Annotated in this window: 58 protein-coding genes and 1 pseudogene (2 of these 59 running past the window's edge); 23 read left to right on the plus strand and 36 right to left on the minus strand. The window is 59.1% G+C overall.

Annotated elements, in window-relative coordinates; genetic code table 11:
• The 3 genes and pseudogenes from PMI21_RS0128205 to PMI21_RS30210 form a co-directional block, all read right to left on the minus strand.
• On the minus strand, positions 1-573 hold the 5' portion of the coding sequence (locus tag PMI21_RS0128205; RefSeq protein WP_007939485.1) for a hypothetical protein. It extends 81 nt beyond the left edge of the window; only the first 573 of its 654 coding nucleotides appear in the window; it begins with the start codon at positions 571-573; its stop codon lies beyond the left edge, outside the window.
• On the minus strand, positions 570-1,352 hold the full coding sequence (locus tag PMI21_RS29020; protein WP_157214317.1) for a TIGR04255 family protein: 783 nt from the start codon (positions 1,350-1,352) through the stop codon (positions 570-572). The genes PMI21_RS0128205 and PMI21_RS29020 overlap by 4 nt, the downstream gene beginning before the upstream one ends.
• Positions 1,353-1,585: 233 nt before the next feature.
• A pseudogene (locus PMI21_RS30210) lies at positions 1,586-1,737 on the minus strand (helix-turn-helix domain-containing protein); the annotation flags it as partial.
• A gap of 537 nt (positions 1,738-2,274) precedes the next feature.
• Between PMI21_RS30210 and PMI21_RS10895 the strand changes: the two are divergent.
• Positions 2,275-2,556 (plus strand): DUF3077 domain-containing protein, encoded by a 282-nt coding sequence (locus PMI21_RS10895; RefSeq protein ID WP_007939488.1) that lies wholly within the window; start codon positions 2,275-2,277, stop codon positions 2,554-2,556.
• Positions 2,557-2,632: 76 nt separating this feature from the next.
• On the opposite strand, the gene PMI21_RS10890 is transcribed toward PMI21_RS10895, so the two are convergent.
• Both PMI21_RS10890 and PMI21_RS10885 read right to left on the minus strand, forming a co-directional pair.
• Positions 2,633-3,310 carry an RES family NAD+ phosphorylase gene (locus PMI21_RS10890; RefSeq protein WP_007939489.1) on the minus strand — a complete coding sequence of 226 codons (678 nt, stop codon included), beginning with the start codon at positions 3,308-3,310 and terminating at the stop codon, positions 2,633-2,635.
• Positions 3,310-3,720: an MbcA/ParS/Xre antitoxin family protein gene (locus PMI21_RS10885; RefSeq protein ID WP_007939490.1), complete on the minus strand. Its 411-nt coding sequence runs from the start codon at positions 3,718-3,720 to the stop codon at positions 3,310-3,312. Before PMI21_RS10885 ends, PMI21_RS10890 begins: the two co-directional genes overlap by 1 nt.
• A gap of 631 nt (positions 3,721-4,351) precedes the next feature.
• On the opposite strand from PMI21_RS10885, the gene PMI21_RS10880 reads away from it, so the two are divergent.
• The gene (locus PMI21_RS10880; protein ID WP_007939491.1) at positions 4,352-5,278 is read left to right on the plus strand and encodes a LysR family transcriptional regulator; all 927 of its coding nucleotides are present in this window, start codon (positions 4,352-4,354) and stop codon (positions 5,276-5,278) included.
• Here PMI21_RS10880 and PMI21_RS29030 read toward each other — a convergent pair.
• The 11 genes from PMI21_RS29030 to PMI21_RS10830 all read right to left on the minus strand — a co-directional run bounded on the left by PMI21_RS29030 (position 5,195) and on the right by PMI21_RS10830 (position 16,043).
• A complete protein-coding gene (locus PMI21_RS29030) occupies positions 5,195-5,512 on the minus strand; it encodes an AzlD domain-containing protein (RefSeq protein WP_007939492.1) in 318 nt (105 codons plus the stop codon). The two genes, PMI21_RS10880 and PMI21_RS29030, sit on opposite strands and share 84 nt — an antisense overlap.
• Positions 5,491-6,207: an AzlC family ABC transporter permease gene (locus PMI21_RS10875; protein WP_007939493.1), complete on the minus strand. Its 717-nt coding sequence runs from the start codon at positions 6,205-6,207 to the stop codon at positions 5,491-5,493. Before PMI21_RS10875 ends, PMI21_RS29030 begins: the two co-directional genes overlap by 22 nt.
• Entirely contained in the window at positions 6,204-6,617 is a 414-nt protein-coding gene (locus tag PMI21_RS10870; protein WP_177318291.1) for a GNAT family N-acetyltransferase, read from the minus strand. Before PMI21_RS10870 ends, PMI21_RS10875 begins: the two co-directional genes overlap by 4 nt.
• 46 nt (positions 6,618-6,663) lie before the next feature.
• Positions 6,664-7,410: a 2OG-Fe dioxygenase family protein gene (locus PMI21_RS10865; RefSeq protein WP_007939497.1), complete on the minus strand. Its 747-nt coding sequence runs from the start codon at positions 7,408-7,410 to the stop codon at positions 6,664-6,666.
• A 232-nt stretch (positions 7,411-7,642) separates the two neighbouring features.
• A complete protein-coding gene (locus PMI21_RS10860; RefSeq protein WP_007939498.1) occupies positions 7,643-8,929 on the minus strand; it encodes an OprD family porin in 1,287 nt (428 codons plus the stop codon).
• A 237-nt stretch (positions 8,930-9,166) separates the two neighbouring features.
• Positions 9,167-9,562 (minus strand): nuclear transport factor 2 family protein, encoded by a 396-nt coding sequence (locus tag PMI21_RS10855; RefSeq protein WP_007939501.1) that lies wholly within the window; start codon positions 9,560-9,562, stop codon positions 9,167-9,169.
• A 17-nt stretch (positions 9,563-9,579) separates the two neighbouring features.
• Positions 9,580-10,251: a DsbA family protein gene (locus PMI21_RS10850; protein ID WP_007939502.1), complete on the minus strand. Its 672-nt coding sequence runs from the start codon at positions 10,249-10,251 to the stop codon at positions 9,580-9,582.
• Positions 10,252-10,470: 219 nt separating this feature from the next.
• Entirely contained in the window at positions 10,471-10,683 is a 213-nt protein-coding gene (locus PMI21_RS10845; RefSeq protein ID WP_007939503.1) for a hypothetical protein, read from the minus strand.
• 249 nt (positions 10,684-10,932) lie between these two features.
• Positions 10,933-12,039, minus strand: coding sequence for an agmatine deiminase (gene aguA / locus PMI21_RS10840; RefSeq protein ID WP_007939505.1), 1,107 nt, complete (start codon positions 12,037-12,039; stop codon positions 10,933-10,935).
• 4 nt (positions 12,040-12,043) lie between these two features.
• Positions 12,044-12,922 carry an N-carbamoylputrescine amidase gene (gene aguB, locus PMI21_RS10835; RefSeq protein WP_007939508.1) on the minus strand — a complete coding sequence of 293 codons (879 nt, stop codon included), beginning with the start codon at positions 12,920-12,922 and terminating at the stop codon, positions 12,044-12,046.
• Positions 12,923-13,130: 208 nt separating this feature from the next.
• Positions 13,131-16,043 carry an aminotransferase gene (locus PMI21_RS10830; RefSeq protein ID WP_007939509.1) on the minus strand — a complete coding sequence of 971 codons (2,913 nt, stop codon included), beginning with the start codon at positions 16,041-16,043 and terminating at the stop codon, positions 13,131-13,133.
• Between the two features lie 180 nt (positions 16,044-16,223).
• Between PMI21_RS10830 and rfbC the strand changes: the two genes are divergently transcribed.
• The 4 genes from rfbC (at position 16,224) to PMI21_RS10810 (ending at position 20,571) form a co-directional block, all read left to right on the plus strand.
• Entirely contained in the window at positions 16,224-16,769 is a 546-nt protein-coding gene (rfbC, locus tag PMI21_RS10825) for a dTDP-4-dehydrorhamnose 3,5-epimerase (RefSeq protein WP_007939510.1), read from the plus strand.
• Positions 16,770-16,875: 106 nt separating this feature from the next.
• Positions 16,876-18,684, plus strand: coding sequence for a sensor histidine kinase (locus tag PMI21_RS10820; protein ID WP_007939511.1), 1,809 nt, complete (start codon positions 16,876-16,878; stop codon positions 18,682-18,684).
• Positions 18,681-20,075, plus strand: a complete 1,395-nt coding sequence (locus PMI21_RS10815; RefSeq protein ID WP_007939512.1) for a sigma-54-dependent transcriptional regulator — start codon at positions 18,681-18,683, stop codon at positions 20,073-20,075. The genes PMI21_RS10820 and PMI21_RS10815 overlap by 4 nt, the downstream gene beginning before the upstream one ends.
• Positions 20,076-20,115: 40 nt before the next feature.
• Positions 20,116-20,571 (plus strand): thioesterase domain-containing protein, encoded by a 456-nt coding sequence (locus PMI21_RS10810; RefSeq protein WP_007939514.1) that lies wholly within the window; start codon positions 20,116-20,118, stop codon positions 20,569-20,571.
• A gap of 120 nt (positions 20,572-20,691) precedes the next feature.
• Here PMI21_RS10810 and cysQ read toward each other — a convergent pair whose 3' ends face one another.
• Positions 20,692-21,519 carry a 3'(2'),5'-bisphosphate nucleotidase CysQ gene (cysQ, locus tag PMI21_RS10805; protein ID WP_033064084.1) on the minus strand — a complete coding sequence of 276 codons (828 nt, stop codon included), beginning with the start codon at positions 21,517-21,519 and terminating at the stop codon, positions 20,692-20,694.
• A gap of 11 nt (positions 21,520-21,530) precedes the next feature.
• A complete protein-coding gene (gene nudE, locus PMI21_RS10800) occupies positions 21,531-22,097 on the minus strand; it encodes an ADP compounds hydrolase NudE (protein WP_007939516.1) in 567 nt (188 codons plus the stop codon).
• A 90-nt stretch (positions 22,098-22,187) separates the two neighbouring features.
• Here nudE and yrfG point away from each other — a divergent pair, with 90 nt between their 5' ends.
• The 5 genes from yrfG to PMI21_RS10775 all read left to right on the plus strand — a co-directional run bounded on the left by yrfG (position 22,188) and on the right by PMI21_RS10775 (position 27,848).
• Entirely contained in the window at positions 22,188-22,850 is a 663-nt protein-coding gene (yrfG, locus tag PMI21_RS10795; protein ID WP_007939517.1) for a GMP/IMP nucleotidase, read from the plus strand.
• A 101-nt stretch (positions 22,851-22,951) separates the two neighbouring features.
• Positions 22,952-23,839, plus strand: coding sequence for a LysR family transcriptional regulator (locus tag PMI21_RS10790; protein ID WP_007939518.1), 888 nt, complete (start codon positions 22,952-22,954; stop codon positions 23,837-23,839).
• Between the two features lie 94 nt (positions 23,840-23,933).
• Positions 23,934-24,773: a formate dehydrogenase accessory sulfurtransferase FdhD gene (fdhD, locus tag PMI21_RS10785; RefSeq protein WP_007939519.1), complete on the plus strand. Its 840-nt coding sequence runs from the start codon at positions 23,934-23,936 to the stop codon at positions 24,771-24,773.
• On the plus strand, positions 24,770-27,118 hold the full coding sequence (locus PMI21_RS10780) for an FdhF/YdeP family oxidoreductase (RefSeq protein WP_007939520.1): 2,349 nt from the start codon (positions 24,770-24,772) through the stop codon (positions 27,116-27,118). The genes fdhD and PMI21_RS10780 overlap by 4 nt, the downstream gene beginning before the upstream one ends.
• 241 nt (positions 27,119-27,359) lie before the next feature.
• On the plus strand, positions 27,360-27,848 hold the full coding sequence (locus PMI21_RS10775; protein WP_007939521.1) for a glycine zipper domain-containing protein: 489 nt from the start codon (positions 27,360-27,362) through the stop codon (positions 27,846-27,848).
• Between the two features lie 68 nt (positions 27,849-27,916).
• On the opposite strand, the gene PMI21_RS10770 is transcribed toward PMI21_RS10775, so the two are convergent.
• From PMI21_RS10770 to PMI21_RS10755, 4 genes are all read right to left on the minus strand, one after another.
• Positions 27,917-28,336 (minus strand): acyl-CoA thioesterase, encoded by a 420-nt coding sequence (locus PMI21_RS10770; RefSeq protein WP_007939523.1) that lies wholly within the window; start codon positions 28,334-28,336, stop codon positions 27,917-27,919.
• A gap of 143 nt (positions 28,337-28,479) precedes the next feature.
• A complete protein-coding gene (locus PMI21_RS10765; RefSeq protein WP_007939524.1) occupies positions 28,480-29,706 on the minus strand; it encodes a 3-hydroxyacyl-CoA dehydrogenase in 1,227 nt (408 codons plus the stop codon).
• Between the two features lie 123 nt (positions 29,707-29,829).
• Complete coding sequence (locus PMI21_RS10760; RefSeq protein WP_007939525.1) at positions 29,830-31,758, minus strand: RecQ family ATP-dependent DNA helicase; 1,929 nt, start codon at positions 31,756-31,758, stop codon at positions 29,830-29,832.
• Positions 31,759-32,181: 423 nt separating this feature from the next.
• Positions 32,182-32,685 (minus strand): hypothetical protein, encoded by a 504-nt coding sequence (locus PMI21_RS10755; RefSeq protein WP_007939526.1) that lies wholly within the window; start codon positions 32,683-32,685, stop codon positions 32,182-32,184.
• A 310-nt stretch (positions 32,686-32,995) separates the two neighbouring features.
• Between PMI21_RS10755 and PMI21_RS10750 the strand changes: the two genes are divergently transcribed.
• The gene (locus PMI21_RS10750; RefSeq protein ID WP_007939527.1) at positions 32,996-33,289 is read left to right on the plus strand and encodes a hypothetical protein; all 294 of its coding nucleotides are present in this window, start codon (positions 32,996-32,998) and stop codon (positions 33,287-33,289) included.
• Between the two features lie 399 nt (positions 33,290-33,688).
• Positions 33,689-33,988, plus strand: coding sequence for a hypothetical protein (locus PMI21_RS10745; protein WP_007939529.1), 300 nt, complete (start codon positions 33,689-33,691; stop codon positions 33,986-33,988).
• Between the two features lie 94 nt (positions 33,989-34,082).
• On the opposite strand, the gene PMI21_RS0128210 is transcribed toward PMI21_RS10745, so the two are convergent.
• The 5 genes from PMI21_RS0128210 to PMI21_RS10725 all read right to left on the minus strand — a co-directional run bounded on the left by PMI21_RS0128210 (position 34,083) and on the right by PMI21_RS10725 (position 36,456).
• Entirely contained in the window at positions 34,083-34,313 is a 231-nt protein-coding gene (locus PMI21_RS0128210) for a DUF7683 domain-containing protein (RefSeq protein ID WP_033064081.1), read from the minus strand.
• Positions 34,314-34,431: 118 nt separating this feature from the next.
• Positions 34,432-34,686, minus strand: a complete 255-nt coding sequence (locus PMI21_RS10740; RefSeq protein WP_007939531.1) for a colicin E3-like toxin immunity protein — start codon at positions 34,684-34,686, stop codon at positions 34,432-34,434.
• Positions 34,687-34,699: 13 nt separating this feature from the next.
• Positions 34,700-34,927: a hypothetical protein gene (locus PMI21_RS10735; protein ID WP_007939532.1), complete on the minus strand. Its 228-nt coding sequence runs from the start codon at positions 34,925-34,927 to the stop codon at positions 34,700-34,702.
• 59 nt (positions 34,928-34,986) lie between these two features.
• A complete protein-coding gene (locus tag PMI21_RS29910) occupies positions 34,987-35,226 on the minus strand; it encodes a pyocin S6 family toxin immunity protein (RefSeq protein WP_007939533.1) in 240 nt (79 codons plus the stop codon).
• Between the two features lie 15 nt (positions 35,227-35,241).
• A complete protein-coding gene (locus PMI21_RS10725; RefSeq protein WP_007939534.1) occupies positions 35,242-36,456 on the minus strand; it encodes a colicin E3/pyocin S6 family cytotoxin in 1,215 nt (404 codons plus the stop codon).
• Positions 36,457-36,664: 208 nt separating this feature from the next.
• Between PMI21_RS10725 and PMI21_RS10720 the strand changes: the two genes are divergently transcribed.
• A complete protein-coding gene (locus tag PMI21_RS10720; protein WP_007939536.1) occupies positions 36,665-37,018 on the plus strand; it encodes a DUF1493 family protein in 354 nt (117 codons plus the stop codon).
• 153 nt (positions 37,019-37,171) lie between these two features.
• On the opposite strand, the gene PMI21_RS10715 is transcribed toward PMI21_RS10720, so the two are convergent.
• From PMI21_RS10715 to PMI21_RS10705, 3 genes are all read right to left on the minus strand, one after another.
• Entirely contained in the window at positions 37,172-38,713 is a 1,542-nt protein-coding gene (locus PMI21_RS10715) for a phosphoenolpyruvate carboxykinase (RefSeq protein WP_007939537.1), read from the minus strand.
• Between the two features lie 179 nt (positions 38,714-38,892).
• Positions 38,893-39,795, minus strand: coding sequence for an Hsp33 family molecular chaperone HslO (hslO, locus tag PMI21_RS10710; RefSeq protein WP_007939538.1), 903 nt, complete (start codon positions 39,793-39,795; stop codon positions 38,893-38,895).
• Positions 39,796-40,039: 244 nt separating this feature from the next.
• On the minus strand, positions 40,040-40,447 hold the full coding sequence (locus tag PMI21_RS10705; RefSeq protein WP_007939539.1) for an RNA-binding S4 domain-containing protein: 408 nt from the start codon (positions 40,445-40,447) through the stop codon (positions 40,040-40,042).
• A 213-nt stretch (positions 40,448-40,660) separates the two neighbouring features.
• Between PMI21_RS10705 and rimB the strand changes: the two genes are divergently transcribed.
• Both rimB and rimK read left to right on the plus strand, forming a co-directional pair.
• On the plus strand, positions 40,661-41,140 hold the full coding sequence (rimB, locus tag PMI21_RS10700) for a retropepsin-like aspartic endopeptidase RimB (RefSeq protein WP_007939540.1): 480 nt from the start codon (positions 40,661-40,663) through the stop codon (positions 41,138-41,140).
• Positions 41,137-42,042: a 30S ribosomal protein S6--L-glutamate ligase gene (rimK, locus tag PMI21_RS10695; RefSeq protein WP_007903081.1), complete on the plus strand. Its 906-nt coding sequence runs from the start codon at positions 41,137-41,139 to the stop codon at positions 42,040-42,042. Before rimB ends, rimK begins: the two co-directional genes overlap by 4 nt.
• An 82-nt stretch (positions 42,043-42,124) precedes the next feature.
• On the opposite strand, the gene PMI21_RS10690 is transcribed toward rimK, so the two are convergent.
• On the minus strand, positions 42,125-43,438 hold the full coding sequence (locus PMI21_RS10690; protein ID WP_007939543.1) for an ATP-binding protein: 1,314 nt from the start codon (positions 43,436-43,438) through the stop codon (positions 42,125-42,127).
• Between the two features lie 115 nt (positions 43,439-43,553).
• Complete coding sequence (ompR, locus tag PMI21_RS10685; protein ID WP_007939544.1) at positions 43,554-44,294, minus strand: osmolarity response regulator transcription factor OmpR; 741 nt, start codon at positions 44,292-44,294, stop codon at positions 43,554-43,556.
• Positions 44,295-44,655: 361 nt separating this feature from the next.
• Here ompR and PMI21_RS10680 point away from each other — a divergent pair, with 361 nt between their 5' ends.
• The 7 genes from PMI21_RS10680 to tauD all read left to right on the plus strand — a co-directional run bounded on the left by PMI21_RS10680 (position 44,656) and on the right by tauD (position 52,868).
• The gene (locus PMI21_RS10680) at positions 44,656-46,980 is read left to right on the plus strand and encodes a Tex family protein (RefSeq protein ID WP_007939546.1); all 2,325 of its coding nucleotides are present in this window, start codon (positions 44,656-44,658) and stop codon (positions 46,978-46,980) included.
• Positions 46,980-47,363 (plus strand): PaaI family thioesterase, encoded by a 384-nt coding sequence (locus PMI21_RS10675; protein WP_007939547.1) that lies wholly within the window; start codon positions 46,980-46,982, stop codon positions 47,361-47,363. The genes PMI21_RS10680 and PMI21_RS10675 overlap by 1 nt, the downstream gene beginning before the upstream one ends.
• 214 nt (positions 47,364-47,577) lie before the next feature.
• A complete protein-coding gene (gene gshA, locus PMI21_RS10670; RefSeq protein ID WP_007939548.1) occupies positions 47,578-49,161 on the plus strand; it encodes a glutamate--cysteine ligase in 1,584 nt (527 codons plus the stop codon).
• A 206-nt stretch (positions 49,162-49,367) separates the two neighbouring features.
• Positions 49,368-50,345 (plus strand): taurine ABC transporter substrate-binding protein, encoded by a 978-nt coding sequence (tauA, locus tag PMI21_RS10665; protein WP_007939549.1) that lies wholly within the window; start codon positions 49,368-49,370, stop codon positions 50,343-50,345.
• Between the two features lie 16 nt (positions 50,346-50,361).
• Positions 50,362-51,156: a taurine ABC transporter ATP-binding subunit gene (tauB, locus tag PMI21_RS10660; RefSeq protein ID WP_007939550.1), complete on the plus strand. Its 795-nt coding sequence runs from the start codon at positions 50,362-50,364 to the stop codon at positions 51,154-51,156.
• Complete coding sequence (tauC, locus tag PMI21_RS10655; protein ID WP_007939551.1) at positions 51,153-51,986, plus strand: taurine ABC transporter permease TauC; 834 nt, start codon at positions 51,153-51,155, stop codon at positions 51,984-51,986. The genes tauB and tauC overlap by 4 nt, the downstream gene beginning before the upstream one ends.
• Positions 51,987-52,025: 39 nt before the next feature.
• Positions 52,026-52,868 carry a taurine dioxygenase gene (gene tauD / locus PMI21_RS10650; protein ID WP_007939552.1) on the plus strand — a complete coding sequence of 281 codons (843 nt, stop codon included), beginning with the start codon at positions 52,026-52,028 and terminating at the stop codon, positions 52,866-52,868.
• Between the two features lie 123 nt (positions 52,869-52,991).
• Here tauD and mgrA read toward each other — a convergent pair whose 3' ends face one another.
• From mgrA to PMI21_RS10630, 4 genes are all read right to left on the minus strand, one after another.
• Complete coding sequence (gene mgrA, locus PMI21_RS10645; RefSeq protein ID WP_007939553.1) at positions 52,992-54,029, minus strand: L-glyceraldehyde 3-phosphate reductase; 1,038 nt, start codon at positions 54,027-54,029, stop codon at positions 52,992-52,994.
• Between the two features lie 168 nt (positions 54,030-54,197).
• On the minus strand, positions 54,198-54,662 hold the full coding sequence (locus tag PMI21_RS10640) for a type II toxin-antitoxin system HicB family antitoxin (RefSeq protein ID WP_007939554.1): 465 nt from the start codon (positions 54,660-54,662) through the stop codon (positions 54,198-54,200).
• Positions 54,659-54,841, minus strand: a complete 183-nt coding sequence (locus PMI21_RS10635) for a type II toxin-antitoxin system HicA family toxin (protein ID WP_007939555.1) — start codon at positions 54,839-54,841, stop codon at positions 54,659-54,661. Before PMI21_RS10635 ends, PMI21_RS10640 begins: the two co-directional genes overlap by 4 nt.
• Positions 54,842-54,969: 128 nt before the next feature.
• Positions 54,970-55,397, minus strand: the 3' portion of a protein-coding gene (locus PMI21_RS10630) for a LysR family transcriptional regulator (protein WP_007939556.1). The gene runs 463 nt beyond the window's last position; the window shows 428 of its 891 coding nt (coding positions 464-891); its start codon lies beyond the right edge, outside the window — the gene reads right to left on this strand; it ends in the stop codon at positions 54,970-54,972.

Here is a 55,397-nt window from a genome sequence, read left to right on the forward strand (position 1 = left end):
ATCGACACGTTGCTCGTGCATCGAATTCCTCTTAAAAACAACCCATTTAATTTCACTTCCGCCCAAAAACTGAATGCTCAACCTTTGGCAATCATCATACTTCCACTGAACATAGAGCTCCCCTGTCGGGGTAGCTGTAATTGTGGGAAACCTAGAGTTTGAATTAAGATTCAAAAACTCAACAAATGTCGCAAGTGAGGATGATAATAACGATTTTCCATCATAGTCCTCCTTATACAACTCCAACAAATCGGCGGTGCGGTCAGCGATCCTATCCGCATTTCTTATATGCGCAAACGCTCTCAGATTATTTATATGTTCCTCAACATCAGTGCTATCGGCCCTACGACGATCAATCTCATAGAATGCAGTAACTGACTGATCATCATCGAACATTCCATAAAAAGGAGAAATATCAGACGCTGGGGATGTAGTCTTCCCATCACCAAAATTCACCTTTTCACTTCGCTCCAAATGCTTTTTATAAATGCATGGTTGAGAAGTTTCTCTTGATGCCAATGACGAGTACTCATCTGAATCACAGATGGAAAATGCTGTTAGTCCGTCCCTCATATCTCGCGCTCCCAAAGAACATGTGCATCCTCAGTTGTAAGATCAGTAAATCCCCTTACGATCCATTCGCGGGCTAAGTCGAACCATTCTTTCATACCTGTCTCACTCACAGGGCCGCGCGCTGCGAGTTCAAGAATCCGAACCTTTGTTTCCTCTCCTTGAATTCTTCCACTCCCAAACTTCGCTATCAAAACTCCAGAGTCATTAGGCATATCAAATGTCGCCGCCCATACTGGATTGGTTGGTTCCGAGAGAAATCGATTAACATCACGCACCCAGCGAATATCTTTGAATAGTTCTATTGTTGAGTTAGAAGCATCATCAAAAGGTATATGGTTGGTATATGTCAACTCCCAAACAGTCGGTTTCAGTATGCCCAAGCCATTTTCCGCAACAAAACTGTTTAACGTTTTAAAATACCGATCAAAACAGCTAAAAACCTCAGCATACCGCGGATATGTTAGCTCTCGCTCTTTCTTACGCCAATTATAATAAAATCTATCCGATTGAAATTGAATTAATCGGCTGTCAGTATTGTTTATGAACCAAGCTCTGGGCAGCGGCAAACTCGTTTCCGGGTCCTCCGGCGGAAAGCCTTCGGCATTTGTGATGGGAAGCGCATGTTCGACCTTAGGAAAATCTTTTTTTAGTCGACTCCACAGATCCCCAAAATGAGTAATTTTAAGATCTTTCAGCTGTTCAAACTGACAGCCACAGACAACTTCATTTATTGGAGGCTTTTTATAGCTAGGAATAGGCTGATTCACTGACTTAGTCATTTGCGCCCCACGCGAGACAGCAGCGAAAATTTGGTCTGGTGTGATGTACATTAGCATGCTGTCGGAAAAACACGACCAATCCTATAAGCCTTATCGTTGCAAGCATTAGGTATGCCAGAAGCTTGACTCATGGTGCGCTTTGAATCTATTAGTGATTCGATCAACGGAAAAGAAGCTAACCCATTGATTTTCTTTCACGAGGATCATCAGAGGTTCCTCCAAAACTCACTAGCTCAAATCGCATGCAAATCGCACAACACCTCAGGATGCTGGCACGCACACGCAGCAGCGTCTGCGCCGCTCCCGTCCGTTGTCGGCGCCCTTGCGTTCCCAAGTCCTGCAATGTCCGCAAACTCACTCCAATTAGCTTGGCGAACGCGACGCCGTATGATCGGGCAGTGCAAGTTTGCTTGATTGGACCTGACACTTGGGCGACACGCCGAAACCGTCTAATCATCGACAAGCACTGACTGCAGCTCCAACCTTTGTGTCCGATCGCAAAAAATAATTACCTGGGTCTAAAAATTTCCAAAACCTTACCCACGCCACCACCTAGCCACGATTGCGCATCCTCCCACCTCAAGCTACCTTCAAACCGTCGCTGCCAATTCAGCGACCGGGCCTGATAACCCGAGTAAGATACAGGCGCACAAGCGCCCCCAAATCACGATTGCAGGCGCTTTTTTGTGCCCGCATTTCCGTGCAATGGCGGCTGTGCGTGGGAGACCTTCGGGTCTGCCGGGTTCCTGTATCTCCGGTTTATCAGCCCGCGCATAGCTGCCACCCATTCGCCTGATAACGAACGTGGTAGCTCTCACTTTGATACGGGAGTCTCACCCATGCATACCATCAATCCGTCCACAATTTGCGCTTCTGCTCCACTGGTCATAACTCACCACCGCCCAACCACCGGAGGTGCCCAATGACCAACCCCCAAGACCTGAAAACAATCGGCCTCACACACTTCTCCCTCCACGCCAACGAACCGTTGTTCCGCATCAACGCCGGTGTCCCGGTCATCGAAGCCCTCTCCCACGCTTCCGACTTGCTCCACGTTGCCAAACTGCTCGCATCAGACGCCGCCATGCTTCGCGATACCGACCGACATGCCTGGGCATCGCATTATTTGCAGGATATGAGCAAGGCAATCATCGATGACGTGGTGAAGGTGCTCGACGCACCGGGTAACAATCACAGCCAGTAACATCGTCACGTAAGCCTGAAAATCGCGCATGAAAAATGCCCCGAATCCATCGGGGCTTTTTACGTTTCATCGGGCTTCACATCTCACTAACCTCAAACACAAACGAAATCTTCCTGCTGCTCGCACTCCACACATACCGAATATGCTTCCCCTGCTTCGGAATGGACACGGCCGGCGGCCGAAAGGCGGCAACACATTCATGCCCAGGCAATCGAACGCTGTTGTAGAGCAATCCCCAAGACAACGTTTCGCGCAGTTGCCGGGCAAAGGCCTGGGCCGGACCGTAGGTGTTGGGATCCGGGTCGTGCAGGTGTGGGTAGTCGGCGCGGATGTCGTGCAGAGGTTTGACCACCCGGTTGACGTAGGTACGCATGGTCAACTCAAGATCCGGTTCGTTGGTCGCGGCGAGGAAGCGTTCCTGGTGATAGCTCGTCTCGGCAATAGCGGCGGCCTGGCTGCTGGCGGCGTAGTAGACGCCGAAGGTGCCGTCGGTGAAGCGACTGGTTTTGCCGATGTGGGTAAACGCGGCCATCACCGGTGTGGAGCCGGGGCCGGAGACGCGGTCTTCGGGGCGCACGCGGGTGAGCACGCCGGCTTCTTCCATCAAGCGATCGTTGGTCAAGGCTTCCAACGCGTAGGCAGTGGGCAGGTCTTCAGGGTCGAGGACGTCTTCGAACAACGAGATCGGCGGAAAGCAACTGTTGACGATCCGATAGGCCCGCGGCCACTGCGGGTCGGCCAGTTCCGGCACCATCAACCGCGTACCCCGTCGAGGTAGCGGCGCACATCAGCGATGTCGACCACGCGACCGGCCAGCATGTAGCTCAATGCTGATTGGCCATTGAACGGTGCGGCGGTGTTGGGGCTGCTGACCCATGTATAGGCACGTTCGCGACTGTTGCTGAAGATGATGCTCAGCGCTTTGTGGATGCCCATCAAATACGAGATGCGCTCCAGGGTGTCGTGGGGCAGGCGCACGTTGGGTGGCAGGTGTTTGTATTTGTAGAAAGTCGTATTACCGACTTTGCCCAGAAGTGTGCGTTGTTGCTCGGCGGTACAACCCCAGCGCTCCATGAGGTTGAAGAAAAACTTCAGCGCGACTCGACCGGCTTCGGGGGAGTCAAGTTGTTGCTGTGGGCTGAGGACAGTGGATGAGGCAGGCATGGGAATAGCCTCCTTGGGTATGATGTCTTGATTTCAGACTAGTACAGATACGAACAAAAATGAATTTTTAATTCGCAAACGTATTGATCTATTCCCCCTTCGAAAAGAGCATTCACGCCAGCTTTTCCGCAGCCTGAAAAGACGCCGACACACGGTCCGACACACACGTTGACACCCGCACTACAGGGGCAGAGAATTAAATCGAGAGCGCGAAACCGACTGCCTCCAAGTGGCAATAGTCGGCGTAGGAACCTCGTTGATGACTTGGAAATCGGCGCCTGGTGAGACCTCTTCTCCCCTGCTTGAGGGAGCACAATATCAAGCACCTTTTCATGAAAGCAGCCTGATCAGGCTGCTTTTTTTTGCCTTGTGAAAAGGTTTCGTTGATAAAACAAGCAGTAAAAAACGCCCATACCTCCCCATACGGGCTACTTTCTTGACCCCGATCACCTCCCCTCCAACAAAAGTCCCGATCCTGAGCAAGCCTCCAGCCATCGGACGCGGAATCATTTCGCTACTAAACTCGGGACAAGCATGCTCTGGTGCAGGATCATAGCCAGCACGCGACCGACGCCCACCGGGCGGCAAGGTACACAACAATAGCCAGCCCACTTTAGAGGGCATTACCCAAATGGATAGCAGAACCTTACGCAACCTTATGCGCATCGTGCAGACCGGCTCGTTGTCGGCGGCGGCAGAGCATTCCTTTTTGACCGTGCAGGCATTGGCCGCGCAGTTGAACAAGGTCGAAGAGCAGTTCGGTTTTCGGTTGTTTCGTCGCTCCAACAAGGGGCTGACCCTGACCACACAGGGCACGGAGCTCACGCCCTACATGGACAAAGTGTTGGTCGCCACGCGGCAGCTGGAAGAGAAAGTCGCCGCGCTCAAGGTGCCCGGGCAGCGCACGCTCAAGGTTGCGCTTAACAACACGCTCTCGACCGACTTCAACCGGCGAATGATCGGACGCCTCATCGAGGTGTTTCCTGATTATCAGCTGGAATTCAGCTACGCCGAGTCGATGGAAAACCTCAGCAAGTTGAAGAATGAGGACTTCGACCTGGCCGTGCTGATCGGGCCGCAACAGCCGGGGTTACCCAGCATTGCCCTGCCTGATGTACAGGTGCAGGTGGTCGGTGCTCATTGCGGTCAGGAAAACGACCCGCTGGTGCTGCTTGGCAACAAGTTTCAGGTTCGGCCGGCCGATGATTGTCCATATTCCCACAGCTTCCTGCGCTTTCTCGACGCCGGCCTTGGCAACTACGAGTCAGGCAAGCGGATGATCTATTCCTGCAGCGAAACCCTGACCCTGTCGTTGATCACGCAAATGGACGGCCTCGGCATGGTTTCCCGTGAGGCGGCCTTGCGTAATGGCCTGACTATTTTCCCGGGTTTCGAGGATTCCCTCGAAGTGCGGTTGGCGATCAATAATCCCGAGTTGTCGGGCCAGGCCTTGAACGACGTGGTCGATCTGCCACTACATGAACGAGCCGAGCGCAATGTACGCAGCCGTTCCCACCGCAACGGAGAGAAAGAGGTTTTTGCTGAAATACGCACATAACAACGTCGGAATGGCTGCATAAAATTCCGGGCGATCGAGCTGCACATGCTGATCCTTGATCAACAGGGGCGTGAGGCTGATGGCAGCCACGATCGCCACCGGCAGGTATTCCAGCGCCCGGGCAACCAGGGGTGGCCAATGATCGGTGTTCACCTGCAGCGGCAACGCGCGCGGCAGGAATGTCACGGCCATCATCAGCGCGACGACCAGGATCAGGAACGTTTGGTCAGGCATACACCCACTCCGCAGCCCACGAATGTGGCGATGAACACGTTGAAGGGTGAGTTGCCGATCAGGCTCAGCGCCCCCATGCAAGCGACCGCGGCCAGTGCGGCGATCAGTTTGTTGCGGGTGTTGCAGAGCGATACCAACACGTAGAGCATCATCGCGGTCAGCGCATAGTCGAGCTGATATTTGATCAAGTGCGCCGCGTACTGCGCGCAGATCGCCCCCAGCAAACCGCCGAGCACCCACGAGGTGTGGCAATACAGATTGAAGCCGATCAGGTAACGCACATTGACCGGTGAGCCCTTGCCCAGTTTGACGCTGTGGAAGGCGAACGATTCATCGGTCAGCCCACCGGCATAACACCAGCGCTCCAGACGACTGAGCCCCAGCGCTTGCAGGGCCTTGGCCATATAGACCGACATCAGCATGTGCCGCGCATTGATCAGAAACGTGGTGAGGATGATGGTGGTCAGCGACGCGCCGCTGGAGATCAGCGCCAGGGCGGCGAACTGCGAGGCACCGGCGTAGACGAACAGGCACATCGCGACCGGCAGCCACACGGGCAACCCGGCATTGACGGCCATCAAACCGAACACAAACGACACCGTGAAGTAGCCCGCAACAACCGGGCTGGCTTCAGCAAACGTGCGCGAGGGCTGGGGGTCGACCATCAGCGGCTGGCTGCTGGACGTCTCATTCATAGATCCCTCTCAAAGGTAGTTTCGCCGCGCGGCTCACAAAAGCCCTGGGCACTCCAAAAACGTTTGCCGGCAAGGTTAGCATCGTCGACAAACAGGAACATCCGCAGCACACCCACCCGTTTCATGTCCGCCGAGGCCGCTTCCACCAGGCGCTGACCGACGCCCTGGCTGCGATACATCGGGCTCACCGCCAGGTGATTGATGGTGCCGCGACTGCCGAGCATACCGCCCAACACCGCGCCGACCACTTCGCCACGGACATCGAGCGCGAGGAACGCGGTGGTAGTTTTCTGCACCAACACACCGCGCAGGCATTTGGCGTCCTGCCATTCACAGAACGACACCTCTTCGAACTGCCGAAAGAAGCGCTCCAGACGTTGGGCGTCCTTGGCCGTCGCCCGTCGCAGCATCACCGGTGCAGGGCACTCGGCGATGTTCATCATGGGGTCGAGCTGTTCAGCGAACAATGTCGAAAGCGGTCCCGGGCCGCGAGAAGGAAATGGCCAGAATCTGCCGATAGGCCATTTCGTGAGCATGGGTGTTGCGCGCCGGTGTCACGTAGTGACGCATGTCGCGATCGAGGAAGTAGGTGGTGTCGAGGATTTCCAGATAAGTCGTTGCCGCCAACTGTTCCTCTTGGACCGAATACAAACGACTCTCCGCCCCGTCAACATTGTTGCGACCCCAGAAATGCACACCGCTGAACGGATAACCGTCGCAGTGAATACCTTCCGGGGTAATTTCCAGTTGCTTGCCCGGCTTGATCTCGATGCGGATCTGATGAATCTGGCATTGCCAGATTTCGTCGTGCAACTCCGGTGGTAATACGTGTTTGTACACCTCGAAATCCGCATCGATGAGGCTGCGCATCACCGGCGAATTGATGACTTCATTGGAGAAGTCCTGGAAGTGCCGCTCCAGTCCACCGACATAGCTGTTGTTGGCCTTCGATTGGATATAGGCGCGGTGTTCCAATTGCTTCAGGTCACGGGTGACCGGGTTGTATTCGAAATCGCTGTAACGACGGAAACGCATGCCCGCATCGGCCTGGCCGTAATAACTGTCCGGCTCCATGCTTTCCCAACTTTTGGTCAGTCTGACGAAGTCGGAAAAATGACCGAAGAGATTGAAGTCGGCTCCCTGGACGTTGACATATTTGTCGCGCCGTAGCGATTCGCCAACTTCTCTGTTCAACACGATCATTACTAGGTCTCCGCTGCATTTAGCGGCCTAATCTAGTAGGTGCCGGATTGACGGCCCATGAGAAAGAATTTCAGGCATATCAAGCGTTGCTTGAAACGCAGGATGAAGTTGCTTCAATTCGACTTTTTACGATCGAAAACAGCCGTTTTCAGTGTTTTCCTACGGTCATGAGGCGAAAAAAAACCCCGAACCAGTCGGGGTTTCTATCGAGTCTGAACAACTCAGCCGATCATCAGAAGATGTTGATCGGGTAATCCACGAATACGCGCAGTTCGTTGCCGCTCACGTTGTACTCGCTGGACTTCTGCGACACACGCAGGATCGAGCTGCGTACCTTCACGCTCAGGTCTTTGGCCGGGCCACTTTGCACGACGTACTTGAACTGGTTGAAGATCTCGCGCTCGGTGCCGCCTTCACTGGTGGACGTGGTGATGTTGTCACCACGCACGTAGGCCACGTTGTAGCTCAGGCCCGGAACGCCAAAGGCGCTGAAGTCCAGACCGTAACCCAGCTGCCAGCTGCGTTCGTCTTCGGCATTGAAGTCGGACCAGTAGGAGTTCGCCAGGTAGATGGTGTTGCCGCCGTCGCCGACGCGGTTCTGGCCGCGCTGATAGCCACCGTAGGCATAACCCAGGTTGCTATCGCCGGTGCTGCGCTGGTGGGCAAGGGTGAACGAGTGCGGGCCGGTGGCGAAGGTCGCTGCCAGGCTCCAGATTTTGTTGTCGTCGCCGGTGACACCGTTTTCCCGGACGTAGGAATTGTCCAGTTTGGTGCGGTAGCCGTTGAAGTCCAGGGTCAGGGACTGATCCTTGGCGATCGGGAACACATAGTTTGCGTTCACGTATTGCTTCTTCAGCACGTCTTCGACGTCGGACGCGTACAGCGCAGCCTTGAACTGTTCGGTGAACTGGTAGCTACCGCCCAATACGTTGATCGACTTCAAGCCACCACTGTCACGGCCTTCAGCGCTTTTGCGCGATTCAGCGGTGAAGCGACCGGCGTTCAGCTCCAGGCCTTTGATCTCTTTAGAGGTGATCAAGGTGCCGGTATAGCTTTCCGGCAGCAGGCGGGAGTTGTCGTAGTTCAGCACCGGCAGGGCCGGCATCTGGTCACCATAGGTCAGCACGGTGCTGGAGATACGGAATTTGACCGCGCCACCGAACTTGGACAGGTCATCCGCCGCGCTGCCGCTGTCGCCCTGCTTGAAGAAGTCGATACCGCCGGCGCCGCTGCGGCCTTTGCCGCCGTCCAGACGCAGTGCGTACAGACCGAAGGCATCCACACCTACACCGACGGTGCCTTGGGTGAAACCGGACGAGTAAGTACCGATGGCCGCTTGGCCCCACTCGGCTTTGTCCGGGTTGCCGTCTTTATAGTCACGATTGATGTAGGCGTTGCGCAGCAGCACTTTGAGGCTGCTGTCTTCAACAAAACCCTTGGATTCGGCCTGGTCGTTAGCCATGGCCTGTGTCGCGCTCAACATCCCCAGTGCGATCAGGCTGATTCGCTTGTTCAACATGTTATTTTCCTTATTACGGGTTGATACGCTCTGTGCTGAACAGCTGAAACGGCGCTATCGCGCTCTTTTTTCACCGCAAAAACAAAAAGGCCCGCCCACGAAAATTCGCGGCGGGCCTTTTATTGTTTTGTCAGTCATGGCGGTTAGCCACAGGCGTTGGGGCGCATCCTATCTGCGCATTTAACGATGTGTCAATTTCGTGAATCGTCTGTAAATAGGTGAAAATCGTCTAAGAAATCACTTGTCAGCGATAGCCAATTGCACGATATGGCTGTCGACGAACTGTTCGAAATGGGTAACTTTTCCGTCGGCCAGCGTCCACAAGTGCGCGACCCGGGCATTCATCGCACGGCCGGTGGCTTTATAGATGCCGCTGTAATTGCCATAGGCAAATACCTTGTCGCCCTGAGCGACGTAGTTCTCGACCTTGAACTGAAAATCTTCCCACTCAGTAGCCAGGCGCTTGAAGACGTTTTCGACGATAGCGTCGAAACCGATATAGGTCCCGGCGCAGGGGAAACCCGCCGCCTCGGTCCAGCGGGCGTCATCGGCCAGCGCCGCCGCGGTGTTGCGCGCATTCTCCTGGGAGTTGGCGCCTTCGTAGGTGCTTTTGATCAGGCTCAGGTTATCCATGGTGACTCCAGGTGAGTTCAATGGGCGCAGCCGTCGAGGCCACAGGTTTGAAACGCGGATGAAGACGCCTTTGCCGCAAGCGACTGGCTCAACCATTGGGCGAAGGCTTGCGGCTTGCCGAGCCAGGGGCCGATATCGACCAGGGTGAACTGGCCATCCTGCTCCAGTGCGAAGGTCGGGAAGCCCTGACCGCCGACACGGGCCAAGAGTGCGCGGCTGTCCTTGATATGACGATCGGTGTCGGCTGCATTAAATGCCTGTTGGAAAGCCTCAGGTTCAAGACCTGTCTGTGCGGCGAGTTCAAGCAGAACAGCCTCGTCAGCGATGCGTCGACCTTCCACGTAATGAGCCGTCTGCAAACGCCCCAGCAACTCCAGTCCACGCCCGGCGATCTGCTCGGCTGCCAGCACGGCGGCAATCGGCGGCGTGGAATCGAACACCGCCGCCTCATCACGCAGCAATCCCTCAAAATACGCCTCGCCAAACGGCTGGCCGGTGTACTCGGCGATGCGCCGGTCGTGGGGCATGACGTAATTGCGTAGTTGTGGCGAAACGGTTTGGCGATTGGCACCGCTCATCATGCCGCCACCGTGGCCGATCACCGGCAACACGGCTTGGGCAGCTTGCACCAGGGGTTTGGCGCCGTAGCACCAACCGCACAATGGGTCGTAAATGTAGTGAAGGGTCATAGGAAGACTCCGGCAAAAAAGTAGGAAAACTCAATGCCGGCAGACTAATACTCAGATCGTTTTGGAAAAACGCCGGAATCGATTTCAGTCTGTTTCAAGAATCGGTCGAATGCCCCTCATGAAAGGCACCTGCCAATCTTGCAGGCACCCACTTTTGCGACGGGCATAAAAAAGCGCCGCCTTCCCGGCAGCGCTTTTATCAATCCGTTGTTTTTCTTCTTATCCTTCCATCACATCCCACAACGCTTCCAGTTCCGCCTCGCTGAATAAACCAGCGGGATAGCGCTCGATCATCATCCGGCGCGGATCAGGTTCCCTGATCTGACGCGTTCCATTGGACTTCAACCACTGCGCCAGAACCTGGAGCGATTCGCTGTTAACTGCCAGGGGATGCAGTGTCCGCTCGCTCACTACGTTCATTTCGGCGTTCATCTCAGCGCTCTCTCCCGGATTGTGAGCGGCTAACTTATCCAAGGTTTATGACAGAACATCGAAGTTCTCTCCCTCCCCGTGTTGCCCCAGCGAAGATACAAGAGCTGTGCCAATGTTTTCGAAGTGTCGATAAGTGGATACAAAAAAACCCACAGTCCTGACGGGCTGCGGGTTTTCTTTGTAACAACGAGGATAAACCTTTGCTCAATCGATTTTGCAATGAACTCAAGCTGTTACGACATCACTCACTCACGCCTTGTGTGGTGCGGGCTGCTGCTGGGTAAGGCAATGGATGTTACCGCCCCCAAGTAACAGTTCGCGACCAGGCACCATGACCACTTCGTGCTGCGGGAACACGCTCTGCAAAATCTCTTTGGCCGGACCGTCCAATGGGTCGTCGAAGCTCGGCGCGATGATGCCGCCGTTGACGATCAGGAAGTTCACATAAGAGCCGGCCAGACGCACCGTCGGATTGCGCTCCTGAGTGCCGTCCACCGGGTCCACACCTGCGCACTCTTCTTCGGTCGCATACAGCGGCCCCGGAATCGGCATTTTGTGCACCGTAAATGGGCGTCCCTTGGCATCGGTGCTGTTTTGCAGCACGTTCATTGCCGCCTGGCAACGTGGGTAGTTCGGGTTCTGCGGGTCGTCAGTCCAGGCCAGCAGTACCTCGCCCGGACGCACGTAGCAGCAGAAGTTATCCACATGGCCGTCAGTTTCGTCGTTGAACAAACCGTCCGGCAGCCAGATGATCTTATCCACAGCCAGATTGGCGCTGAGCACCGCTTCGATTTGCTCACGGTTCATGTGCGGATTGCGATTGCGGTTTAGCAGGCACTCTTCGGTGGTGATCAGGGTGCCTTCGCCATCGACGTGAATCGAGCCGCCTTCGAGCACAAAACCCTCGGTGCGGTAGCGCGGGCTGCGCTCGATTTCGAGGATCTTGCCCGCCACCTGCGAATCACGGTTCCACGGCGAATACAAACCACCGTCGAAACCGCCCCAGGCATTGAAGTCCCAATCCACGCCACGGACTTCGCCGCTGTTATTGATGACGAACGTCGGGCCGGTATCCCGAACCCAGGCGTCATCGCTGGACATCTCCACCACACGAATATTCGGCACGTCGAGACGAGTGCGGGCATTTTCGTACTGGCCCGCGGAAACCGCCACGGTCACCGGTTCGAAACGCGCGATGGCCTTGGCTACCGCGACGTGCGCGGCTTGCGCCGGTTTGCCACCCAGGCGCCAGTTGTCCGGACGCTCGGGCCAGACCATCCAGGTCTGGGTTTGTGGTGCCCACTCGGCGGGCATGTAAAAGCCGTCGGCGCGAGGGGTGCTGTTCAAAGTGGTCATGGCTTCAGGACTCCAGGGAACCGTCGAGGGTTTTGATCGCGCCGTACAGGTTCGGACGACGGTCACGGAACGAACCCCAGGCGCTGCGAATGTGCTCCAGCTCATCGAGGTCGAAGCTGTGAACCAGGATGCCTTCTTCGGTTTTGCTCAGCTCTTGGACTTTCTCGCCAAACTGGTTGGCGATGAACGACGAGCCGTAGAAGGTAATGTCGTAGCCGTCCTGCTCTTCGTTACCGATGCGGTTGCTGGCGATCAGCGGCATCAGGTTGGCGCCGGCATGGCCTTGTTGCACACGCTGCCAGTGGTCGCGGGACGAAATGGTCTTGTCGTGTGGCTCGCTGCCGATGGCGGTCGGGTAGAACAGGATTTCCGCGCCTTGCAACGCCATGCTGCGGGCGCACTCCGGGAACCACTGATCCCAGCAGATGCCCACGCCGATTTTCGCGTAACGGGTATTCCAGACTTTGAAACCGGTATCGCCTGGATTGAAGTAGTACTTTTCGTGGTAGCCAGGGCCATCCGGGATGTGGCTTTTACGATAAATCCCGAGGTTGCTGCCGTCGGCATCGATGATTGCGATGCTGTTGAAACGCGCGCGACCGGCCAATTCGTAGAAGCTGATCGGCAGCGCCACTTGCAGTTCTTTGGCGACCTTCTGGAAGTGCTTGATGGCAACGTTGTCTTCAACCGTCGTGGCCAGTTGCAGGTAGTCCGGGTTCGGCTTCTGGCAGAAGTACGGAGCCTCGAACAGTTCCTGGATCAGGATGATTTGCGCACCTTTGGCCGCCGCTTCCCGGACCAGCTTCTCAGCGGTCTCGATGTTGGCTTCAAGGTCCCAGGAACAAGCCATCTGGGTGGCGGCGACGGTAACGATACGACTCATGAATCATCTCCTGGGCAAGTGCTTGAGGGTCAGTGTGGCATCGACCGATGACAGAACGGGAATCACCGGGCGTGGTTCGTCCACACCGTGGGCAGTGGCGACTTTATAGCCGATAAAAATCGGCTTTAAAAGCGATAAATACTCACCACCTCGAAATAAACCCAAAAATTCCCGATAACAATCGATATTTGCAACCTCTACGAGCTGCCTACAAACCTTCGCCCAGCACCTTCGACAGCATGTCCACAAAGAAGTCCACGCTCTGACGCGACGTGACCATCGGCGGTTTGATCTTGAGGATGTTCAGGTAATCACCCGTCGGCTGCATGAAAATCCCCAACTCACGAAGGCGATCGCACAGCGCCGCGGTTTCTTCGGTCGCCGGTTCAAGGGTTTCGCGATTACGGACCAACTCCACGCCCAGATAGAAGCCGGAACCGTGCACCGCTCCCACCAACGGATGCCGGTCGATCAAGGCTTCAAGACGTTCCTTGAAGTACCCGCCCACGACCTGGGCGTTTTCCCAGAGTTTTTCTTCTTCCATCACATCCAGCACCGCCATGCCGATCCGGCAACTGACCGGGCTGCCGCCAGCGGACGAGAAGAAATAACCCTCGGCCTCCAGCGCTTCGGCAATCTCCCGACGGGTAATGACAGCGCCCAACGGCTGGCCGTTACCCATGCCTTTGGCCATGGTGATGATGTCCGGCACCACACCCTGCTCTTCGAAGCCCCAGAAAAATTTACCCATGCGGCCGTAACCGACCTGCACCTCATCGGCGATGCACACCCCGCCCTGAGCACGGACCAGCGCATAGACCTGCTTCAAATAGCCCGGCGGTAGCGAGATGCCGCCGGCATTGCCGTACACCGGCTCGCAGATGAAACCGGCGAGTTGGCGTTTCTGCCCGGCGATTTTCGCCAGGTTGTGTTCGACGCTGCGCACGTAGTCCGGCGCGCTGTCCGGGCCACGGAACTCGCCGCGATAGGTGTTCGGCGCGGTCACCGGGTGCACCCAATCGGGACGGCTGCTCAAGGCCTTGGGGTTGTCGGCAATCGAGGTCGAGACCGCATCCGCCGCCACCGACCAGCCGTGATACGCCTCCAGCACACTGAGCATGTCGCGACCGCCGCTGTAGGCCCAGGCCAGACGAATCGCCAGGTCATTGGCCTCGGTGCCGCTGTTGACCAGAAATACCCGGTCCATGCTGTCCGGTGCCAGCTTCAGCAAGCGCTCGGAAAACTCGGCAATCGCTGCGTAGTGAAAACGCGAGTTGGTGTTGAGCAACGACCATTGACGGCCGGCGACGGCAGCCATGCGCGGATGACCATGACCCAATACCGCGACGTTGTTGAGCATGTCAAGGTAGGAGCGGCCCTGCATGTCGATCAGGTGATTTCGCCAGCCACGCTCGATGCGCGGCGGATCGACGTAATAATGCTTCTGGGATCGGGCGAAACTGGCATCGCGGCGGGCCAGCAACGTCTGCGGGTCGAGTTCCTCTTGCGCATCGCAAGCCAGCCCCAGCAACGCGGCCGGTGACGGACACAACGCCTGCCAGGCTGCGGCGCGCGAAGGTGTGCAAAACAACGGTGCGTCGAGCTGAGCGCCTCGACACAACTGCACGATCAACGGCCCGCTGACCGAACCCAGCACCTGACCTTTGACCAATGCTGCGCCCGCGTGCAACGACGGCGTCACACCCCACAGCCGTAAACTCAGTTGCGGGCCATCCAGCTGCAGTACACCCGCCGCCGGCTGGTGAACCGTTCCGGCAAACGGCGATTCGACCGCCGTGCCATGGGGCACTCGCAGCTCTACGTGCAGTGGGCAAGTGGCCGGTTCAGTGGCGCTGTCCGGTCGGGTGCGAGACAAACGATATTGCCCATAGCGACTGGCCGCCAGACCATGGGCCGCAGCGGCCTCGGTCAGCAGACGCTGGTCGATCCCCTCCTGCTCCCAGTTACCCGCCTCGAAGTGCGGACTGAGCACGCCCAGGTCGATCAAGGCAAACTCACGCCCCACCAGACTTGGCAACAAGGGCGCAAATCCTTCGCTGCCGATACTCGGCAGGCCTTGACCGACCGCGGCAAGAATCGCCGCCTCCATCAACGCCAACGGCACCGATGTGGCCACGCGGAAAATTTCCCGTTCATGGGTCAGGTTGTCGCGACTGTACTCATTGCCCGGATCGATGCTGACCTGCTGCTCGCCACTCAGCACCAACACCGCCGAGCGAGCAACGATCAGCGGCCAGAGCGCCAGCAACTCTTCATGCTGCAACGGATTGACCGCGTGATAGGCCCGAACCGCCGGCAAAATGTAGAACGGATCGCCATCGGCATGGTGCAGCAGCGCGGCACAGGTCACCGACAGATCGGTGATCCGCCAGGTTCGGACCAGGTCACCGAAATCGATGACACCCTGCAACTGCCATTGGCGCTGCGAATCCCGCTGCCAGACCACGTTGTCGTCGGTGATGTCCATGTGAATCGCCTGCACCGGCAGCTTATCCACCAGGGGCTGCAAATGGCGCTCGGCCTGCTCGGCCGCTTCAGCCATCAGCTTGCGTTGCTGGTCATCCTTGATCACCGGCAGCAAATGCGCGATCAACGCGTTGGCGTGGCGGGCGTCCCATTGAAGGGTGCGCTCAAGGCCAGAATGGTCGAAACCGGCCAGCGCCAGGTCCATCTCACCGCAGAGCCGACCGAAACCGGCAACCACTGCCTGGCTCAGATGGTCGAGGTGCGTCAGGGACTGGCCGTCGATGTAATCGAGCAGACGTACATGCACCGCTTGACCACCGACCTCCAGGGAGAGCAGGTCCGCACCATTTTTGGCCGGGATCACTCGCGGCACCTGCACACCGGGATGTTCGGCCAGGTGCTTGAGCCCTGCGTGCTGGGCTTGCAGCTCCTGCACCGAGTAATCGCCACGGCAGATTTTCAGGACGAAACGCCCCCGCTCGCTGTCGACGCGGTAGTTGAGATCCTGCTGGCTTCCAAGAGCCTGCAACCGCCCGCTCAGCCCGTAATGTTCTTCCAGCAGCTCAAGCGCTTGCGCCGCGGACACTTGCGGGCTGGGCAGACTGGCGCGGTGAATCAACGTGGCGAGCGGCATACAACAACCCCTGAAATTTTATTAGGCGCTTATATCGCCACTGCCGGGGGCGATACGCAACCCCCCTTCCCTGGTTGGCGCGAATCCAATGCCCGAGCAACTCTCTTCACCGCACCATTCGCACCGGCCACCACTTTGCGTAAGAATGTCGCCATCAACGCCTATTGCTGGAGAAACACCATGAATGTAGTCACCACCGACCTGCCCGGTGTTCTGATCATCGAACCCAAGGTATTTGGTGACGAGCGCGGCTTCTTCTATGAGAGTTTCAACGCCAAGGCTTTCGAAGAAGCAACCGGCCTGAACACCCAATTCGTTCAGGACAACCATTCCCGCTCGCAAAAAGGCGTACTGCGCGGCTTGCATTACCAGCTGCAAAACACTCAGGGCAAACTGGTCCGCGTCACCACCGGTGAAGTGCTGGACGTGGCCGTGGACATTCGCCGCACCTCGCCGCATTTCGGCAAATGGGTCGCGGTGCGCCTGTCTGCCGACAACCATCGTCAACTCTGGGTGCCGGAAGGTTTTGCCCATGGTTTCGTGGTGCTGAGCGATTTCGCCGAGTTCCTCTACAAAACCACCGACTACTACACCCCGTCGGCCGAGCGCAGCATTCGCTGGGACGACCCGGATCTGGGCATCGACTGGCAGCTGGATGAAGCACCGCAGCTGTCGGCCAAGGATCAGGCTGCCGCGTTCCTCAAGGACGCTGAAGTCTTTTCCTGAATTGCTGTCTGAATTTTCACCGCCAGCGCGCACTTGATCCAGGGTGCGCAGACTGCGCCCGCAAGCCTAGGCATAATGCGTCTGTACCCACAGGCGCTGGATGCTCATGACACCGACCCTTCCCCGCAGACCCCGCTGGCGCAGCCTGGCGCTACTCGCGCTGTGCCTGGCACCCTTGCTGTGGCCGCTGGAGCATCTGGCCGAGCGTTACTATCGCAGCGAGCTGGCCGGACAGAACCGCCAGACCCTCGACCTCTACGTCGCCAACCTGCTGGGTACCCTGCACCGCTATGAAGTGCTGCCGCAGCTTCTCGGCGAACTGCCCGCACTGCGTGCGACGTTGGGCGCACCCGACGAGGGCGTGATTCAAGGCAATGCCAATCGTCTGTTGAAACACATCAGTGCCCAGACCGGCGCCGAAGTCATGTACCTGATGGACACCACCGGCAAGACGCTGGCGGCCTCCAACTGGGACAAACACGACAGCTTCGTCGGCCGCAATTTCTCTTTCCGTCCCTATTTCAGTGAAGCCATGGCCGGGCGCCTGGGGCGCTTCTTTGGCCTGGGCACCACCTCAGCCAAGCGCGGTTACTTCTTCGCCGCGGCGGTACATGATCGTGAAAAAATCATCGGGGTATTGGTGGTCAAGGTCGACCTCGATCACACCGAAAGCCTCTGGGGCAAAACCCCGGAACAACTGCTGGTCACCGACCACAACGGTGTGGTCATCCTCACGTCGCGGCCAGAATGGCGTTTCCGCTCGACCCGTCCATTGAGTGATGAAGAGAACAAGGCCGTCGCCGCGATTCAACCCTATCCGACCCGCGATCCAAAGCTGTTGAGTCTTGACCCCAATGCCTGGTTGACCCAAACCCGGCAGATCGAAGAAACCGGCTGGAGCGTCAGTATCCTTGCACCGCGTACCCTGATCGACCGCCCGGTGCGCACAGTCGTGGCCATCGGCGGCGCAACGCTGCTGGTATTAATGCTGCTACTCGGCCTGATGATGCAACGCCGACGCCATTACCTGGACCGGATCGCCTTCGAAGCCAAGGCCCGCCAGGAACTGGAAGGCCGGGTCGCCGAACGGACCAGCGACCTCGAGGGCCTCAACCGTCGACTGAAACAGGAAGTGCTGGAGCGCGAACACGCCCAGCAAGAACTGGTACGCGCTCAGGATGATCTGGTACAGGCCGGCAAGCTCTCGGCGCTGGGGACGATGTCGGCGAGTATCAGCCATGAACTCAACCAACCGCTGGCGGCAATCCGCAGCTACGCGGAAAACGCCGAAGTGCTGCTCGATCATCAGCGCACCGAGGATGCTCGCGGCAACCTCAAGCTGATCAGCGAACTGACCGGGCGCATGGCCTCGATCATCGCCCACCTGCGCGCCTTCGCCCGACGTGATCGCCACGCCCCGGAAAGCGTCGCCCTGCAACCGGCGCTGGACGATGCCCTGGCGTTACTGGCCAAGCGCCGGCGCAGCATGGAAGTCGAGCTGATCCGTGACCTGCCGGCCGCCACCCTGTGGGTCGAGGCCGGGGAGACCCGTCTGCGCCAGGTACTCGGCAATCTGCTGGCCAATGCGCTCGATGCGCTGACGGAAAAAGGCCCGCCGCGTAAACTCTGGTTGAGTGCCCAATCCACCGCCGACGGCGTCAATCTGTACATTCGCGACAACGGCCCCGGCTTCTGCCTGGAAGCGCTGGGTCGTGCCGGCGAGCCCTTCTACACCACCAAGACCCGCACCCAGGGACTTGGGCTGGGGCTGGCGATCTGCGACACCCTGATGCGCGCCTTCGGTGGTGAACTGTCGTTCTCCAACCATAAGGAAGGCGGCGCCCTGATTACCCTGAAGCTGCGCGCAGGCGCGCCGGGTGTGAGCCTGCAACCGTCCGAGGACCGAAGTGCATGACCATCGACAACCGCATCCAGGTCGTGTTGATCGACGACGATCCCCACCTGCGCCAGGCCCTGAGCCAAACCCTGGACCTGGCCGGCCTGAAGATCCTGCCGCTCGCTGAAGCCAAGGGCCTGGCCGGGCAACTGGAACGCGACTGGCCAGGCGTGGTGGTCAGTGACATCCGCATGCCGGGCATGGACGGCCTCGAACTGCTGACCGAACTCCACGCCCAGGACCCGGAGCTGCCCGTGCTGCTGATCACCGGCCACGGCGATGTACCCCTGGCGGTGCAAGCCATGCGCGCCGGGGCTTATGACTTCCTGGAAAAACCTTTCGCCAGCGACGCCCTGCTCGACAGCGTACGTCGCGCCCTGGCCCTGCGCCGTCTGGTGCTGGACAACCGCAGCCTGCGGCTGGCCCTGAGCGATCGCAACGAACTGAGCGCCCGACTGGTCGGGCAATCGACGCCAATGCTGCGCCTGCGCGAGCAGATCGGGGCACTGGCAGCGACCAAGGCTGACGTGCTGATCCTCGGTGAAACCGGTGCGGGCAAAGAAGTGGTGGCCCGCGCGCTGCACGACTTGTCGAGTCGGCGTAACGGCCCGTTCGTAGCAATCAACGCCGGGGCCCTGGCCGAGTCGGTGGTGGAAAGCGAGTTGTTCGGTCACGAACCCGGCGCGTTTACCGGCGCGCAGAAGCGCCGCATCGGCAAGTTCGAATTCGCCAACGGCGGCACGTTGTTCCTCGATGAAATCGAAAGCATGAGCCTGGACGTGCAGGTGAAATTGCTGCGCCTGCTGCAAGAGCGGGTCGTCGAGCGCCTGGGCGGCAATCAGTTGATCCCGCTGGACATCCGCATCATCGCCGCGACCAAGGAAGACCTGCGGCAATCCGCCGATCAGGGGCGCTTCCGTGCCGACTTGTATTACCGTCTGAACGTCGCACCGTTGCGCATTCCGCCATTGCGCGAGCGGGGCGAAGATGCGCTGGTGCTGTTCCAGCATTTCGCCGACGAAGCCAGCGCCCGCCACGGCTTGCCGCCCCACGAACTGCAACCGGGGCAACGGGCGCTGCTGCTGCGTCACAGCTGGCCAGGTAACGTGCGGGAACTGCAGAACGCCGCCGAGCGCTTTGCCCTGGGCCTGGAGCTGGCACTGGACAACAGCGCGCCGGATGGCGGTGTCGGCACCACGGTTGAAGTGGTCAGCGGCGGCTTGAGCGAGCAAGTCGAGAACTTCGAGAAGAGCCTGATTGCCGCCGAACTGGCGCGCTCGCACAGCTCCGTGCGCAGCCTCGCCGAAGCGCTCGGCATTCCGCGCAAAACCCTGCACGACAAACTGCGCAAGCATGGCCTGAACTTCGCCGATGGCGGCGCCAGCAGCCATACCGACGACCTCGATTGAGCTACCGTAAAATCATCCTCATCAAACAAAAGGCCCGCGAATGAACCGCGACAGTCGTCACCTGGAATCGATCCTCTATCGCGACATTCCCCTCACGCGGGACATGGGCCTCAAAGTGCTCGACTGGCACGAGCAACAACTGCGCCTGCATCTGCCGCTTGCGCCCAACGTCAATCACAAGAGCACCATGTTCGGTGGCAGCCTGTATTGCGGCGCGGTGCTGGCCGGTTGGGGCTGGTTGCATTTGCGTTTGCGTGAAGAAGGCATCGAAGACGGGCACATCGTGATTCATGAAGGGCAGATCAACTATCCACTGCCGGTCACCATGGACGCGACGGCGATTTGCCAGGCACCGAGTGCGGCGGTGTGGAGGAAGTTTGTGGCGATGTATCGACGTTATGGTCGGGCGCGGCTGACGCTGCATTCGCGGATTGTGAATGCAGCGAGTGATGAGGATGCGGTGAGGTTTACCGGGCAGTACGTCCTTCACCGGTAACGCAAACGATCTTAAAAGATCGCAGCCTCGTTTCACTCGACAGCTCCTACACAGCCCCTACAGGAAGTGCGCTTATCTGTAGGAGCTGTCGAGTGCAACGAGGCTGCGATCTCTTGATCTTTAGGCCCGAGCCAAAGCCAACAATTTCTCCCGCCAAGCTGCTTTAGCCGGCAGCGCCAGGAAAAACTCATTCAACAACGATTCCCGCGCCGGATAACAGAACGGCGCGCCGCTCAAATCCAGCACCTCACCGCCGGCGCCTTCCAGTACACCTTGAGCCGCGGCCGTGTCCCACTGCGAAGTCGGCGCCAATCGCGGATAACAATCCGCCGCCCCTTCCGCCAGCAGGCAAAACTTCAGTGAGCTGCCGATATTCGCCAGTTGCAGCTCACCCAGACTGTCACTCAACCCCGCAAGTAAGCGCTCCTGCTCAGGACTTGAATGCCGACGACTGGCGACCACCGTGAAGGCTTCACCCGCAGCCGGTACCTCGCGCACCTGAATCGGCAACGGCTCGGCGCCTTTATCGCCACGCCAGGCTCCCAACCCGGCACCACCAACATAAAAACGCCCGCTGGTCGGCATCGACACCACGCCGAACACCACACGCCCTTGCTCGATCAGTGCGATGTTGACGGTGAACTCTTCGCTGCCGGAGATGAACTCCTTGGTCCCGTCCAACGGATCGACCAGCCACCAACGCTGCCAGCCGGCGCGCACACTCTGGGGAATGTTGGCGTCCTCTTCGGACAGCACCGGAATAGTCGGGGCCAGCGCCGTCAGCCCGGCCAGGATCACATGGTGAGCGGCCATGTCGGCAGCTGTGACCGGAGAATCATCGGACTTTGCAGTCACGGCCACGTTGACGCGCCAGAACGGCAGGATCGCCTCGCCAGCCTTCAATGCCAGCTCGACCACCGGCGCCATCAACGGATGGGGAAAACTCATGAACGTCTCACTCATAATTGAAAAATCCCGCGCTGGATCAACAAATCCCGGGCCAGATACAGCGCCGCCAAGGCACGGCCCTCGGTGAATCGCGGGTTCTGCGCCAACGCCGACAATTCCCGCAGGTTGATCTTGTCCATCCCCATCGGCTCGGGCTCGTCACCCTCCAGGCGTTCTTCGTACAAATCGGTGGCCAGCACCACCTGGATCTTCTGGCTCATGTAGCCGGGTGATAACGACAATTCGGTCAGATGCTCCAGTTGCCGCGCGCCATACCCGGCCTCTTCCTTGAGCTCCCGCTCGGCCGCCGCCAGCACGTCTTCGCCCGGCTCGATCAAGCCTTTGGGCAGGGACAATTCGTAGGCATCGGTGCCGCCACAGTATTCCTCCACCAGCACCGCGTGATCCGCGTCGAGCATCGCCACGATCATCACCGCGCCATAACCGGCGCCCTTGCCGACCAGACGTTCGTAAGTGCGCTCCACGCCATTGGAAAAGCGCAACTTCAGCTCTTCGACGCAGAACAATCGGCTGGTGGCGACGATCTCGCGGGCGAGTACGGTGGGTTTCTGGCGCATAGACGGCTCCTTGGCGTGAACGCGTTACTATACCCGGCCTATCCTGATTGTTTACCTCGGATATCTTTTTTACCGCTGGAGAAGTTTTTTATGTCCCTGCTGCCCTGGCGCGACATCGATACCGTTCTGCTGGATATGGACGGCACGCTGCTGGACCTGCACTACGACAACCATTTCTGGCTGGAACACCTGCCAAAGCGTTATGCCGAGTTGCACGGGGTGAGCCTGGCCATGGCGGAGCTGGAATTGCAGCCACTGTTCGAGCGCCATGCCGGTCAGTTGCAGTGGTATTGCCTGGACTTCTGGAGCGCCGAACTGAAGTTGTCGGTGCGCGAGCTGAAACTGGAAACCGCGCACCTGATCGCCTTGCGTCCGGATGCGGACACTTTTCTGGCAGCGATCAAACAGGCCGGTAAGCGCGTGGTGCTGATCACCAACGCCCACCGCGACTCGTTGTCATTGAAACTGGAAAGAATTGAACTGGCGCCGTATTTCGAGCGCTTGATCAGCTCTCACGATTACGGTTTCGCCAAAGAAGACCCGCAGTTCTGGGATGCCTTGCAGGCCGATATCGGCTTCGACCCCGCACGCTGCCTGTTCATCGACGACACCCTGCCGATCCTGCGCAGCGCACGCAATTTTGGGGTGGCGCACCTGCTGGCCGTGAGCGAGCCGGACAGCCGCAAAGGGCCGAAGGACACGGCAGAGTTTGCGGCGGTGGGGGATTATCGGGAGCTCATCGCAGGGCTCTAGACCGAGTCGCCTGCATTCGCGAGACCGGCTCCCAGCCAACCAATGACCCAACCCCGCGCAGGCGGTAGAATCGCAAACCTTGCCGGCGCCCTGGAGCGAAGATGGACATCAAGCAGCTGAAATTCCTCATCGCTCTCGACGAAACCCGACACTTCGGCCAAGCCGCCGCGCGCTGTCACATCACTCAGCCGACCTTGTCCATGCGCCTGCGCAGCCTTGAGGAAGAACTCGAACTGCCACTGGTCAATCGCGGCCAACGCTTCGAAGGTTTCACCGCGCCGGGTGAGCGCGTGCTGGCATGGGCGCGTACGGTGCTGGCGGCCTACGACGGTTTGCAGGCCGAAGCGGCGGCCTGTCGCGGCAACCTCGTGGGTACGTTGCGTCTGGGGGTGGTGCCGCTGTCGAGTTTCGACCCGGTGCCGCTGATGCAACGCCTGCACGCCGACCACCCGAACCTGCGCTTCGAACTCTCGGCCCTGAGCTCCGAACAGATCCTTGAACAGCTGGCGAATAACCGTCTCGACCTAGGCGTGTCTTACCTGGAGCATCTGGACGGCGAACGCTTCGACTCCCTGGCCTTCAGCGAAACCCGCATGGGCCTGCTCTACGATCAACGCTTTTTCAGTTTCGGCGAGGCGCCGCTGAGCTGGGAGTCGCTGATCGAACTGCCCATGGGCATGCTCACCAGCGGCATGCATTTTCGCCAGTCCATCGACCATAACTTCCACAGCCGTGGCCTGACCCCACAGCCGTTGCTGCAAACCGATGCGGTACACCAATTGTTACAAGCGGTACACGGTGGCCTGTGCTGCGCGGTGATGCCGCTGAACAGCGGCCTCGAAAACCTCACCGATCACTTGCGTCTGCAACCCATCGAAAGCGCCCAGACCCTCGCCCGGCTGGGGCTGATCATGCGTCGCAGCGCTCCGCGTTCGGCCTTGGCAGAAGCCTGTTTTGCGATCTATCAGAAATCACCGATAGACACTTGATCGACGCCATCTATCGGTAGATCAGTAATAGCGATTAGACGCGACATGTTGACGCGCCTAGGCTTAAAGCTGACCAAACCGTCGGTGATGCCCAATGAACGCCAAGCGCCCCGGCTGCGCGGCGCCCGCTCTCGAAACGCCCGCGCCCGCCGCAAGCCAGACATACAGTTACTGCAACCTTGAATACTCCGAATCGTCCAGCACCGCGCTGGCTGAGGAAGTCGCGTTGGCGATCGCCTACAACGGCATCAGCCAGGCCGTCATGTTGGTGACGCCGACGGACCTTGAAGACTTCATCGTCGGCTTCAGCCTCGGCAGCGGCATCATCGAAGACGCTTCAGACATCTATGACCTGCAACTCAGCGGCACCGGTTCGGCGCAATACGCGCAAGTGACCATCGCCAACCGCGCCTTCTGGAACCTCAAGCAACAGCGCCGTCAACTGGCCGGCACCAGCGGTTGCGGGCTCTGTGGCGTGGAAGCGGTGGAGCAAGCGCTGCCTGATCTCAAAGTGCTGCCCGGCGCCCCGCTGCCCCCGGCCGAATGGCTGGACGGCCTGCGCCATCGCATCGGTGAATTCCAGCCTTTGGGCCAGCATTGCGGCGCGGTGCATGCGGCGGTGTTCATGAATGGCAAAGGCGAATTGCTGCTGGGCCGTGAAGACATTGGCCGGCACAACGCCCTCGACAAGCTGATCGGCGGGCTGATCCGCCAAAAAATTCCGACCACCGATGGCCTGGCGATTGTCACTAGCCGTTGCAGCCTCGAATTGATCCAGAAAGTTTTACGCGCCGGCATCCAGACCCTGGTCAGCCTGTCGTCGCCCACGGGCCTGGCCGTGCAATGGGCCCGTCGACACAACCTCAATCTCATCCACCTGCCGCAGAAAAGTGCGCCGCGGGTCTACAGCCCCGCGACGGAGAAACAAGCGTGAGCCAACACCAGCAAGCCGACCAGAAACCCGTTCCACGTTACAAGCCCTATAAGGGCGCGGCCGGCGGCTGGGGCGCGCTGGCCAGCGTCGCCCGGGCCTGGTTGACCAGCGACAACGCGTTGAAAAATCTGCGCATGATGCTCAAGACCAACAAGAACGGCGGGTTCGACTGTCCCGGTTGCGCCTGGGGCGATTCCCAGGAAGGCGGCATGGTGATGTTCTGCGAGAACGGCGCCAAAGCAGTGAACTGGGAAGCGACCAAACGGCGTGTCGATGGCGCATTTTTCGCCAAACACAGCGTCAGCTCGTTGCTGGAGCAAAGTGATTATTGGCTTGAGTACCAAGGCCGTCTGACCGAGCCGCTGAGCTACGATGCCGAAACCGATCGTTACAAACCGATCAGCTGGGAAGCCGCCTTCGCCCTGATCGGCAAACACCTGCAAGGGCTGTCGAGCCCGAATCAGGCCGAGTTCTACACCTCGGGCCGTGCCAGCAACGAAGCGGCGTTCCTCTATCAATTGTTCGTGCGCGCCTATGGCACCAACAATTTCCCCGACTGCTCGAACATGTGCCACGAAGCCAGCGGTGTGGCCATGGCGCAAAGTGTCGGCGTTGGCAAAGGCACGGTGACCTTCGACGACTTCGAACACGCCGACGCGATTTTTGTCTGGGGCCAAAACCCTGGCACCAACCACCCACGGATGCTCGAGCCACTGCGCGAAGCGGTGAAACGCGGTGCGCAGGTGGTGTGCATCAACCCGCTGAAAGAGCGCGGCCTGGAACGCTTCCAGCACCCGCAACACCCGATCGAAATGCTCACCAACGGCGACAAACCGACCAACACCGCGTACTTCCGTCCGGCATTGGGCGGCGACATGGCGATCATGCGCGGCATGGCCAAGTTCCTGCTGCAATGGGAGCGCGATGCGCAGAAGGCTGGTGAGCCTGCGGTGTTCGACCACGACTTCCTCAATGAACACAGCGTCAACGTTCTGGAATACCTCGGCATTGTCGACGACACCCCGTGGGAGCAGATCGTCGAGCAATCCGGCCTGCCCCTGGTGGAGATCGAGCAAGCGGCACGCATGTATGCCAAAGGCAAAAACGTAATCATGTGCTGGGCCATGGGCATCACCCAGCATCGCCATTCAGTGGCGACCATCCAGGAAATCGCCAACCTGATGCTGCTGCGTGGCAACATCGGCCGACCGGGTGCCGGTCTGTGCCCGGTGCGTGGCCACAGTAACGTACAGGGCGACCGGACGATGGGCATCAACGAACGTCCGCCGGCGGCGCTCCTCGACTCCCTGGAGCGGCGCTTCCAGTTCAAGGTGCCGCGTGAAAACGGCCACAACGTGGTCGAGGCGATTCACGCCATGGCCGAAGGCCGTTCGAAAGTCTTCATCGGCCTGGGCGGCAACTTCGCCCAAGCCACCCCGGACAGCCCACGGACCTTCCAGGCCCTGAGCAACTGCGACTTGACCGTGCAGATCAGCACCAAGCTCAACCGCAGCCATTTGGCCCACGGTAAAGACGCGCTGATCCTGCCGTGCCTGGGCCGTACCGATATCGATATCCAGACCGAAGGCGCCCAAGCGGTGACCGTGGAAGACTCCTTCAGCATGGTCCACGCCTCCAACGGTCAGTTGCAGCCGTTGTCGAACCTGATGCGCTCGGAGCCTGCAATCATCGCCGGTATCGCCGCCGCGACCCTGGGCAGCAAGCCGGTGGACTGGAACTGGCTGGTAGCGGATTACAGCCGCATCCGCGACCTGATCGCCGACACCATCCCGGGCTTTCGGGACTTCAACGAGAAAGTCCAGAACCCCGGCGGTTTCTACCTGGGCAGCAGTGCCGGCGCACGTCGCTGGAATACCCCATCGGGTCGGGCCAATTTCCGTCCGAATATCCTGCCCAAAGACCTGGTGCACGAACGCACCCGCGCCACCGGCGTACTGCCGGACCTGATCATGCAGTCGATGCGCTCCCATGATCAGTACAACACCACCATTTATGGTATTGATGATCGTTATCGCGGGGTGAAAGGCCAGCGGGATGTGTTGTTCGTCAATGAAGCTGACATCATTCGCCTGGGCTTCAAACCGGGGCAGAAAGCTGACATCGTTTCGATCTGGGATGACGGCCGTGAGCGGCGGGTGAAGGGCTTTACCCTGCTGGCGTTTGATATTCCTGCCGGGCAAGCGGCCGCTTACTATCCGGAAGTGAACCCGCTGGTGCCGCTGGAAAGCACCGGGGATGGCAGCCATACGCCGACGTCGAAGTTTGTGGCGATCCGGCTGGAAGCGGCGAGTGAGACGGGGTTGATCATGGCTAAGTCGGCTTAACGCGAAGGCGTCAGAACTTAAAACGCATGTACAGAAACGTTTCAATCGCCCACAAAAAAGGCCGTTTTTATATAAAAACGGCCTTTGAGAAGTAGCTAAAGACCGGCGAAAAACACTTAAGTTCCGCCCAAAAAACAGCAACTTATAGAAATGTGCTCAAGTCGTGTTACTCGTCGGATTTCTATTGTCACAACCACGACACAGCCTCAGGATCGCGCCGTCATCCCCTTGAGGTTCCTTTATGAAGTTCTCCTCGATTCTCTTGTTGTCCCTTGGCCTGGTCAGTGGCTTCGCGTCTGCTGGCGGCACCACCGAAGCAGGTGTGGGCGGCGCATTGGGCGGGGTTCTGGGCTCGGTCGTCGGTCAATCGCTAGGCGGCAGTACAGGTTCAACCATTGGCGCGGCCCTGGGCGGCGCGGGTGGTAGCGCAGTTGGCGCAGACAGACACAGCCGTGGCGAAGCCGCCATTGGCGGTGCGTTGGGCGCAGCTGGCGGTAACGTGGTCGGCCGCAGCATGGGCGGCACCACCGGTAGCCTGATCGGCTCCGCAGCAGGCGGCGGCCTCGGTGGCGCGCTGGGTAACCATATGGGCAACAATAGCTATGACGATGATCGTCGCTCCTATCGTCGTGGTTATGACGATGATGATCGGGGCTACTACCGTGACGGCCATCCGGGTCGTGGCCATGCCTACGGCCATCGCAAGCATCACCATCGCTATCGCGACTGAGGCTTGAATCGCCTCGTTTGCCGGTAGATCAAAAAATCGCAGCCCTTGGGCTGCGATTTTTTTTGCGCTCAGATTGCCAGTCGCTCCAACGCCCCGCGCAACCCGGCAGGAATCGCCACCGGCTGATTCGACAGCCGATCCACGAACACATGCACGAAGCGCCCCGCCGCGCAGGCCTCATCTTCTCCAGCCTTGAACACCGCCAGCTCGTATTGCACCGAGCTGTTGCCCAACTTGCCGACCCGCAGGCCAATCTCGATCCGATCCGGGAAGGCGATAGACGCGAAATAATCACAGGCCGAACTCACCACAAAACCCACCACCTCACCGTCATGGATATCCAGACCACCTACTTCGATCAGGTAGGTGTTCACCGCCGTGTCGAAAAAACTGTAGTAGGTGACATTGTTGACGTGACCGTAGGCGTCATTGTCGTGCCAGCGGGTGGTGATGGGCTGGAAGTGGGGGTAGTCGGTGCGTTGGGGCATCGGGTTGGTCCTTTCATGATCGTTTCCACGCTCGGCGTGGGAATGCAGCCCGTGACGCTCTGCGTCACATTCAGGAGCGGACGCAGAGCGTCCATGGAGGCGTTCCCACGCAGCGCGTGGGAGCGATCAGCACACCACATCAATCACATCTCGGCAAACCCTCTACCCTGCGCCGCCAGCTCCCCAATCAACCGCGCAGGCGCCCAGTGATCGCCTTGCTTGGTCTCAAGCTGCAACAACCGCAAATGAATATCTTCAAGCCCTTGCCGATCCGCCCAGGCCATCGGCCCGCCCTTGTCCGCCGGGAAACCATAACCGTTGAGGTACACCAGATCGATGTCATGCGCCGACGCCGCAATGCCTTCCTGAAGGATCTTCGCCCCTTCATTGACCAGTGCCAGCAAGCTGCGCTCAAGAATCTCCTCTGGCCCTATCTCACGCCGCTGAAACCCCAGCCCTTCGCTGACTTCCAGTACCAGCGCATCGACTTCCACATCGTGCTCAGCCTGACGACTGCCCGGTTCGTAATGGTAATACCCATCGCCGCTCTTCTGACCGAAACGCCCCAACTCGCACAGGCGATTGTCCACCTGAACCTCCGGCGCATCCTGGCCTTTGCCAGCCAGTTCGCGAGCGCGCCATTCCAGGTCAATGCCGACCACGTCGTACATGCGGAACGGCCCCATGGCGAAACCAAAACCTTGCAGCGCCGCATCCACCTGATAAGGCAACGCACCCTCCAGCAGCATCTTGCGCGCTTCGAGCACGTACGGATGCAGCATGCGGTTGCCGATGAAACCGTGGCAGTTGCCCGAGACCACGCTGACCTTGCCCATGCGCTGGCCCAGTGCCAGGGCTGCATCAAGCACCGCCAGCGCTGTCTGGGCACCGCGTACGATCTCCAGCAATTTCATGATGTGCGCCGGGCTGAAGAAGTGCAGGCCCAGAACCTGCTGCGGGCGGCGAGTGGCGGCGGCGATGGCGTCGATATCCAGTGCCGAGGTATTGCTGGCCAGAATCGCTTCAGGTTTGAGCAGGCCGTCGAGTTCGCGGAAGATTTTCTGCTTCAGCTCGAGGTTTTCGTAGACCGCTTCGATAACCAGATCAACATCGCGGATCGCTGCGTAATCGGCAGCCGCCGTTACCCGTGCAATGCGCGCATCCGCCTCGGTCTGATCGATCCGCCCCTGACGCACGTTGTGGGCGTAAGTGTCAGCCACGCTGGTCAGCGCCTGCTCAAGCATCTGCGGATTGTTATCGACCCACTGCACCGGCACCCCGGCGCTGGCCAGGCACATGACAATGCCACGGCCCATGGTGCCCGCGCCAATCACGGCGGCGCGCTGAATAACGAACGATGTCTGGCTCATGGTTGTTGTTCTCTTATTGGCGATCCAAAGACAGTCCTCACCATAGTCAGCCGATACGTGTTTTTGAAGTTTATTCCCGTGATGGGCGACATTCAGCGGATGGATGCGTCCCGATCCCGCAGGTTAGAGGTTCGCCTCGGCCCACGTCCGGACCTCGGCATACGGATAATCCTCCAGCGCCGCAAACCCCGGAATCGACCGTGCCTTGAGCTTGGTAAACAGCGGCACGCCGATCCCGCACAAAAACCGCGTCACGCGCTCCGCCGACGGAACACTCCCCGTGTGCTGCTGGTGCCTGTGGATAAAATCACCGCACAGTGCCTCGAAATTTTTATCCACAAGCGCCGGCAATTCCGGTGGTTCAGGTAGCCGTGCTACGTGGCCGTGACACACCGAACAATGCCCGCACCGCTGTGGCGCGTTTTCGTCGCCGAAGTACTCGGCCAGACGATAGCCCAGGCAGTGGTCGGTGGCGAACAGATCCAGCATGGCGTGAATCCGCGCGATCTCGGTGCGTTCGTGCCGGGTGAAGTAGGTGTGCAATTCGGCGCTCAAGGCCTGGGAATCGAAGTCGGCTTGCAGCAGGCTATAGACCTCCGTCATCTGCTTGCTTTCAAGCTCCACCCAGCCCTTTTCCTGGAAGTAATCCAGCGCCTTGACCACCCGACTGCGCTCGGCGGAATGCTGCTGATACAGTGCGTCGAAATTCACCGTGGCCCAGGTCCGTGCGCGGTTGGAGGTCTGGATGATCGCCGAGACGAAGTCCCTGCGCTCTCCCTCGAAACGGGCCAGCAACGCCTCAGGCTCCTGCAAATACTTGAAGCGGTATTCAGCGTAATAGGCATAGCGCGGAGCGATCAGCCCGCGCAACTCCAGCTGTACCAGCAAGGTCTTGAGCGGTAACTGGCGAATGTTGCTCTGATCGGCCAAAGGCCCCAGCAAAAACTCCCACTGCCCCTCAGGCGCGGCGGCTTGCAACTCGTCGAGCACACAACGAATGCCGTCCCGCTCCGGCGTGTCGCCGTAGACGAAGTTCTCCAGCACGTTGAGGCTGTCGCGGTTGGCCAGCACCAGGCAATCGGACGACTGCCCGTCACGCCCGGCTCGGCCGATTTCCTGGCTGTAGTTTTCGATGGATTTGGGCAGGTCGAAATGCACCACGTTGCGGATATCGCTTTTGTCGATGCCCATGCCGAAAGCGATGGTGGCGACGATGCAATTGGACTGCCCGCCCATGAACCGGCGCTGAATCGCTTCCCGTTGCTCGTGGGGCAAACCGGCGTGATAGGCCTCGGCCTGTATGCCGTTGCGCCCCAGGTGTTCGGCGATGTGCTCAGCGGTTTTCTGCAGGGTGACGTAGACGATGCTTGGCTGGCCGGGACGCTGGCTCATCCACTCGACCAGGCGGCGGCGCTTGTCCTGGCCACGCACCGGTTCCACCAACAGATTGAGGTTGGGCCGGTAGAAACCGGTGGTCACCACATCCTCAGGCGCAATGGCGAACCTGGCCTCCATGTCGGCGATCACCTTGGGCGTCGCGGTGGCCGTCAGCAACAGCGCTTGAGGGATGTTGAACTGGCGCTGATAGTCCGGCAGCTTGAGGTAGTCGGGGCGAAAGTTGTGGCCCCACTCGGAGATGCAGTGGGCCTCGTCCACCACCAACAGCGAGATCGGTACCTGCTGCAAAAAATGGCGGAAGCGCTCGTTCTTCAGGCGCTCCACGGAAATCATCAGAATCTTCAATTCGCCGGACTTTGCCCGGGCCATCACATCGCTGGCGTCATCGCGACTCTGGGCCGAATCGATACTGCCCGCCGCAATCCCATGGCGCTGCAAGAACGCCAACTGATCCTGCATCAACGCCAGCAAAGGCGAGACCACCAGCGTCAGGTGCGGCAGCAGGATGGCCGGTAACTGATAGCACAGGGATTTGCCCGATCCGGTAGGGAAAATCGCCGCCGCCGAACGCCCGGCCAGTACCGCGCTGACCGCCGCCTCCTGGCCGGGCCGAAACTGTGGATAACCGAAAACCTGTTCCAGGGTGTTGTGCATAAGCTGTCACTCCGTTGACCGCTGCGAAGCCCAAAGCCTAGCCGGCGAACGCAGCAAGTCTAGAAAAGGTCGGGGGCAAAAACGATACGGGATGATACAGCGTCAACCCATCGATTCCTTCGCCACAGATTGAAACAAACGAGGCACTTTGCCCCCTGACATCAGTCCCCTGTCAGTCGGTAAGGTTCACCTCGAGAAAAACCATTATCCGCGAAGTTTTCATCAAGGCAGGACGCCTGCAAGCGGATCCTTACAAAGGAACAATCATGCCTGACACTCTGTTTTTTCCAATCGCCCTTGTCTTTGCATCCCTGCTGCTGAGCGGGTGCATGAAGCTCCCTGACGACCCTCCTCTTCTCGCTACGCCCATAACACTGGGCAGCGCCTCACAGACTTAGTCATCGATTGACTGACGTCGGGTGGCTACGGCACCAACACCGCCACCCGCAGTTGCTCATCCAAAGCTCGCTCATGAAAAACCTGGCTCTTGCTCGCCCAAACCGCATGGGCCGGGCTGATTTCGCCGGTGAACGCCGCCGCCAGCTGACGCAAATCGGCGACGCTACGTATACGAGGACAGAAGAGTTGTTCCTCGCAGTTCTGACTGGCACTGCGATAGGTGATCAGCAACCGATCCCACAACCCGTCACGCACCTGCCTGACCGACTTGAGCTTCACAGCCTGCACGCCCAGTCGCTGTTTCAGCCCCTGTTCATCCAGCGCTTCGCTGGCCAGCAGCGCCTTGCCCACCATCAACACCTCGGCGCGAGATGCGGTGTCGATGTCCGCTTGGGTGGTCAGCGCATCCGGCCAACCGGTTCGCTCCATGTTGGCGAGGACGAGCGAATGACCGACGTCAGCAGCACCCGCTATCCGACAAACACCGGCCCACAACAATAAAATCGAGGCCATACGTAGCCACTGCATACCTAATTCCCTTTAAGAGTCGACTCAGACGCTTCGAAACGTCCTACACATTCTGGCGCGCACCCTCCAGAGGCTGGATGCGTTAAGCCTGACAATCCCGTAGGAATATCGACCACTAGGGGAAAAGCTTAAAAAATTGTCGAGGACTGCGTAGGCAAAGGGCGATAACACCGATAAACCCCCTACAAAACCTGTCCACTTGCACCACCTTGCGACGCCTCGCTGCGGCCCTCTATAGTTTTCGACGCGGCTGAAAACACTGTGTCGGCCCGCCGGTGAAACTGCACGACTTCCCACAGGACTGACTTTGATGAACACGTTCCATTCGTTAACAGACCGCTATCGCCCACTCAAAACCAGCTACAGCGATACCCCCGTGCTGCTCATCGACACCGAAGCCAACCCTTACGAGATTCTCGACGCCGCCCGACAACGCCTCCGCGCCGCCAGCGACCTGCTCGAAACGCTTTATTGCCTGTGCTTCAAACAGGCCGACGTGAAAGACATCCCCAACATCGTCACCGCGTTGTACCTGCTGACCCAGGACGGCAACGAACTGCTCGAGATCGCCCGGCAACGTCTGCCGAGTACCACTGCGGTTTGAATGGAAATTCCTGTGGGAGCCAAACGCCTGATGGCAATCAAACGAGACAAATTGCAAAAGAGATAAGTCTGTAGGCAACGACCTATCAAAGCTTCATCCCGGTCCTACAAGCACAGACACCTTGTCGCCTATCGCCACCCGGCGGCTCACACCTATAGTCGGACGGTCGCTGCCAAATCAGCGACTCGGGCTTGGTCACCCGAATGGCTCATATCTGCGCGTCCGTTGTATGCTGCCGGCACTTCAAGTGCCTGCACGCTATATGGTGGCTGTGTTTGGGACGCCTTCGGGCGTGCCGGGATGTGAGCCTCATCGGTTGACCAACCCGAACACAGTCCGCCTCCCATCGCTTGGTCACGGTGGCGGTGGTTCTTCCTGATGCATTTGAGGCTAAAACCAATGAAGACATGGAATCCGCTCACCAACGATCGTTACCTTCCGCTGCAAACCAACCTCACCGATTCCCTACCCCTGATCATCGACACAGAAGCCAACCCGCAAGACATCCTCGAAGCCGCTCTCCAGCGCATCCGAGCCTCCAGCGATCTCCTCAAAACCCTGCACTGCATTTGCTTCAAACACGGCGATGTCGAAGACATCCCCCACATCACCCACGCGCTCTTCTTGCTGACCCAGGACGGCTGCGACCTGCTTCAAGTCGCCCAGCAACGCATGATGGGCTGGAAAGCGCCTGTCTGACGCCGAGTGAAGATCGTTCCCACGCTCCGCGTGGGAATGCCTCTACGGACGCTCCGCGTTCGGCCCTTGGGACGCAGAGCGTCGAAAGCCACCATCATGCGCTACAAGACAAAAAAAACAGGTAGTCCGGGCTGTCGAATTTTTCCCCGATTAGTACCTCCAGGCTGTGTATTTGCTCGTGCGATAGCCCGTACTCATAGATGGGATCGTCTGGCTCCTTCCACTTCATCAGCTCTCTGAGCTGCTCGAAATGCTCTGCGGGAATACCAATTCGGAATGCCAGCCGCTCCGTTGTTTTATAAAACGCTCTGACGGAATGCTTCATTTTTGTGTGATCGCCCTGAATCCTCGCCCCTAAACTATTGCCAAGTTTTGCGCATTCTCACAGGGCTCTGCTTGTCATAGAGGGCGCGCACCTCGAAACATTTTTAAGAAGCTACCGGCTACCACACATCACGGTAATCGAAGGACACCTGATAGTCGTAGGCAGACAAGTCGATGGTGTGAACAAAGTAAGGTTGCAACACCGCGGCCCAATCTTCGCCAATATCAAATCCGCCATTATTGATGTTGTTTTCAGGCGCGATCCCAAGGTTATCCATAATCGAAGCATTGCCCCCAAAGTCCTTTGAATACTCTCGTCCTTCGCCAATTTCGGTTTTCTTGTTGTACCAATTCAGTCGGACTTTCATTCCCATAGAGCACTCCCACTCATTCAGAAGAAGCCAGATAAAGATCCAGCCTTTCAGGAAAAGCCACAGAGGCCAAGCGCTCAATCTCAAGCACCTGTGCCGTTGTGAGCCGGAAATCCACACCGACGCAATCATTGCGGTTCGCCCATTGCATCACGGGGCTCAAGTCTGCCACCGACAAACTGATGTTCTGCTCAAATACCAACTCATCTTTATTTGGATGAAAGCCCATCACCGAAAAAATCATGGCTTACCTTCTGCACCGTATTCGATTTTTTGCGGGAATACTTTTCAGACTGACCAAATCTACGAGCGTATCCCGATAAAAAGACTAAGCCTTTCTATCGTCGGCTCCCCCAGTATTTCTGCCATACGCCTCACCTGCTCTGAAGTTAGTTCAGACTCCCCGCCCAAACCATCCTCAAGAGAAGACCAGCCCATTATCTCGAATACCGAAGGCTCTAAATCTTTCTGGATGACCCGCTTGTACTGTAAGGAGTCATCTTCATTCGGTTCTGGAAAAAATCCTGTTATGCGTAAAAACATGCGCGCGCCCTCATCTCATTTCGGAGTGGTTCTTCCGGGTTTTGCTGGCTTGGTTTGCTCGCCTGTATAGGCGTTAAACTCGCCCAAATGCTTCCCTTGCCGGTCATAAATTTCAACTGCACCGTGCTGCAAATCCCATTCATAAATCCTGCCTTTGCGATCCTTCCATCGTTCCCGTTTTTTTCCGCCTCCTTGAACTGTCGATTTAGGGCGAACACCCTCCGCATCTGGAAAAGCAGGTAGCAAATCGGGAGCACTGTGATAACCCACGTCCCTTGAAATACTGAGTACAACGTACAGCGGCTGAACACCCGAATCAGCCGGAAACACCAGAATGAAGTCCTGATACTTCGGCGGATAAACCGGGCTGACAATGATGCTATCAGCCGCATCAGTAGGCGGAAAAATCCACACCTGGGGCGATTGCGGTGCAGCTTCCAACACCGGGATACCCATCGTATCTGCCGGGTTCACTGCGGGCGTCCAGATCAACTCAACCCCGCCGCCAAAGTCAGCCACTTGTTGAGAACCACGAGCCTCAAACGTCACGACAGGGATCATCTCCCAATCACGTCGACCCTGCGTATTGTATCCATAGCCTTTGAGCGTACCGTCAGCCTGCTCTTCCACGCGCAATCGGACTCGCGTTCGAGCTTGTTTGAGTGACCGGAGTTGATCGTCGGTGTACAACGCACCATCGCCCAGACTCGATGGCGCAAGCAAAGCCACCAACCCCACCAATGCACCCGCAGCAACGCCGGCAGTGACGACTCCGGCGCCAGTACCTGCGACGGAGGTCGCTGCCGGAGCAATCGCTACACCACCCAACGCCAAAGAGCCGATGCCTGCCGGCAAAACACCACTGATTTTCTTGAGCGGCAAACAGCCGGAATCATCTACCTGACGACCTCCCAGCAAGGTGAACTCGCCGTACTCTTTAACGCTTTCCGTGGGCACAAATCCGGATGGGCTGGAGTAGTCGATGATCGAATCCGGCAACTTGCAGGACTTGGCAAAAACGCAGCCAGCCAGAGACTGGTGTTTTTTCTGAACCTCCACTTCCCGGCTTTTTTCATAGATGGCCTGTCTGACGAGCATGTCGTCGTAGGCTTTTTGCCTGAACTCTCTTTCCGCAAGCTCACTAACGGTCATGTCCCGTAGACGGCGATAACCACCGCCATCGGTGTCGTAGTGCTGCCACACTTGCGGTGTGTCCTTGCTCCTGGTCATCCATCTCCCTCTCGGTAGGCCCTAAAAACTTCCAGCACGAAGCTGAGGCCAGTGACGTTACCGAGTGTTTGAAGATGTGTTTGTAGGGTGAGTCTGAACCTGTCGTGCGATCCTTCTTCATCGCCAATCGCAGATGATTACGCCCTAAACTTGCCGCAAAATCAGACTCAAGCCGCCCCATCGGCATACCCCTTACGGACGCCGCACCATGAACCTCGCCCCCAACTTCCCCGACGACCACACCATGCACCTGCTCATGCAGCTGCTGCACGAAGAACTCGGCCTGCCCGAACGCAAAACCATCAGCCTCACCACCTCGATCAACTTTGACCTGGGCTGTGACGGCGCGGATGCGCGGCAGCTGATGGAAGCGCTGGAGGAACAGTTCGCCATCGACTTCATCGACTACGACGCGTATCGGTACTTTCAGCCGGAAGGGTTTGATGTGTTTCTCAAGCGCCGGGCGAAGGGGCGTGGCGATAAAGTGCCGCTGACCATTGGCATGCTCTACAAAGCAGTCAAGAAGCAACGGTGGGACACGCAGGAAGTGGAAGAGGTCTAGCAGATCAGCACAACAGAAGTGGCATTATTCTGGCTGTTTTGCGTGTTTACTGCGGGAATATTGCCAGTTATGCCTCAAGGGAACTGAATCAGCGCCCATAAAAAAGCCGCCCTCAAAGGGCGGCTTTCTCTTAACTCAAACCACTACCGATTCTTACAACTTCGGCCCAGCAGCCTTGATCGCGTCGCTCACGTCGAACTTCTTGAAGTTCTCAACAAACAACCCCGCCAGTGCCTTGGCGGCTTCATCATAAGCAGCCTTGTCAGCCCAGGTGTTACGTGGGTTCAACAGGCCAGTCTCAACGCCCGGCACAGCCAATGGCACGTCAAGGTTGATGGTGTCCAGGTGTTCGGTCTCGGCACCGATCAACGCGCCGCTCTGGATCGCTGCGATTACGCCGCGGGTGGTCGGGATGTTGAAGCGTTTGCCGACGCCGTAGCCGCCGCCGGTCCAGCCGGTGTTGACCAGGTAGACCTTGGAGCCGAAGCCGCGGATGCGTTTGATCAGCAGTTCTGCGTATTCGCCAGCCGGACGCGGGAAGAACGGTGCGCCGAAGCAGGTGGAGAAGGTCGACTTGATGCCGCTGCCGGAACCCATTTCGGTCGAGCCCACCAGTGCGGTGTAGCCAGACAGGAAGTGGTACGCCGCTTGTTCTTCATTGAGGATCGACACTGGCGGCAGCACGCCGGTCAGGTCGCAGGTCAGGAAGATCACTGCGTTTGGCTCGCCGCCCAGGTTCTTCTCGGAACGCTTGGCTACGTGCTCCAGCGGGTAGGCGGCGCGGCTGTTCTGGGTCAGGCTGACATCGGTGTAGTCGGCGTGCTTGGCGTCGTCGATAACAACGTTTTCCAGGACTGCGCCGTGTTTGATGGCTTTCCAGATGACCGGCTCGTTCTTCTCGGACAGGTCGATGCACTTGGCATAGCAACCGCCTTCGATGTTGAACACTACGCCCTCGCCCCAGCCGTGTTCGTCGTCACCGATCAGGTAACGGCTTTCGTCGGCGGACAGGGTGGTCTTGCCGGTGCCGGACAGACCGAAGAACAGGGTCACGTCGCCCGCTTCGCCGATGTTGGCGGCACAGTGCATTGGCAGCACGTCGGCGGCCGGCAGCAGGAAATTCTGCACCGAGAACATGGCTTTCTTCATTTCACCGGCGTAGCGCATGCCGGCGAGCAGCACTTTCTTCTGCGCGAAGTTGATGATCACGCAGCCGTCGGAGTTGGTGCCGTCACGCTCTGGAACGCACTCGAAGTTGGCAACGTTGAGGACTTGCCACTCGTCACGGCCAGCCGGGTTGTACTGGGCCGGGTTGATGAACAGGCAACGGCCGAACAGGTTCTGCCAGGCGGTCTGGGTGGTCATCTTCACGGCCAAGTAGTGCTCTTCAGCCGAACCTACGTGCACGTGGGAAACGAAATGCTCTTGCGCGTTGTTGAACGCCTCGACGCGAGCCCACAGGGCATCGAACTTGTCGGCCGGGAACTTGCGGTTGATCGGGCCCCAGGCAATAGCGGCCTGGGTGGTCGGCTCTTCAACGATGAAACGATCGACTGGCGAACGGCCGGTACGGTGACCGGTGCGAACAACCAGCGCGCCGGTATCGGCAAGCTCGCCTTCACCGCGATTCAGGGCTTGTTTAACCAGATCATCAACACTCAGATCGGTGTACACGGCGTTATTGGCTTGCGTCATGAGGTTCCCCGTCGGCCAGTGGCCGAGTGCTCCAAACGTTTTGTAGTAGAAAGTCGTGCACTACTACCGCGAAAAAAGTGGGCCGGATTATGCCAGAAAAGCCCAAAAAGTGTAGGGCCCTCCCGTCAGAACGGCGTTATTCCGGCGTTAAGCAGTGAATTTACCTGCGCTGAAGCGTTTTAGTGACGGGTATCTGACGGCGTATCAACCCCGGCACCGGCGAATAATTGGGTGATATCGGCCGCGTCGAACAGGTAGCGCTCGTTGCAAAACTGGCAATCGACCTCGATGCGGCCGCCATGTTCGACGACCAGTTTCTGAGCATCTTCCAGACCCAGACTGACCAGCGCATTGCCCGAGCGTTCCCGGGAGCAACTGCAATGGAAGCGCAGTTTCTGCACATCGAACAGACGCACTTGCTCTTCGTGGTACAGGCGATGGAGCACGGTTTCGTTGTCCAGGCTCAGCAATTCGTCGGCGGTCAGGGTGCTGGCAAGGGCGGTGATGTGCTGCCAACTGGCGGCGCGATCTTCTTCATCTTTCAAACGGTCGGCAGGCAATTGCTGCAACAGCAAGCCACGGGCACGACGGCCGTCGGCGTACAGCTTGAAGCGGGTGCCAACCTGCTGCGACATGACGAAATAGTTGGTGAAGCAATCGGACAGGGTTTCGCCGTCGAGATCGACGATGCCCTGATAGCGCTGGCCTTGAGTCGGGTCGACCGTCAGCGCCAACACGCCATTGGGCATCAGGTCGGCGAGCGTCGCATCAGGCGCGATCTGCTCGGCGTCGTAACGGGCCAGGCCGCGAATTTCGCGCTCGCTGGAGCACTCGATCATCAGCATCGGCACCGGGCCTTCGGAACGGGCCTGAAGAATCAGCAAGCCATCGAACTTCAAGGTGCCTACCAGCAACGCTGCAGCCGCCATCAGCTCGCCCAGCAGTTGCGCGACCGGCTCCGGATAGGTGTGTTTGGCGAGGACTTCGGCATAGCTACGCTCCAATGCCACCAGTTCGCCGCGGGTGTCGCTGTCATCGAAGATGAAGCGTTGGGTGTAGTCGGTATCCGGTAGATCGGTCATAGGTCTGGGTATCTGAAGTGGTGACAAAAAAGGTTACAAAAAATGAAATGCGCGCCGTAGCGACACTTTTGGGGTGCAAGCTTAGCCATAGCGGCATTTTATGAACAATTCGGGGTTGTTCCAAGCAAGGTCAAACCTCGGTTTTCGACGAGCGGTGCTTTCACCTGCGAAATGCGCCGTTGGCGAATATCCCCCATATGGCTGCACAGGCAGGCGATTACAAGTCTGCGCCCGACGGCCGTCACTACTCGTCGTTGCTGTTGCCGCGAAACTTGAACAAATCCCGGCGCTGTTTCTTGCTCGGTTTGCCGTCGGTGCTCACGCCCAATGCCCCGGCCTTGCGCATGGCCGCCGCCGCTTCGCGCTTGGCAATGCTGGCTTCGGTTTCGGCATACAGGGCCTGAGCTTCCGGCGCGCCACGACGCACGATCGACAACGCCTGGACCACCACCGTGCGTTCCTCGAAGCCGGCACGGATCTGAAACTCGTCACCGACCCTCGGCTCCTTGCCTGGCTTGCAGCGCTCGCCCCGGCAATGCACCTTGCCGCTTTCAATCGCGGCCTTGGCCAAGGCACGTGTTTTATAAAAACGCGCAGCCCACAACCATTTATCGAGACGGACCTTGTCGTCCTCTTCGCTTTTTTGTGCCATTGGATGACCTCATTCTGAAATATCGATGAACTGTACTACCGTTTCTGTCGTGCCATGAATCACAACGCCGTGGATTAGAATGCAGGCATTCCCCCCTGTTTGAGGGACGAAAATCCGGGCCGTAGATATCTGTCGCCTTTTACCCATTATTCTGCGTGAATACCGCGAATTCGGCCGCACACGGCCTGAGCGGTTTTTGCCGGTTGAGCACTTTTGAAGACATTTGATCATTTGACCGTTATCGGTCTGCGCGAGTGGGTGGCGCTCCCGGATTTGGGAGTCGCGGGCCTTCGGGCAAAAATCGACACCGGCGCCAGCACCTCCAGCCTGCATGCCACCGACATCGAGCCATTCGAGCGCGATGGGGAACAGTGGGTGCGCTTCACCGCGCACCTGGGCACGGTGGTGCAATTGCGGCACCGGCGCTGCGAAGCACCGCTGGTGACGATGAAAACCATTAAAAGCTCCAACGGCCACGCGCAGATGCGCTATGTGGTCAGCACCACCCTGGCCCTCGGTGATCGGGTCTGGCGGGTCGAGTTCACCCTCGCCTGCCGCAAATCCATGCGTTATCGCCTGTTACTCGGTTCCAAAGCCCTGATCGACGGCCAGTTGGTGGTCAATCCGGGCACCAAATATGTACAAGACAAGCCGGTGTTCCCGGTATCTACCTTCTCCACAGGTGTTGCATGAAGATCGCTGTGCTGTCGCGGAACCCGCGTCTGTATTCCACCCGTCGTCTGGTCGAAGCCGGTATAGAGCGTGGCCATGAAATGGTGGTGATCGACACGCTGCGCGCCTACATGAACATTGCCAGTCACAAGCCGCAAATCCACTACCGCGGCAAACCGCTGGAGGGTTTCGATGCGGTGATCCCGCGGATCGGCGCATCGGTCACGTTTTATGGCTGCGCGGTGCTGCGCCAATTCGAAATGATGGGGGTGTTTCCGCTCAACGAATCGGTGGCCATCGCCCGTTCGCGAGACAAACTGCGTTCCCTGCAATTGCTGTCGCGCCGGGGGATCGGTTTGCCGGTCACCGGTTTTGCGCACTCCCCGGATGACATTCCCGACTTGATCGAGATGGTCAACGGCGCGCCGCTGGTGATCAAGGTGCTGGAAGGCACCCAGGGCATCGGCGTGGTGCTATGTGAAACGGCCACGGCGGCGGAATCGGTGATCGAGGCCTTCATGGGCTTGAAGCAGAACATCATGGTTCAGGAGTACATCAAGGAAGCCGGCGGCGCAGACATTCGCTGTTTCGTGGTCGGTGACAAGGTGATCGCGGCGATGAAGCGCCAGGCCAAGCCGGGGGAGTTTCGCTCCAACCTGCATCGTGGTGGCAGTGCGAGCCTGATCAAGATCACCCCGGAAGAACGCATGACCGCGTTGCGTGCAGCGAAGGTCATGGGTTTGGCGGTGGCGGGTGTGGATATCCTGCGTTCCAATCATGGGCCGCTGGTGATGGAAGTGAACTCGTCGCCGGGGCTGGAAGGGATTGAAACCACCACCGGGAAGAACGTGGCGGGGATCATCATTGAGCATCTGGAGAAGAATGGCGGGCCGAATATGACGCGGACCAAAGGTAAGGGTTGAGCCTGAAAAGATCGCAGCCTCGCTTCGCTCGACAGCTCCTACAGGATTGATCGTTCCCACGCTCTGCGTGGGAACGATCGGGTCAAACCGCATCCCGCGGCAACATCAACCCAAGCGGCAACCGCACCCGTGCTTCCAGCCCACCACCGGAGCGGTTGCGCAGCTCGACATTGCCGCCATGCATCGAGGCGATCCGCTTCACGATCGCCAGCCCCAACCCGGTGCCCTTCCCGCCCCGGGCCCGATCACCACGGGTGAACGGGTTGAAAATCGCCTCCAGCTCCGACGGATCGATCCCCGCGCCACGGTCCATGACACTCAGCACCACATACGGCGCACTGGTATCCCCGGACACATAAGCCGCCACTTCCACTCCGCTGCCAGCGTGATGCAGGGCATTACCGATCAGGTTGTTCAGCAGCCGCTTCATCGACACCCGACGCAACGGGAACGGCTGGATCGGTTCCAGGCGCAAGTGCACTTTTTCTTCGTTCTGGTTGTACGGCGCGGCGACTTCGCGAACCAGATCGCTCAGGTCCACTTCTTCCACCAACTCGTCACGACCGTCGCGAATGAAGGCCAGGAACTGGTCAAGAATCGCGTCCATGTCTTCGATATCGCGGATCATGTCGTCCGTCAGGTCGCTGTGATCACCCATCAGTTCCAGGGACAGCCGCAAACGGGTCAGCGGCGTGCGCAGGTCGTGGGACACCCCGGCCAGCATCAGCTCACGCTCGCGCCCCGCCTGTTCGACGTCTTCGGCCATCTGGTTGAAGGCGCGATAGACCTCGGTCATTTCACTCGGCGTATCGCTGATCGGCAGACGCACACTGCGGCCCTGACCGAGTTGCCGCGCGGCATAGACCAGACGTTTCAACGGTTGATTGAGCTGGCTGACGAAAATCCACGCCGAGGCGGTGGATAGCAGACCAATGGCGAGGAACCAGCCGAGCACGTTCCAGATTTTCTGGCCGCGCAACGGATGCGGGTACAGCGGCACTTTCAGCCAGCCATCGCCCAGGCTGGGCGCCCGGACCCACAGCGCCGGTGGCGAGTGCATGCGTAATCGTACTTCGGTGTCGGCGCCCAGTTCGGCCTGCATCTGTCGCTGGTAGATCTCGCTATATGGCCAGTGCTGCTCGCCTTCCGGCACACCGGCGCCCACCACCCGGATCAGGGTCGCGGCATCGGCAATCTTCGCGCGATTCTCTTCATCGGCGGCCCAATAGGCGCGCAGCGTCAGGGCGACGCCGTGACTGTATTGGCGATCCACCAGCACGTCTTCGTTCATCAACAGATAAACCAGGGTCAGCGCCTTGGAGAACAGGACGACGATCAGCACCAGCCACAGGGTGCGGGAGAAGAAGCTCTGGGGGAACCAAACAGGGGTTTTCATGGGTAACCGCTACACACTTGCAGGAGCGAGCGATGCTCGCATATTGCGGATCGCGAGTCTGCGGGAAAGGTCATCCGACCCTTTACCCGCAGGACCCGCTCCTACAAATCACCGATCACTTCGTGGCGGCGCCATCCGGAACGAACACGTAGCCCACGCCCCAGACGGTCTGGATGTAGCGCGGTTTGGACGGATCGGGCTCGATCATCCGGCGCAGACGGGAGATCTGCACGTCGATGGAACGCTCCAGGGCATCCCACTCGCGGCCACGAGCCAGGTTCATCAGCTTGTCGCGGGTCAGCGGTTGACGGGCGTTCATGACCAGGGCCTTGAGCACCGCGAACTCACCGGTGGTGAGCATGTGCACTTTGTCGCCACGCTTGAGTTCGCGGGTGGCCAGGGACAGCTCGTAGTCACCGAAGGTCACGCTTTCGTCTTCGCTGCCCGGTGCACCCGGCACCGGTGCTGCCTGGCGCCGCAGCACCGCTTTGACCCGGGCCATCAGCTCGTCCGGGTTGAACGGCTTGGCCAGGTAATCGTCGGCGCCCAGCTCCAGGCCCTTGATGCGGCTCAGCTCGTCGCCCTTGGCGGTGAGCATGATGATTGGAATCTGATTGTTCGCCGTGCGCAGGCGGCGGCAGGCGGTCAGGCCGTCTTCGCCGGGCAGCATCAGGTCGAGGACGACCAGGTTGAACACTTCACGCGCCAGCAGGCGGTCCATTTGTTCGGTGTTCGGGACGGCGCGGGCACGGTAGCCCTTGCTGACGAAAAAGCGTTCCAGCAGGCTGCTCAGCCCAGGATCGTCGTCAACGATAAGAATTTTTTCGCCTTCAGCAGTTTGTGCAGTGCTGCTCATTGGATGCTCCTTTGATCTCGGCGCGCATTATGGCGTAGCTGCCGTTATACGCACCGAGTGCATTGTTAGCAGATTTTTCCTTCACCGCCAGAAAACCAGTCTTTTCGCCTACAGCCTGCAATGCCCCCGAATGACAGAACGCTGGTTATAATGCGCGGCCTTTTGTGTCAGGCAACGTCTGATCGTTATTGCCGGTAACCACTTTTTATTTTCATGGCGCTGGCAGTAATTGTTCGATTTCACGGGTCAACGGCAAGCCTGTTGATCCAGGTAGCGGCGCTCGCCAGGCCGCTCAACCAGACTCGCGAAGGCCCTATTTCCGCGCCTGCGAGCCTGCTTTCACAATTTGTCAGGTGGTTTTATGGACAGCATCAACAGCCGCATCGCCGAGGAACTCGGCGTCCGCCCACAACAGGTCGAAGCGGCCGTCGCGCTACTCGATGAAGGCTCCACGGTGCCCTTCATCGCCCGCTACCGGAAAGAGGTGACCGGCAGCCTCGATGACACGCAACTGCGTCATCTGGAAGAGCGTCTACGCTACCTGCGAGAACTCGACGAACGGCGTATCAGCATCCTCGCCAGCATCGAGGAACAAGGCAAGCTGACCCCGCAACTCGAACGCGACATCAAGCTCGCCGACACCAAGACCCGCCTCGAAGACTTGTACCTGCCGTACAAGCAGAAGCGCCGCACCAAGGGCCAGATCGCCCTGGAAGCCGGCCTCGGCGAGCTGGCCGACGGCCTGTTCAACGATCCAACCCTGAACCCGGAAACCGAAGCGGCGCGTTTCATCGACGCCGAAAAAGGCGTGGCCGATGTGAAGGCCGCCCTCGAAGGCGCCAAATACATCCTCATGGAGCGCTTCGCCGAAGACGCGGGCCTGCTGGACAAGTTGCGCAATTACCTCAAGCAGGAAGCCACCCTCAGTGCCCGCGTGATTGCCGGCAAAGAAGAGGAAGGCGCCAAGTTCCGCGACTACTTCGAACACGACGAACCGCTGAAAAGCATGCCGTCCCACCGCGCGCTGGCGATTTTCCGCGGCCGCAACGAAGGCATTCTCAGTTCCGCGCTGAAAGTCGGCGACGAACTGCCGGGCACCATGCACCCGTGCGAAGGCATGATCGGCCAGCAATTCGGTATCCAGAACCAGAACCGCGCCGCCGACAAATGGCTGGGCGAAGTGGTGCGCTGGACCTGGAAGGTCAAGCTCTACACCCACCTGGAAACCGACCTGCTGGGCGAGCTGCGCGATGGTGCGGAAACCGAAGCGATCAACGTGTTCGCCCACAACCTGCACGACCTGCTGCTGGCCGCTCCGGCCGGCCCGCGTGCCACCCTGGGCCTCGACCCGGGCCTGCGTACCGGCTGCAAGGTCGCCGTGGTCGACTCCACCGGCAAGCTGCTGGACCACGCCACGGTTTACCCGCACGTGCCGCACAACAAGTGGGACCAGACCCTCGCCGTGCTTGCCGCCCTGTGCGCCAAGCATTCGGTGGACCTGATCGCCATCGGCAACGGCACCGCCAGCCGCGAAACCGACAAACTGGCCGCTGAACTGATCAAAAAATACCCAGCCATGAAGATGACCAAAGTCATGGTCTCCGAGGCCGGTGCATCGGTGTACTCGGCCTCGGAACTGGCATCCAAGGAATTCCCGGACCTGGACGTGTCGATCCGTGGCGCGGTGTCCATCGCTCGTCGCTTGCAGGATCCGCTGGCGGAGCTGGTGAAGATCGATCCGAAATCCATCGGCGTTGGCCAATACCAGCACGACGTGTCGCAGCTGAAACTGGCGCGCGGTCTGGACGCAGTGGTCGAAGACTGCGTGAACGCCGTGGGCGTGGACGTCAATACCGCGTCCGTGGCGCTGCTGGCGCGCATCTCCGGCCTCAACGCGACCCTGGCGCAGAACATCGTTGCCCACCGCGACGAGCACGGTGCGTTCAAAACCCGTGCGGCATTGAAGAAAGTCGCCCGCCTGGGTGAAAAAACCTTCGAACAGGCCGCCGGCTTCCTGCGCGTAATGAATGGCGACAACCCGCTGGATTCGTCGGCGGTGCACCCGGAAGCCTATCCATTGGTGCAGCGCATTGCCGCTGAAACCGACCGTGACATTCGCTCGCTGATCGGCGACGCCGCGTTCCTCAAGCGCCTGGATCCGAAGAAATACACCGACGAAACGTTCGGCCTGCCGACGGTCACCGACATCCTGCAAGAGCTGGAAAAACCTGGCCGCGACCCGCGTCCCGAGTTCAAGACCGCCGAGTTCCAGGACGGCGTCGAAGACCTCAAGGACCTGCAACTGGGCATGATCCTCGAAGGCGTGGTCACCAACGTGACCAACTTCGGTGCCTTCGTCGACATCGGCGTGCATCAAGACGGTCTGGTGCACATCTCCGCGCTGTCGGAGAAGTTCATCAAGGATCCGCGCGAAGCGGTGAAGGCCGGCGATGTGGTCAAGGTGAAGGTCATGGAAGTCGACATCCCGCGCAAACGCGTAGGCCTGTCGATGCGCATGAGCGATACCCCGGGCGAGAAAATCGACGGTGCTCGCGGTGCACGTCCGGGGTCGGCTCCGCGCCAATCCCAGAACACCGCGCCACGCAAGGAAACCACGGCAGCGGCCCCGACCAACAACGCCATGGCGTCGCTGTTCGCCAACGCCAAGCAGTTGAAGAAGCGCTGATGGAGATCCCGGCCGGCTTGACCGAAAGCGCGTTTTTCAAGCTGCTGGGGTGTCGCTTGCACAGCCTGGAAACCGGGGTGGCGCAAGTCGCCCTGGTGCTGGAGCCGCAGTTGCGCAATCGCGGCGGCAAGCTGCACGGCGGGGCCTTGTTCAGTCTGGTGGACATTGCCATGGGGCTGGCCTGCTCCAGCACCCACGGCTTTGACCAGCAGAGCGCGACCATCGAGTGCAAGATCAACTACATCCGCGCCGTCGCCGATGGTGAAGTGATGTGCACGGCCAGGGTGATCCATCCGGGCCGCCGCACGCTTGTAGTCGAGGCCGATGTGATGCAAGGCGACAAACTGGTCGCAAAAGCACAAGGCACGTTCGCTGTCCTGTAGCTACTGGTCATCAATTTGAGTTAATTTCGGCGCTGTGACTGCAGCGTCGGAGTTTTCTCTGCGCGCGATAGCCAGATTCAGGGAATGAAGTTGGCCTTTCAGTACGAGCCTGTATGGCCCAAGAACCAGGCGAAAACGCCAGTTTTAACTTCACCCTTGTAGACCGTCTTGCCCACCCCCATATTGGGGCGACTGACGCGTGAAGGAATCCAACTTGAGCGAACTTCTCAACCGCCGCCTGGCTCTGCTCGGCGAGCGCGCTAACCTCTCTCTGCTCGAACAGTGCCTTCACGGCATCGAACGTGAATGCCTGCGCGTGACCGGCGAAGGGCGCCTGGCGCAAACGCCGCACCCTGAAGCACTGGGTTCCGCGCTGACCAACGAACAAATCACCACCGACTATTCCGAGTCGCTGCTGGAGTTCATCACGCCAGCCCTGCCAGACCCGGCGCAGATGCTGGCGAGCCTGGACAAAATTCACCGTTTTGCCTACAGCAAGCTCGGCAACGAGTACCTGTGGAGTCCATCGATGCCGTGCCCGTTGCCGGCCGAGGAAGACATTCCGATCGCCTATTACGGCACCTCCAACATCGGTCAGCTCAAGTACGTCTATCGCAAGGGCCTGGCCCTGCGGTATGGCAAGACCATGCAGTGCATCGCCGGGATCCACTACAACTTTTCCCTGCCGGAAAAGCTCTGGCCGCTGCTCAAAGAGGCTGAAGGCTTTGACGGCACTGACCGCGATTTCCAGTCGTCGGCCTACATTGCGCTGATTCGCAACTTCCGTCGCTACAGCTGGCTGCTGATGTACCTGTTCGGCGCCTCGCCTGCACTGGACGCCGGTTTCCTGCGCGGTCGCTCGCATCAACTGGAGCAGCTGGACCCAGACACCTTGTACCTGCCCTACGCCACCAGCCTGCGCATGAGCGATCTGGGTTACCAGAGCAACGCCCAAGCCGGCCTGACGCCGTGCTACAACGACCTGACCAGCTACACCGACAGCCTGCGCAAAGCGGTGGCTACGCCGTATCCACCGTACGTCGAGGTTGGTACGCACAAGGACGGTGAGTGGGTTCAGCTCAACACCAACATCCTGCAGATCGAAAACGAGTACTACTCCAACATCCGCCCCAAGCGCGTGACCTATACCGGCGAACGGCCGATTCAGGCGCTGGTGGCCCGTGGCATCCAGTACGTGGAAGCGCGCTGCCTGGATATCAACCCGTTCCTGCCGATGGGCATCGACCTCACCGAGTCCCGGTTCCTCGACGCATTCCTGCTGTACTGCGCGCTGAACGACAGCCCGCTGCTGACCAGTACCAGCTGCGGTAACGCAACGTCGAACTTCCTCAGCGTGGTCAAGGAAGGTCGTCGTCCGGGCCTGCAACTGCAACGCGACGGTCAAGCGGTGGACATGAAGGAATGGGCCGGCGAATTGCTGGAAAAAATTGCGCCACTGGCGGCACTGCTGGATCAGAGCCATGGCGGCGATGCCCACAGCAAGGCGCTGGACGCCCAAATGGCCAAGGCCCAGGACTCGTCCCTGACGCCATCGGCCCAGGTGTTGGCGGCAATGGCCGAGCACAAGGAAAGCTTCGCCCAGTTCTCCTTGCGCCAAAGCCAGGTGCATGCAGAGTTTTTCCGCAGCGAGCCGCTTTCAGGTGAAGAACAGGCTAAATTTGAAGAACTGGCGCGTTCGTCACTGGCTCAGCAGGCAGAGCTGGAACAGAACGAAGTCGGCGATTTCGATGTGTTTGTCGGGGCGTATCAGGCGAGCATTCTGGCGATCAGCAATTAAGCAGCGCCTATGAATCGCAGCCTTTGGCAGCTTCGCCGAACTGGCTGCGATGATCGTTCCCACGCAGAGCGTGGGAACGATCGACTATTCTCCCTTAGAATTTTCCGCTCATAAGCTCATTCTAAAAAGTTATTTATTTTAAGTTTCTTATATCATTTAGTCTCCTTTGACGCCGACTTCTCGGTCGCCTGACAAGGAGCTTCCTGATGAAACTGACTTCCCCTCTTCGCCTCCTGGCAGCCGCGTCGCTGGCTGCGGCGAGCTTCCTGGCTCAGGCGGCAGACGTGACCGTCGCCTACCAAACCACCGTTGACCCGGCCAAAGTCGCCCAAGCAGACGGCGCCTACGAAAAAGCCACCAAAGCCGATATCAACTGGCGCAAATTCGATAGCGGCGCCGACATCATCGCCGCCATCGCTTCCGGCGATGTGCAAATCGGCTACCTCGGTTCCAGCCCCCTGACGGCGGCAATCACCCGCAAAGTCCCGGTGGAAACCTTCCTCATCGCCACCCAGATCGGCGCCGCCGAAGCATTGGTCGCGCGCGACGGTTCCGGGATCAAGACCCCGCAAGACCTGATCGGCAAGAAAGTCGCCGTACCGTTCGTCTCCACCGGCCACTACAGCCTGCTGGCCGCGCTAAAACACTGGAACATCGACCCGTCGAAAGTCACCGTGCTCAACCTCGCGCCGCCAGCCATCATCGCGGCATGGAAACGCGGTGACATCGACGCCACCTACGTGTGGGATCCGGCCCTCGGTGTGGCCAAGGAAAACGGCAAAGTGCTGATCACTTCCGGCGAGCTGGCCAAGTTTGGCGCGCCGACCTTCGATGCCTGGATCGTGCGCAAGGACTTCGCCGAGAAGCATCCTGAAATCGTCACCGCATTCGCCAAAGTGACCCTCGATGCCTACGCCAACTACCGCAAAGACCCGAAAGCCTGGCTGGCCAACCAAAGCAACGTCGACAAACTGGTGAAACTCTCCGGTGCCAAGGCCAGCGATATTCCGCTGCTGCTGCAAGGCAACGTGTATCCGCTGGCGGCTGATCAGGTGATCACCCTCGGTGCGCCAACCACCAAAGCCATTACCGACACCGCGGCGTTCCTCAAGGAACAGGGCAAGGTCGAGGCCGTGCTGCCGGACTACGCGCCGTACGTCAGCGCCAAGTACATCACCAACTGATCGGGAGTTAACCGCGATGGCTTTGCTACAGCTGGAGCGCATCAGCGCACAGTACCCCGGTGCAGCGGAACCTGTGCTGGCGGATATTTCCCTGAGCCTTGGGCCCCAGCAGTTGCTGGTCGCCCTCGGCCCTTCCGGCAGTGGCAAGACTTCGCTGTTGAACCTGATTGCCGGTTTCGTCGAGCCCAGCGCCGGGCGCATCACCCTTGACGGCGTGCCGGTCAAAGGCCCGAGCGCTGAGCGCGGGGTGGTGTTTCAGGATGACGCCCTGTTGCCTTGGCAGGACGTGCTGGCCAACGTCGCTTTCGGCCTGGAACTGGCCGGCGCTGCGCGGGAAAAACGTGAACAGCGCGCCCGGGAAATGCTCGCGCTGGTGGACCTTTCCGGTTTCGAAAAACGGCGCATCTGGCAACTCTCGGGCGGGCAGAAACAACGTGTCGGCCTGGCTCGCGCCCTCGCCGCCGACCCTCGGGTGTTGCTGATGGACGAACCCTTCGGCGCCCTCGACGCCTTCACCCGCGAACAGATGCAGGAGCTGCTGTTGCAGGTCTGGCAACGCACCGCCAAACCGGTGTTCCTGATTACCCACGATATTGAAGAAGCGGTGTTCCTCGCCACGGATCTGATTCTGCTGGCGCCTAACCCCGGGCAAGTCGTCGAGCGTCTGAGCCTGAATTTCGGTCAGCGTTACGCCACCGGCGAGTCGGCGCGCTCGATCAAGTCCGACCCGCGTTTTATCGAAACCCGCGAACACGTGCTCGCCAAAGTGTTCTCCCAACGCAGTGCCGTCCAGCGGCAGGAGCGCGCATGAGCAGTTATGGAATTCCCGCCGCAACGGTGAAGCCGGGCTCGACGGTGATTGCGCTGCGCCGCCGTATCAGCACGCGCTGGATCAGCGTGTTGACCCTGATCGCACTGTTGGCGATCTGGTGGGCCGTCACCGCCACCGGCTTGATCGAACCGCTGTTCCTGCCGCCCCCCTCCGCCGTGCTGCAAAAAGGCTGGCTGCTGGTGACCAGCGGCTACATGGATTCGACCTTGTGGCAGCACTTGGGTGCGAGCCTCAGTCGCATCGGTTTGGGCCTGGGCTTCGCGGTGCTGACCGCCGTGCCGGTCGGCATTGCCATCGGCCACAACCGCATTGCTCGCGGCATTCTCGATCCGCTGATCGAGTTTTACCGCCCGATTCCGCCCCTGGCCTATTTGCCGCTGATTGTGATCTGGTGCGGCATCGGTGAGCTGTCGAAAGTGTTGCTGATCTACCTGGCGATCTTCGCCCCGATCGCGATTGCCACCGCCACCGGCGTACGCACCGTCGACCCCGCGAAATTGCGCGCCGCGCAGTCGTTGGGCGCAACTCGGGCGCAGTTGATTCGCCATGTGATTCTGCTCAGTGCCTTGCCGGACATCTTGACCGGTGTGCGCATTGGTTTGGGGGTGGGTTGGTCGACGCTGGTGGCTGCCGAGTTGATCGCCGCCACCAGCGGTTTGGGCTTCATGGTGCAGTCGGCCGCGCAGTTCCTGGTCACCGATGTGGTGGTGCTGGGGATTCTGGTGATCGCGCTGATCGCCTTCGCCATGGAAATGGGTCTGCGTGCCCTGCAACGCAAACTGGTGCCGTGGCATGGCCAAGCTCACTGAAGATTCATGCGTCGACACCCCGGATTGAAGAGAACCACCATGAGCCACCTGACCATCGTCCCTTTAAGCTGCGCCCTCGGCGCGCAAATCAGCGGCGTCGACATCAGCCAGCCGCTGAACGTGGAACAACGCGACGCCATCGAACAGGCGCTGCTCAAATATCAGGTGCTGTTCTTCCGTAACCAGCCGATCGAGCCACAGCAACAGGCGCGATTCGCCGCTTATTTCGGCGACCTGCATATTCATCCGATTTATCCGAACGTGCCGGAACAACCGGAAGTGCTGATCCTCGACACCGCCGTCACCGACGTGCGGGACAACGCGATCTGGCACACCGACGTGACGTTCCTGCCGACCCCGGCGATGGGCGCGGTGCTCAGCGCCAAGTTGCTGCCGGAGTTTGGCGGCGACACCCTGTGGGCCAGCGGTATTGCGGCGTATGAAGCGTTGTCCGCGCCGATGAAAACCTTGCTCGAAGGGCTGACCGCCACTCACGACTTCACCCGTTCGTTTCCACTGGAGCGCTATGGCAACACGCCGGAAGCCCTGGCCCAGTGGGAAGAAGCCCGGCGCAAAAATCCGCCGCTGTCACACCCGGTGATTCGTACGCACCCGGTGAGCGGGCGTCGTTCGTTATTCGTCAATGAAGGGTTCACGTCGAAGATCAATGAGTTGTCGGAGACAGAAAGCGAGGCGGTTCTGAAGTTCTTGTTCGCCCACACCACACGGCCGGACTTCACCATTCGCTGGCGCTGGCAGAAAGACGACATCGCGTTCTGGGATAACCGCGTGACCCAGCATTACGCGGTGGATGATTACCGCCCGGCACGGCGGGTGATGCAGCGGGCGACGGTGTTGGGGGATGTGCCGTTTTTCCGGTGAGCCGATCGTTCCCACGCTCCGCGTGGGAATGCCTCAACGGACGCTCTGCGTTCGGCTTTGGATGGGACGCGGAGCGTCCCGGGCTGCATTCCCACGCAGAGCGTGGGAATGATCAGTACGGAGTTACTCAGCCGTCGAAGGCTTCTCCCACAAATTGATCCCACCCTCCTGGGCAAACCGATCAATCTCCGCCAGTTCTTCCACACTAAAGCTCAGATTCTTCAACGCCCCGACGTTCTCGATGATCTGCTCCGGCCGGCTCGCGCCGATCAGCGCCGAGGTCACGCGCGGATCACGTAGGGTCCAGGCCAGCGCCAGTTGCGCCAGGCTCTGACCACGACGTTTGGCGATTTCATTGAGCGCCCGCACTTGGGCGATGTTGGCTTCGGACAGGTGAGACGACTGCAATGAATCACCGCCCGGGCGGTTGACCCGCGCATCCTTCGGAATGCCATTGAGGTATTTGTCGGTCAACAGGCCCTGCGCCAACGGCGTGAAGGCGATCACGCCGGTACCGAGTTCGTCGGTGACATCCAGCAGGTCCTTTTCCACCCAGCGATTGAGCAGGTTGTAGGCCGGCTGGTGGATCAGCAGCGGGACTTTCCACTCCTTGAGCAACGCGGCCATTTCCCGGGTTTTCACCCCGGAGTAAGACGAGATGCCAATGTACAACGCCTTGCCCTGTTGCACGGCCGTGGCCAGTGCGCTGGCGGTTTCTTCCAGCGGCGTATCCGGGTCGAAGCGGTGGGAGTAGAAGATGTCCACGTAATCGAGGCCCAGGCGTTGCAGGCTCTGGTCGAGGCTGGCCAGCACGTATTTGCGCGACCCGCCGCCCTGGCCGTAAGGGCCGGGCCACATGTCCCAGCCGGCCTTACTGGAGATGATCAGCTCATCGCGGTACTGCTTGAAGTCTTCTCGCAGCAAACGACCGAAGTTGATCTCGGCGCTGCCATAGGGCGGGCCGTAGTTGTTGGCCAAGTCGAAGTGGTTGATCCCTGAGTCGAACGCCGTACGCAGCAACGAGCGCTGGGTGTCGATCGGCGTACTGTCGCCGAAGTTGTGCCACAGGCCCAGGGACAGCGCCGGCAGCACCAGCCCGCTGCGGCCTACGCGGCGGTAAGGGATGGCGTCGTAGCGGTTTTCGGCAGCGGTGTAAGTCATCGAATCCTCTCTTGTGGGTCTTGAATGGGGGTATCGACTGCTTTGCAAGCGGCCCAGCATACGCCCAGACAAACGCCAGGAAACCCCGGATTCGACTAATTGCTGAAACGTTTCACAGATTATTAAAAACTGACCTACCCCCATAGAGTCGATATCTACGCCCAACGCTTACGCCGACAACTCACGTAGCGCGGCAGCCGCCAAAAAGCCAGACCTTGAGCTATATCGCTGATCTCGTCTGACCGTCTGGTCGATACGCTCAAGCAACTGCTCAGGAAGGGTGGCATTGAAGCGCACCGACTTGCCGAAATAAGGTGTGATATCGAATTCGACCACACCCCACACGCCGCCAGCGTAATCAGGGTTATCCAGATGAGCGTCAATCTCACGCACCTGCGGAAGTGGATCACCATCGGCGACCAGACCTTCGTAGTGCAAAGCCAGCGCTTCTTTCACGTTTTCAAATGCCTGCGCCACAGTAGCGCCCGCGGAGAAGCACCCCGGCACGTCCGGGATAATCACTCCGTATTCTGAGTCGGCATCCTTGTGCAGAACGACCGGGAGTTTCATTTCGATGAGTCCTTCCTGTGATGTGGCCCCTTCGAGGCTCTCGTTTCCGATGTCGGGCCTCATTTCAGACCCGCCTGTTTCAGTATGCTGTTGATCGTTCCTTTTGGAAGATCCGAATCAGGGTGTTTTATCGTCACCCTGCCTGACTTGCACGGGGGCTTGTACTGATGATGGCTACCTTTCACGGCCACCAGATACCAACCATCCTCCTCGATCATCCTGATCATTTCCCGACTTCGCATCACCTTCGTCCTTGTGGGCAGCATCTGCTGAGCACATTACGCGATGATCACACCTTCAATACACACGATACACACTCTGATAAATATTAGCCGAACACAAGCAGGCCAGATTGCTCGCAGACCATCGGTTACCGGGCACCCGCAAACACCTCCCCCAACCAATCCACAAACACCCGAACCCGTGGCGACATGTGTCGGTTATGCGGATACAACACCGAAACCGGCATCGATGGCGGCGGTATGTCGGTGAGGATTTCCTGCACCAACCCTTGGGCAATCTGCGTTTCCATCCGGTAATACGGGCACTGAATCAGCCCCAGCCCTGCGATCGCCGAGGCCGCATAAATCTCTGCGCCGAACACCGACAACGCGCCCTCGATGGCCACTTCTTTCAGCTCGCCATCCACCATGAATTCGAATGGAAACAGCTTGGCCGTGGTGCGCGAAACATAGTTCACCGCGCGGTGGTTTTTCAGGTCGTCGAGGTCTTTCGGTTCACCGTATTTACGCAGGTAAGCCGGGCTGGCGCAGGTGATCTGGCGCAGGTTGGCGACAC

Source organism: Pseudomonas sp. GM18 (assembly GCF_000282195.1).
GTDB lineage: Bacteria > Pseudomonadota > Gammaproteobacteria > Pseudomonadales > Pseudomonadaceae > Aquipseudomonas.

What these genes read in the sequence shown, in the direction of transcription:
- PMI21_RS29020 (WP_157214317.1), bottom strand. Translation starts at nt 1,352, where the DNA reads ATGACTAAGTCAGTGAATCAGCCTATTCCTAGCTATAAAAAGCCTCCA.
- PMI21_RS10895 (WP_007939488.1), top strand. Translation starts at nt 2,275, where the DNA reads ATGACCAACCCCCAAGACCTGAAAACAATCGGCCTCACACACTTCTCC.
- PMI21_RS10890 (WP_007939489.1), bottom strand. Translation starts at nt 3,310, where the DNA reads ATGGTGCCGGAACTGGCCGACCCGCAGTGGCCGCGGGCCTATCGGATC.
- PMI21_RS10885 (WP_007939490.1), bottom strand. Translation starts at nt 3,720, where the DNA reads ATGCCTGCCTCATCCACTGTCCTCAGCCCACAGCAACAACTTGACTCC.
- PMI21_RS10880 (WP_007939491.1), top strand. Translation starts at nt 4,352, where the DNA reads ATGGATAGCAGAACCTTACGCAACCTTATGCGCATCGTGCAGACCGGC.
- PMI21_RS29030 (WP_007939492.1), bottom strand. Translation starts at nt 5,512, where the DNA reads ATGCCTGACCAAACGTTCCTGATCCTGGTCGTCGCGCTGATGATGGCC.
- PMI21_RS10875 (WP_007939493.1), bottom strand. Translation starts at nt 6,207, where the DNA reads ATGAATGAGACGTCCAGCAGCCAGCCGCTGATGGTCGACCCCCAGCCC.
- PMI21_RS10870 (WP_177318291.1), bottom strand. Translation starts at nt 6,617, where the DNA reads ATGCTGCGACGGGCGACGGCCAAGGACGCCCAACGTCTGGAGCGCTTC.
- PMI21_RS10865 (WP_007939497.1), bottom strand. Translation starts at nt 7,410, where the DNA reads ATGATCGTGTTGAACAGAGAAGTTGGCGAATCGCTACGGCGCGACAAA.
- PMI21_RS10860 (WP_007939498.1), bottom strand. Translation starts at nt 8,929, where the DNA reads ATGTTGAACAAGCGAATCAGCCTGATCGCACTGGGGATGTTGAGCGCG.
- PMI21_RS10855 (WP_007939501.1), bottom strand. Translation starts at nt 9,562, where the DNA reads ATGGATAACCTGAGCCTGATCAAAAGCACCTACGAAGGCGCCAACTCC.
- PMI21_RS10850 (WP_007939502.1), bottom strand. Translation starts at nt 10,251, where the DNA reads ATGACCCTTCACTACATTTACGACCCATTGTGCGGTTGGTGCTACGGC.
- PMI21_RS10845 (WP_007939503.1), bottom strand. Translation starts at nt 10,683, where the DNA reads ATGAACGCCGAAATGAACGTAGTGAGCGAGCGGACACTGCATCCCCTG.
- aguA (WP_007939505.1), bottom strand. Translation starts at nt 12,039, where the DNA reads ATGACCACTTTGAACAGCACCCCTCGCGCCGACGGCTTTTACATGCCC.
- aguB (WP_007939508.1), bottom strand. Translation starts at nt 12,922, where the DNA reads ATGAGTCGTATCGTTACCGTCGCCGCCACCCAGATGGCTTGTTCCTGG.
- PMI21_RS10830 (WP_007939509.1), bottom strand. Translation starts at nt 16,043, where the DNA reads ATGCCGCTCGCCACGTTGATTCACCGCGCCAGTCTGCCCAGCCCGCAA.
- rfbC (WP_007939510.1), top strand. Translation starts at nt 16,224, where the DNA reads ATGAATGTAGTCACCACCGACCTGCCCGGTGTTCTGATCATCGAACCC.
- PMI21_RS10820 (WP_007939511.1), top strand. Translation starts at nt 16,876, where the DNA reads ATGACACCGACCCTTCCCCGCAGACCCCGCTGGCGCAGCCTGGCGCTA.
- PMI21_RS10815 (WP_007939512.1), top strand. Translation starts at nt 18,681, where the DNA reads ATGACCATCGACAACCGCATCCAGGTCGTGTTGATCGACGACGATCCC.
- PMI21_RS10810 (WP_007939514.1), top strand. Translation starts at nt 20,116, where the DNA reads ATGAACCGCGACAGTCGTCACCTGGAATCGATCCTCTATCGCGACATT.
- cysQ (WP_033064084.1), bottom strand. Translation starts at nt 21,519, where the DNA reads ATGAGTTTTCCCCATCCGTTGATGGCGCCGGTGGTCGAGCTGGCATTG.
- nudE (WP_007939516.1), bottom strand. Translation starts at nt 22,097, where the DNA reads ATGCGCCAGAAACCCACCGTACTCGCCCGCGAGATCGTCGCCACCAGC.
- yrfG (WP_007939517.1), top strand. Translation starts at nt 22,188, where the DNA reads ATGTCCCTGCTGCCCTGGCGCGACATCGATACCGTTCTGCTGGATATG.
- PMI21_RS10790 (WP_007939518.1), top strand. Translation starts at nt 22,952, where the DNA reads ATGGACATCAAGCAGCTGAAATTCCTCATCGCTCTCGACGAAACCCGA.
- fdhD (WP_007939519.1), top strand. Translation starts at nt 23,934, where the DNA reads ATGAACGCCAAGCGCCCCGGCTGCGCGGCGCCCGCTCTCGAAACGCCC.
- PMI21_RS10775 (WP_007939521.1), top strand. Translation starts at nt 27,360, where the DNA reads ATGAAGTTCTCCTCGATTCTCTTGTTGTCCCTTGGCCTGGTCAGTGGC.
- PMI21_RS10770 (WP_007939523.1), bottom strand. Translation starts at nt 28,336, where the DNA reads ATGCCCCAACGCACCGACTACCCCCACTTCCAGCCCATCACCACCCGC.
- PMI21_RS10765 (WP_007939524.1), bottom strand. Translation starts at nt 29,706, where the DNA reads ATGAGCCAGACATCGTTCGTTATTCAGCGCGCCGCCGTGATTGGCGCG.
- PMI21_RS10760 (WP_007939525.1), bottom strand. Translation starts at nt 31,758, where the DNA reads ATGCACAACACCCTGGAACAGGTTTTCGGTTATCCACAGTTTCGGCCC.
- PMI21_RS10755 (WP_007939526.1), bottom strand. Translation starts at nt 32,685, where the DNA reads ATGCAGTGGCTACGTATGGCCTCGATTTTATTGTTGTGGGCCGGTGTT.
- PMI21_RS10750 (WP_007939527.1), top strand. Translation starts at nt 32,996, where the DNA reads ATGAACACGTTCCATTCGTTAACAGACCGCTATCGCCCACTCAAAACC.
- PMI21_RS10745 (WP_007939529.1), top strand. Translation starts at nt 33,689, where the DNA reads ATGAAGACATGGAATCCGCTCACCAACGATCGTTACCTTCCGCTGCAA.
- PMI21_RS0128210 (WP_033064081.1), bottom strand. Translation starts at nt 34,313, where the DNA reads ATGAAGCATTCCGTCAGAGCGTTTTATAAAACAACGGAGCGGCTGGCA.
- PMI21_RS10740 (WP_007939531.1), bottom strand. Translation starts at nt 34,686, where the DNA reads ATGGGAATGAAAGTCCGACTGAATTGGTACAACAAGAAAACCGAAATT.
- PMI21_RS10735 (WP_007939532.1), bottom strand. Translation starts at nt 34,927, where the DNA reads ATGATTTTTTCGGTGATGGGCTTTCATCCAAATAAAGATGAGTTGGTA.
- PMI21_RS29910 (WP_007939533.1), bottom strand. Translation starts at nt 35,226, where the DNA reads ATGTTTTTACGCATAACAGGATTTTTTCCAGAACCGAATGAAGATGAC.
- PMI21_RS10725 (WP_007939534.1), bottom strand. Translation starts at nt 36,456, where the DNA reads ATGACCAGGAGCAAGGACACACCGCAAGTGTGGCAGCACTACGACACC.
- PMI21_RS10720 (WP_007939536.1), top strand. Translation starts at nt 36,665, where the DNA reads ATGAACCTCGCCCCCAACTTCCCCGACGACCACACCATGCACCTGCTC.
- PMI21_RS10715 (WP_007939537.1), bottom strand. Translation starts at nt 38,713, where the DNA reads ATGACGCAAGCCAATAACGCCGTGTACACCGATCTGAGTGTTGATGAT.
- hslO (WP_007939538.1), bottom strand. Translation starts at nt 39,795, where the DNA reads ATGACCGATCTACCGGATACCGACTACACCCAACGCTTCATCTTCGAT.
- PMI21_RS10705 (WP_007939539.1), bottom strand. Translation starts at nt 40,447, where the DNA reads ATGGCACAAAAAAGCGAAGAGGACGACAAGGTCCGTCTCGATAAATGG.
- rimK (WP_007903081.1), top strand. Translation starts at nt 41,137, where the DNA reads ATGAAGATCGCTGTGCTGTCGCGGAACCCGCGTCTGTATTCCACCCGT.
- PMI21_RS10690 (WP_007939543.1), bottom strand. Translation starts at nt 43,438, where the DNA reads ATGAAAACCCCTGTTTGGTTCCCCCAGAGCTTCTTCTCCCGCACCCTG.
- ompR (WP_007939544.1), bottom strand. Translation starts at nt 44,294, where the DNA reads ATGAGCAGCACTGCACAAACTGCTGAAGGCGAAAAAATTCTTATCGTT.
- PMI21_RS10680 (WP_007939546.1), top strand. Translation starts at nt 44,656, where the DNA reads ATGGACAGCATCAACAGCCGCATCGCCGAGGAACTCGGCGTCCGCCCA.
- PMI21_RS10675 (WP_007939547.1), top strand. Translation starts at nt 46,980, where the DNA reads ATGGAGATCCCGGCCGGCTTGACCGAAAGCGCGTTTTTCAAGCTGCTG.
- tauA (WP_007939549.1), top strand. Translation starts at nt 49,368, where the DNA reads ATGAAACTGACTTCCCCTCTTCGCCTCCTGGCAGCCGCGTCGCTGGCT.
- tauB (WP_007939550.1), top strand. Translation starts at nt 50,362, where the DNA reads ATGGCTTTGCTACAGCTGGAGCGCATCAGCGCACAGTACCCCGGTGCA.
- tauC (WP_007939551.1), top strand. Translation starts at nt 51,153, where the DNA reads ATGAGCAGTTATGGAATTCCCGCCGCAACGGTGAAGCCGGGCTCGACG.
- tauD (WP_007939552.1), top strand. Translation starts at nt 52,026, where the DNA reads ATGAGCCACCTGACCATCGTCCCTTTAAGCTGCGCCCTCGGCGCGCAA.
- mgrA (WP_007939553.1), bottom strand. Translation starts at nt 54,029, where the DNA reads ATGACTTACACCGCTGCCGAAAACCGCTACGACGCCATCCCTTACCGC.
- PMI21_RS10640 (WP_007939554.1), bottom strand. Translation starts at nt 54,662, where the DNA reads ATGAGGCCCGACATCGGAAACGAGAGCCTCGAAGGGGCCACATCACAG.
- PMI21_RS10635 (WP_007939555.1), bottom strand. Translation starts at nt 54,841, where the DNA reads ATGCGAAGTCGGGAAATGATCAGGATGATCGAGGAGGATGGTTGGTAT.